This window comes from Micromonospora sp. R311, from assembly GCF_056780015.1.
The window spans coordinates 111,160-157,755 of sequence record NZ_JBSWCE010000016.1; the positions used below are offsets into that span (position 1 = coordinate 111,160).

Consider the following 46,596-nt stretch of genomic DNA (forward strand, 5'->3'; position numbering starts at 1 on the left):
CCGATCATGCCGCCCCGTCCGGGCGTCCGGCCGGGGAACGGCCCCGGTCCGTGACACGACCGCCCGAACGGGCGACGGACCGGCCGGCGGGCACCCCCGGCCACCGGCGTCGGCGCCCGCACGGCCCCGGGCCGGGGAACGGTCCGCGCGGCCGGTTACCGTCGGCGGGTGGCGGTGGTCGTGGTCGAGGCGTACGCCCGGCTGGCCCGCCGCGTGCTGGCCGCGCCGGCACGGTTGGGGCGGACCCGGCTGGTGGCCGTCGACGGGCCCAGCGGCGCGGGCAAGAGCGTCTTCGCGGCGCGCCTCGCGGACGCCCTGGCTGCGCTGCCCGACGGCACGCGACCGCCCGTGGTGCACACCGACGACCTGCTCGACGGCTGGGCCGACCAACTCACCTTCTGGCCCCGGCTGGAGGAGTGCGTGCTGGCCCCGCTGCGCGCCGGTCGGCCGGGCGCCTACCAGCGCTACAGCTGGGTGCGGCGGCGCTTCCTGCCGCGTCCGGTGCCGGTGCCGGTGGCGCCGGTGCTCGTCGTGGAGGGGGTGAGCGCGGCCCGGGTCGCGGCCCGGCCGGATCTCACGCTCGCCGTCTTCGTCACCGCCCCGGCGCCGCTGCGGCTCGCCCGCGCGGTCGACCGGGACGGCCCGCAGATCCTGCCGGAGCTGCGTCGCTGGCACGCCGGCGAGCGGGCGCACTTCGCCGCCGACGACACCCGGTCCCGCGCCGACCTGGTGGTGGACGGGGCGCCGACGCTGCCGCACGACGCCGACCGCTACTACGTGCGGCAGCCCTGACCAGCGCGGCCACGGCCTCGGGCGGTGCGGCCCGGTAAGGCCGGCATACGATGCCGGTCATGACCACACCGATCATGTCCGAGTCCGACCTGCGGGCCGCCGTCGAGCGGGAACTGCCCGGTGTCCGCGCCGACCTGGAACGCCTCGTCCGCATCCCCGGCATCGCGTTCGAGGGCTTCGACCACTCGCACGTGGAGCGCTCCGCCGAGGCGGTGGCCGAGCTGCTGCGCGGCTGCGGCCTGGACGTCAAGATCGTGCGCTCCGGCGGGCAGCCGGCCGTGATCGGCAGGAGGGCGGCCCCGCCCGGGGCGCCGACGGTGCTGCTCTACGCCCACCACGACGTGCAGCCGGTCGGCGACCTGTCGCTGTGGGAGTCCGACCCGTTCGAGCCGGTGGAGCGGGACGGCCGGCTCTACGGCCGCGGCGCCGCCGACGACAAGGCCGGCATCATGGCGCACGTGGCGGCGCTGCGCGCGTTCGGCGACGCCCTCCCGGTCGGCGTGGTGCTCTTCATCGAGGGCGAGGAGGAGTACGGCTCCGACTCGCTGGAGCAGCTGCTCGCCGAGCACCGCGACGAGATCGCCTCGGACGTCATCGTGATCGCCGACTCCGGCAACTGGGACATCGGCGTACCGGCGCTGACCACCTCGCTGCGCGGCATCGTGAACTGCTTCGTCGAGGTGCGCACCCTCGATCACGCCGTGCACAGCGGCATGTTCGGCGGGGCGGTGCCGGACGCGCTCACCGCGCTGGTCCGGCTGCTGGCCACCCTGCACACCGACGCCGGGGACGTGGCGGTGGAGGGCCTCGTCGGCCGCGAGGGCGCGGTCGTCGACTACCCGGAGGACCGGATCCGCGCCGAGGCCGGGCTGGCCGAGGGGGTGTCGTTCATCGGCACCGGCCGGATCACCGACCGGCTCTGGACCAAGCCGGCCCTGGCCGTGCTGGGCATCGACGCGCCGGCCACCGGCGAGGCGCCGAACGCGCTGGTGCCGGCGGCCAAGGCCAAGCTGAGTATCCGGCTCGCCCCGGGCGACGACCCCAAGCGGGCGTACGCGGCGCTCCGGACCCACCTGGAGAAGCACGCGCCGTGGGGGGCGCGGGTGGAGGTCACCTTCGAGCACGACGGCGACCCGTGCGTCATCGACGCCACCGGCCCGATGTTCGACGCCGCCCGGTCGGCCTTCCGCACCGCCTGGGACGGCACCGACCCGGTGGACATCGGCGTCGGCGGCTCGATCCCGTTCATCGCCACCTTCCAGGAGATGTTCCCGCAGGCCGCGATCCTGGTGACCGGCGTGGAGGACCCGCACGCCCGGGCGCACGGCCCGAACGAGAGCCTGCACCTGGGCGAGTTCGCGCGGGTCTGCCTGGCCGAGGCGCTGCTGCTGGCCAAGGTGGCCGAGGCGGGCACGAAGGGCCGGTAGGCGTCGGAACCGTAACTTCCCGCCGGATGTCGGAGTTTGCGGTGTGTCGGGCGCGGGGCTGTTATAGCCTTTCGAACATGAGTACGAACGAGGTGATGGCCCGGCTCGGGGCCGCCGTCAGCGCTCTGGGGGACGTCGACGTCTCCGCGTGGCCCGAGGACACGCTCAAGGAACAGCTCGGTGAGCTCTCCGCCGCCCTGGTCGCCCTGGACGCGGTGCTCTCCCGGGTCGCCGACGAGGTGCGCGCCCGCGGCCTGCGCATCGAGGAGCCCGTGTCGGCCTGACCGGTGGTCGTGGCGTCGGGGCGGCGGGTGCTGGTCCCGGGGAGCCGCGCCGGTCCGGGCCGGGCAATGCCCCGGTGGTGTCGGGGGTGGCTGGCAGGATGAACCCGTGCGGTTCCTCGACCTGGCAGCCACCTCCGCCGCCGTCGGCGCCACCAGCGGCCGGCGCGCCAAGGTGGAGCTGCTCGCCGACGCGCTGCGCCGGCTCGACCCGGCGGAGATCGCGGCCGGCGCCGGCTGGCTCGCCGGTGAACTGCGCCAGCGGCAGACCGGGGTGGGCTGGGCGAGCCTGCGTGACCTGCCACCCCCCGCGGAGCAGCCGACGCTGACCGTGGCCGCGGTCGACGCGGCGATCGACGAGATCGCCGCGGTGCACGGCCCCGGTTCGCAGGGCCGCCGCCGGGCGCTGCTCGGGGCGCTCTTCGGCGCCGCCACGGCCGAGGAGCAGCGGCTGCTGACCGGGCTGTTCAGCGGTGAGCTGCGCCAGGGCGCCCAGGCGGGGCTGCTCGCCGACGCGGTGGCCCGGGCCGCCGACGTGCCGCTCACCGCCGTCCGCCGGGCGCTGCTGCTCGCCGGTGACCTGCGGGCCGTCGCGGTGGCGGCGCTCACCGGCGGCGCCGCGGCGCTGGCCAACTTCGGCCTCCGGGTCGGGCGCCCGCTGGCGCCGATGCTGGCCCAGAGCGCGCCCTCGGTCGACGAGGCGCTCGCCGCCACCGGCACCCCGGCCGTGGTCGACGTCAAGCTCGACGGCATCCGGATCCAGGTGCACCGCTCGGGGACGGACATCGCGGTCTTCACCCGCAGCCTCGACGACATCACCGCCCGGCTGCCCGAGGTGGTCGCCGCCGTGCGCGCGCTGCCCGCCCGGGAGCTGGTGCTCGACGGCGAGGCCATCGGGCTGGACGCCACCGGGCGGCCGTTGCCGTTCCAGCAGACCTCCAGCCGGGCGGCCCGACGCACCACGCCGAGCACCACCGGGCGCGCCCCGGTGGCCCCGGCGGTGCTCGCCGCCGCCGAGACCACCGGCGAGGCGGTGCTCACGCCGTACTTCTTCGACCTGCTGCACCTCGACGGCGAGGATCTCATCGACCTGCCCGGCCGCGAGCGGTGGGCGGCGTTGGCCGGCGCGGTCGACGAGGCGCTGCTGGTCGGGCGGATGGAGGTGGACGGGCCGGAGCGGGCGGGCGAGGCGTTCGCCGCCGCGGTCGACGCCGGCCAGGAGGGCGTCGTGGTCAAGTCGCCCGAGGCGCCGTACGACGCCGGCCGGCGCGGCTCGGCCTGGGTGAAGGTGAAGCCCCGGCACACCCTCGACCTGGTGGTGCTCGCGGTGGAGTGGGGCAGTGGCCGGCGCACCGGCTGGCTCTCCAACCTGCACCTCGGCGCCCGCGATCCGCGCACCGGCGACTTCGTGATGCTCGGCAAGACGTTCAAGGGGCTCACCGACGAGCTGCTGCGCTGGCAGACCGAGCGCTTCCTCGACCTGGCCGTGGAGAAGGGCGACTGGGTGGTGCGGGTCCGCCCCGAACAGGTGGTGGAGATCGCCTTCGACGGCGTGCAGACCAGCTCCCGCTATCCCGGCGGGATGGCCCTGCGCTTCGCCCGGGTGGTGCGCTACCGCGACGACAAGACCGCCGCCGAGGCGGACACCGTCGACGCGGTGCGGGCCATCCACGCCGGCCGCGCGCCCGGCTGACGACCGCCCGTCCGGCCCGACCGCCGGGGCCCCGGCCGCGGGCGGCTCAGGCCGGGGTGCGCGGGGCGGGCTCGGCGGCCCGGTCGACCGGCCGCTGCGGCGTCGCCCCGGTCAGCCGGCGGGCCTCCCGGCGGGCCACCCAGACATAGCCGAACAGCGTCATCCCGGCGAAGAGCCACCACTGCACGACGTAGCCGAAGTTCTGCCAGTTGTTGGCGTGCCCGACCGGCACCGCGGTGAAGGCCGGGTCGGCCGCCGGGGTCTGCTCGTCCAGCAGCAGGTACGCCCCGTGCACCGGGTAGGGCAGCTCCCGGGCGAGCTGGGGGACGCCGATCCGGCGGGTCTCCAGCCGGCCCTCGCGCCGGGACACCGCCACCGAGCCGCTCTCGCTCTCGTGCACCCGGCCCACCACGGTCACCTCGCCGGACGGGACCGGCGGCACCTGCGGCTGGGCGGTGGCGCCACCCGGGGCCGGCGGGACCCAGCCCCGGTCCACCAGCACCGCGGTGCCGTCGGCCAGGACCAGCGGGGTGAGCACCTCGAAGCCGACCCTGCTCTCCACCGTCCGGCCACGCACCAGCACCACGTTCGCGGTGTCGTACCGGCCGGTCACGGTGACCCGGGTCCAGATCTTCTCCTCGGCGGGCGCCGGGCCGGCCGTGCCGCTGCCGCCGGTCGGGGCGGGCAGCGCCTCCCGCAGCGGCACCGGGGCCATCCGCAGGCCGGCGTCGATCCGCTCGTTGACCTCGGTGCGGCCCCGGTACCGGTCCAGCTGCCAGTTGCCGAGCAGCACCATCACCGTCGCGGCGACCAGGGTCAGCGCGAGAATGCCCAGCCAGCGCGGCGTCAGCAGGAACCGGTACACGACCACGAGGCTACCCGTATGACCGGGGCCACTGCGCCGGGCCGGTGCGAGCGCGCGGCGGCGCCGCGACCCGCCCGCTCGGCGGCGTTCGCCCGGCGGCCGGTTCGGCTATCGTCACGCGGGCGGACCGCGCCTGCGGTCCGCGGCCGCGTACCCGTCGCCGCGAGGGAGTCGATGATGACCGTCGTGCCGCGCCTGGTGCTCAGCGCGCCGTCCTCCGGGCACGGCAAGAACGCGCTGGCGATCGGGTTGCTCGCCGCGCTCGCCGACCGGGGCGACGACGTCGCCGGGTTCAAGATCGGCCCGGACCAGGTCGACGCGGCGTACCTCGGGCTGGCCGCCGGGCGGCCCGGCCGCAACCTGGACCCGCGGCTGGTCGGCGCGGACCGGATCGGCCCGCTGCTCGGGCACGGCGCGGCCGGGGCCGCGCTCGCCCTGGTGCAGGGCAGCATGGGCCTCTACGACAGCCTCGCCGGCCACCCGGAGACCGAGTCGACGGCGGCCGTGGCGATCGCGCTGCGCAGCCCGGTGGTGCTGGTGGTCGACGTCGCCGCCACCGGGCAGTCGGTGGCCGCCCTGGTGCACGGCTTCCGGTCGTACGACGAGCAGATCTGGCTGGGCGGCGTGATCCTCAACCGGGTCGCCTCGGCGCGGCACGAGACGCTGCTGCGCGAGGCGCTCGACGACATCGGCGTGCCGGTCTACGGCGCCCTGCGCCGCCAGGACCTGCCGCCGGTGCTGCCGCCGCGCCGGCTGGGCGCCGTTCCCGCGCTCACCGGCTCCGGCGAGGCCACCCGGGCGGTGCGCCGCCTCGGTGAGGCGGTCGCCGCCACCGTCGACCTGGACCGGCTGCTCGGGCTGGCCCGCTCCGCCCCGCCGCTGCCCGCCGAGCCCTGGTCGCCGGCCCCGGGCGGGGAGCCGCCGGCGGGGCAGCGCCCGATCGTCGCGCTCGCCGGCGGGCCGGGCGGCAGCTACAGCCACGCCGAATCCGTCGAGCTGCTCCGGGCGGCCGGGGCCGAGGTGGTCACGGTCGACCCGCTGCGCGACGAGGAGCTGCCGGCCGGCACCCGGGCGCTGGTCGTCGGCGGCGGCCTGCCCGAGTCGTACGCCGAGCAGCTCTCCGCCAACCGCCGGCTCTGCATCGCGGTCGCCGAGCTGGCCCGCACCGGCCGTCCGGTCGTCGCCGAGGGCACCGGCCTGCTCTGGCTGGCCCGGGAACTGGACGGGCTGCCGATGTGCGGGGTGCTCGACGCGGTCGGCGCCAGCCGGGAGGGCATGGTGGTCGGCTACCGCGAGGCGACCGCGCTCACCGGCAGCGTCGTCGCGCCGCCGGGCGCGGTGGTGGCCGGGCACAAGGAGCACCGGGCGGTGCTCACCCCGCGGGCCGGGCAGCGCCCGGCGTGGAACTGGGCGGGCGGGGCGCCGGAGGGCTTCGTCTGGCGGGGCGTGCACGCCTCCCAGCTGGTGGTGCACTGGGCCGCGTACCCGCAGATCGCCGCCCGGCTGGTGGCCGCGGCGGCGGCGGAGCCGGCGGCCGAGGACGTCGCGGCGGGCCCCGGCGGAGTGCCGGCGTGATCGGTCAGGTGGCGATCCGCCGGTTCCCGGCGTTGACCGTCTCCACGCCGCGCACCGAGGTGCGCCGGCTGACCGCGGCGGACGCGCCGGCGGCCGAGGAGGTCTTCGCCGACAAGCAGACCCAGCGCTGGCTGCCGCTGGCCGACTCCGCCGGTCAGATCGACGGCCGGGCCTGGTGCACGGACCTGGCCCGGCAGCGCCGGGACAGCGGCGACGGCGACCACTACGGGGTGCTCCGCCGGGAGGACGACCGGGTGGTCGGCTGCCTCTGGACCCGGCGCACCGACTGGGGCGCCCGCTGCACCGAGGTCTCCTACGCGATCGCGCCGCACGCCCGCGGCTTCGGGCTGGCCGCCGAGGCGGTCGACGCGCTCGCCATCGCGCTGATCCTGGAGCACGGCTTCCAGCGCGTCGAGCTGCGGGTGGCGCCGGGCAACCTGGCGTCGCGCCGGGTGGCCGAGAAGGCCGGCTTCAGCTACGAGGGCCTGCTGCGCAACGCCGGTTACGCCCGCGGCGGCCGGGTCGACCTGGAGGTCTGGTCCTTCGTCGCCGCCGATCTCCGCTGAGCCGGTGGTCAGCCGACAATCTGGTCGGAGGGTGGGGTGAACTGGCGGACCGGCTTGCCCTTGAGGGCGTCGCGGAGGGTCTCCGCGACCGCGGCGATCGGGATCTGGGACTGGCCGTCGCCGACCGCGTTGAACGGGTTGTCCGGGTCCGAGATGAAGCTCGCCCCGGCCAGCTCCGGGGTGTAGCCGACGAACCAGGCCGACCGGGTGCTGTCCGTGGTACCGGTCTTGCCGGCCACCGGCCGCCCGACCGTGCCCCGCACGCTGTCCGCCGTCGACCAGCCGCCGCAGCTCCCGCGGGCCGGGGTGTCGCCGGTGGGGCAGCGGGCCGCGTCGGTGGCGGCCCGGGCCGCGTCCGCGCTCACCACCTGCCGGCAGCGCGGCTTGGCGACCTCGCGCTCGATCCCGCCGGCGGTCTTGTACGTGGTCGGCGTGCCGTCCCGGTTGTGGATGGAGAGCACCGGGATCGCCTCGCAGTACCGGCCGTCCGCCGCGATGGCCGCGTACGCGGTGGCCATCTCCAGCGGGGTGGCGTCCGAGACACCCAGGGTGAACGCGCCCCACTTCGACGCCTTGCTCGGGGCCGCGTGCTCCCGGTCGACGTCGGTGCGCCAGCGCAGGCCGAGCTGCTCGGCCAGGCGGACGCCCTTCTCCGCGCCGATCTGCTCCTCCAGCCAGACGAAGTACGTGTTCACCGACTTGCCGAACCCGGACCACATGGTCTGCTCGCCGCTCATCGCCCCGCTGGCGTTCGACGGCGACCAGCCGTCGTAGACCTCGGAGCGGTACCGGTACGGGGCGTTGAACGAGGTGGACAGCGGCATGCCCTCGTTGAGCGCGGCCAGCATCGGGAACATCTTGAACGTCGATCCGGCCTGGTAGCCGGGCAGGTCGCCGCCGCCGAGCAGGGGCGCCACCGTGTTCGGGTAGTTCGCCTTGATCTTCGGGCTGGCCTCCGGGTTGGAGCTGGGCGGGTTGTCGTCCAGGTTCAGCGAGTAGGTCCGGTTCACCGCCATCGCCTTGACCCGCCCGGTGCCCGGCTCGGAGATCACGAGGCCGTTGGCGAACGGGCTGCCGGTGTTCTCCTTCGTGCCGACGTTCTTCTCAGCCGCCGCCTGGATCTTCGGGTCCAGGCTCAGCACGATCCGGTAGCCGCCCCGGCGCAGCTTGTCCATCCGTTCCAGCCGGTTGTCCCCGAACGCGGACTGCGCGCTCCACCAGTTCTTCAGGTAGTCGCAGGCGAAGCCCCAGCTGTTCCACTTCTCGGGGATCGAGGCGCAGTCGTTGGGCGGGTAGCTCAGCTTGAGCCGGATCGGCTCGCTCTTGGCCGTCGCGGCGTCGGCCGGGGAGAGATAGCCGAGCTGGGCCATCCGGTCCAGCACGTAGTTGCGCCGGGCGGTGGCGTCCTTCTGGTCCGAGCTGGCCGGGTCGTACTCGGACGGGGACTTGACCAGGCCGGCGAGGGTGGCCGCCTCGACCGGGGTGAGGTCCTTCGGGGTCTTGGAGAAGAAGATCTCGCTGGCCGCGTAGATGCCGTACGCCCGGTGGCCGAAGTACGCCGAGTTGAGGTAGCGCTCCAGGATCTGCTCCTTGCTCAGCTCCTTCTCCAGGTCCAGCGCCATCCGCATCTCCCGGACCTTGCGCAGGCTGGTCTGCTGGGTGGCCTCCTGGACCTCCTTCGGGGTCTTCGCGCTGTCCCGCAGCGCCATCCGGACGTACTGCATGGTGAGCGTGGAGGCGCCCTGGGAGACGCCGCTGGAGCGCGCGTTGGCCACGAAGGCGCGGGCGACGCCCTTCGGGTCGACGCCGTGGTGCTGGTAGAAGCGGGAGTCCTCGGCGGCGACGATCGCCTGCTGGATGTTCGGCGACATGTCCGACAGCTTCGTGTACTGCCGGTACTCCTCGTAGAACATCGTCAGCACGGTCTTGCCGTCCGGCGCGTACAGGTACGACGTCTCGGCGGGCAGCGCGGCGGTCAGGATCTTGGTCTTGTGCTCCAGCGCGTGCGCGGTGACCTTCGCGCCGATGCCGGTGGCGGCGGCCAGCGGATAGGCCACGGCGGCGACCACGATGCCGGCGATCAGCCCGGCGCGGAGGAGGGGTAGGAGACGACCAGCGGCAGCAAGGGGTCGGTTGCTCACACGGCCAAGTTATGACATTTCCGATTCGTCCATGAGAAGTATTCATGAACGCCGTGGGTGGTGACGCGCCCCACGTCGGGATGCGCTGTCCCGTGGGCCGCCTTCCCGGCAGGATCGCGGTCATGCGCGGTCAGCCGATCGGGGCGCCCACGGGCGTCGGGCCGGACCCCGCCCACGAGCCCGACCTCGCCCACCACGGCGACGCGGAGGTGGGCGAGGGTCTGGTCGACCTCGCGGTCAACGTCCGCCGCGCCCCGATGCCGGGCTGGCTGGCCGGGCCGATCGCCGCGTCGCTGGCCGACCTCGCCCGCTACCCGGACCCGGCGCCCGCCCGGGCCGCCGTCGCCACCCGGCACGGCCGGCCCCCGGCGGAGGTGCTGCTGACCGCCGGCGCGGCCGAGGGCTTCGTGCTGCTCGCCCAGGCGCTGCGCGGCGTGCGCCGGCCGGTGGTGGTGCACCCCCAGTTCACCGAGCCCGAGGCCGCGCTGCGGGCGGCGGGCCACCTGGTCGAACGGGTGCTGCTCGACCCGGCCGACGGCTTCCGGCTCGACCCGGCCCGGGTGCCCGCGGACGCCGACCTCGTCGTGGTCGGCAACCCCACCAATCCCACCTCGGTGCTGCACCCCGCCGCCGACCTGGCCCGCCTGGCGCGACCGGGCCGGGTGCTGGTGGTCGACGAGGCGTTCGCCGACACCACCGCCGCGCCCGGCGTGCCCGGCGAGCCGGAGTCCCTGGCCGCCCGGCGGGACCTGCCCGGCCTGCTGGTGGTCCGCAGCCTCACCAAGACCTGGGGACTGGCCGGGCTGCGCATCGGCTACCTGCTCGGCGACGCCGCGCTGCTCGACCGGCTGGCCGCCGTGCAGCCGCTCTGGGCCGTCTCCACCCCCGCGCTGGCCGCCGCCACCGCCTGCGCCGGCCCCGTCGCGGTCGAGGCCGAGCGCGCGATCGCCGCCCAGCTCGCGGCCGACCGCGACCACCTGGTCGCCCGCCTGTCGGCCCTGCCGGGCGTACGCGTCGCCGGTCGCCCGGCCAGCGCGTTCGTGCTGGTCCACCGGCCCGGCGCCGCCGCCGTGCGGGCCGCCCTGCGCGAGCGAGGCTGGGCGGTACGCCGCGGCGACACCTTCCCCGGCCTCGGCCCGGACTGGCTGCGGATCGCCGTGCGCGACGCGGCCACCACCGACGCGTTCACCGAGGTACTGGCGCAGATCCTGGAGGCATGATGCTGGAGACCACGATCGCGGCGATCCGGCCGCTGGACGAGCCGGCGATGGCCGCCGCCCGGGAACTGCAGGGCCGGCTGACCAAGCCGGCCGGTTCGCTCGGCGCCCTGGAGGAGCTCTCGGTACGCCTCGCCGGCCTGGCCGGGGCCTGCCCGCCGCCGCTGCCCGAGCCGGCCGCGGTGGCGATCTTCGCCGGCGACCACGGCGTGCACGCCCAGCGGGTGACCCCCTGGCCGCAGGAGGTCACTGCCCAGATGATCGGGAACTTCCTGGCCGGCGGCGCGGTGGTCAACGCGTTCGCCCGGCAGGCCGGCGCCACGGTGACCGTGGTCGACGTCGGCGTGGCCACCCCGCTGCCCGCCGTCCCGGCGGGCGAGCCCGAGCGGCCGGACGCGCCCCGGCTGGTGGCGGCGAACGTCCGGGCCGGCACCCGGGACCTGGCGGTGACCGCCGCGCTCACCCGGGACGAGGCCCGGGCCGCGGTGGAGACCGGCATCCGGATCGCCGACGATCTCGTCGACGCCGGCGCGGGCATCCTGCTCACCGGGGACATGGGCATCGGCAACACCACCCCGGCGTCCGCCCTGATCGCCGCGTTCACCGGCGCCGACCCGGCCGAGACGACCGGCCGGGGGACCGGGGTGGACGACCCGACGTACCAGCGCAAGATCGACGTTGTGCGCGACGCGCTGCGCCGGCACGCCCCCGACCCCGTCGACCCGCTGGGCGTGCTGGCCGCCGTCGGCGGCCTGGAGCACGCCGCGCTCGCCGGGCTGATCCTCGGCGCCGCCGCCCGCCGCACGCCGGTGCTGCTGGACGGGGTGATCGCGGTCTCCGCCGCGCTCGCCGCAGCGGCCTTCGCGCCCGCCGCCACCGGCGCGATGGTCGCCGGGCACCGGTCCGCCGAGCCGGGCGCCACCGTCGCGCTGCGCCGGCTCGGCCTCGACCCGCTGATCGACCTCGGGCTGCGCCTCGGCGAGGGCACCGGCGCGCTGCTCGCGCTGCCGGTGGTCACCGGCGCGGTCCGGGTGCTGCACGAGGTCGCCACCTTCGACTCGGCCGGGGTGGCCGAGAAGTGACCAGTCCCTACCCCCTCGGGCTGCGGCTCGCCGGGCGGCGGGTGGTCGTGGTGGGCGGGGGAGCGGTGGCCACCCGGCGGGTGCCGGCCCTGCTCGACGCCGGGGCGGACGTCCTCCTGGTCGCGCCGGAGCTGACCCCGGCGCTGCGGGCGCACGCCGACGCCGGCCGGCTGCACTGGACGCCGCGCCGGTTCACCCCCGCCGACCTGGACGGGGCCTGGCTGGTCCAGGCCGCGATCGACGACCCGATCGCGGCCGCGTCGGTCAGCGCGGCCGCCGCCGAGCGGCGCATCTTCTGCGTACGCGCCGACGACCGGGCCGCCGCCACCGCCTGGACCCCGGCGGTGACCCGGCACGGCCCGGTCACCGTGGCCGTGCTCGGCGGCGGCGACCCGCGCCGGGCGATGAGCGTGCGGGACGCGGTGCGGGACCTGCTCGCCGCCCGGATCGAGCCGGCCCCGCCCGGGGCGCCGGCCGCCGGTGCCCCCGGCCGGGTGGCGCTGGTCGGCGCCGGGCCGGGTGACCCCGAGCTGATCACCGTGAAGGGCTGGCGGCTGCTCACCGCGGCCGACGTGGTGGTCGCCGACCGGCTGGTCCCCGGGCTGCTCCTGGACGAGCTGCGCGCCGACGTGGAGCTGGTCGACGCCTCCAAGATCCCGTACGGCCCGGCCCGGGCCCAGGAGGAGATCAACCGGATCCTGGTGGATCGGGCGCTGGCCGGGAAGGTCGTGGTCCGGCTTAAGGGCGGCGACCCGTACGTCTTCGGCCGGGGCGGGGAGGAGGTGCTCGCCTGCGCGGCGGCCGGCGTGCCGGTGACCGTGGTGCCGGGGGTGACCAGCTCGATCGCCGCGCCGGCGGTGGCCGGCATCCCGGTCACCCACCGGGCGGTGGCGCACGAGTTCACCGTGGTCTCCGGGCACGTGGCGCCGGACTCGCCGGACTCGCTGGTGCGCTGGGAGCACCTGGCCGGGCTGCGTGGCACCCTGGTGATCCTGATGGGCCTGCGGAACCTGGCCGCGATCACGGCGACCCTGGTCGCACACGGCCGGCCCGCGGAGACGCCCGCCGCCGTCGTCCAGGAGGCCACCACCGGGGCCCAGCGGGTGCTCCGGTCCAGCCTCGCCTCGGTGGCGGCGGACGTGGTGGAGGCGGGGCTGCGCCCGCCGGCGGTGGTGGTGGTCGGCGACGTCGTCCCGGTGCTCGCGTCGGTGGACGTCGTGGGGCCCACCGGCTGAGCGACAGCGGTCCCACGACGGCTTCCAGGGCGGCTTCCAGGACGGCTTCCGGGGCGGCTTTCAGGGGTGGCCGGCCGGCCGTGCCGGCCGGGCACGCACCGGCCGCGGCCCGGCCCGCGCGGGTGCTGGCCGACTGGCCGACCGGCGAGGGGCCCGCGGATGTCCTTTGCTCTGCTTCAACCCACGCACAGGTTCCGGGCCGTCACCGTTGCGTGGGTTGAAGCAGAGCAAAGGGGCCGAGCGGGGTGAGTGTCCGCCGCCCCGGGCGGGGACGGGGCATGCGGCGTGGCGGCCGACCGTCGGCTGGCCGGCGGCGGACGGGCGCGGATCGGCGGCGGAGCGCCCAGGACCCCCTCGGCGAGCGGAGGCCCCCGGGCGGCCGCAGACGGGCCGGCGGCCGGAGACACAGGTCTCCGGCCGCCGGTGAGGTCGGTCGGTTACTGCTTGAGCATGTTGTCCAGCAGCAGGGCGCAGCGGACCAGGCCGAGGTGGCTGTAGGCCTGCGGGTGGTTGCCCAGCCCGCGTTCGGCCAGCGGGTCGTACTGCTCGGGGAGCAGCCCGGTCGGCCCGGCGGTGTCGATCATCTGGCCGAACAGGTCCTCGGCGTCGTCCCGCCGGCCGGTGCGCAGGTACGCCTCGACCAGCCAGGCGGTGCAGATGTGGAAGCCGCCCTCGCGGCCGGGCAGGCCGTCGTCCCAGTGGTACCGGTAGACCACCGGGCCGCTGCGCAGGTCGGCCTCGATCTTGAGCACGGTGGAGAGGAAGCGCGGGTCGTCGCCGGGGAGCAGGCCGGACAGGCCGATCCAGAGCGACGAGGCGTCCATGTCCTCGTCCCCGTACGCGACGCTGTACGCCTCGGCGTGCTCGTGCCAGCCGTACTCCAGCACGTTGGCGCCGATCCGGTCGCGCAGCTCCACCCACTCCGGCCGGTCGTCGCCGCCGTGCTGGCGGACCACGTGCAGCGCCCGGTCGACGGTCATCCAGCACATCGTCTTCGAGAAGATGTGGTGCCGCGGTGGGAGGCGGGCCTCCCAGATGCCGTGATCGGGCTCGTGCCAGCGGCGGCGGACCGCCTCGACCATGTTCTCCAGCACCCGCCACTCGTCGTCGCGGACCGACCCGCGGGCGTCGGCGACGGCGGCGATCAGGTCGGCGACCGGGCCGAAGACGTCCAGTTGGAGTTGGTGGTTGGCCAGGTTGCCGACCCGCACCGGCCGGGAGCCGGCATAGCCGGGCAGGGTGTCGATGACGGCCTCGGCGCCCAGCTCGTAGCCGTCCACGGTGTAGAGCGGGTGCAGCCGCTCGGGATGCCCGCCGGTGCGCTCGACGACGCCGTCGATCCACCGCAGCAGCCCCTCGGCCTCCTCCACCGAACCGAGGTCGACCAGCGCCCGGGCGGTCAGCGCCGCGTCGCGCAGCCAGCAGTACCGGTAGTCCCAGTTGCGGACGCCGCCCAGCTCCTCGGGCAGCGAGGTGGTCGCCGCGGCGAGGATCGAGCCGGTCGGCTGGTGGCAGAGCGCGCGCAGGGTCAGCGCGCTGCGGGCGACCAGGTCCCGCGCCGTGTTCGGCAGCCGCAGCGAGGCCACCCAGTCCTTCCACGGCTGCTCGGCCGCGGCCTGCCGCTCGTGGATCGGCAGCCGGTGGTGTTCCAGGCTCTGCGTGCCGAAGCGCATCTCCAGCACCACCTGCCCGCCGACGGAGCGCAGGTCGACGACCGCCTTGGCGGTCTCGTTCACGCCGTCGCTGACGACCTCCCACTCGACGCCGGGGGAGTAGAGCGCGACCGGCTCGTTGGAGCCGAGCACCAGCAGGCCGTCGCCGAGCGGTTGCAGCTGGACGGCCACCTGGCCGAACTCCGGCCGGGGCGCGAACTCGATGCGGGCCCGACCGGTGCCGGTGAGCACCCGGATCAGGGTCGAGTCGCCGCTGAGGATGGCCGGGCCGTCCGGCGTGGTCTCGGTGTCGGGGGTGTCGAGCCAGTCGGTGACGGTCAGGCCCGACCAGCGGGTCTCCACGGTCATGGTGCCGGAGCGGTAGCGCTGGCCGAGCGGGATGCCGCCCCGCTCGGGCGCGACGCTGAAGTGCCCGGCCGGGCTGCCGCCGACCAGGTCGGCGAAGATCGCCGCCGAGTCCGGCTTGGGGTGGCAGAGCCAGGTGACCTTGGCTTCGGGGGTGAGCAGCGCGACGGTGCGGCCGTTGGCCAGCATCGAGTGCCGCTCGATCGGCACCGCCCGCTCGCCGAAGAGCCAGTGCCGCCGGGTCTCCAGCAGCAGCCCGAGGGCGCGCGCCGCCTCCAGCGGCTCGTCGACCCGGTATTGGGCCTGGGTGTCCCCGGGCCCGATCTTGATGCCCACGTCCGGCCCGTGCAGGTTGCCGAAGGCGTTCTCGTCGGTGACGTCGTCGCCGATGAAGAGCACGGCGCTGGCGGAGAGCTGGGTGCGCAGCTGGTCGACCGCGGTGCCCTTGTGGGTGGCCACCACCGACAGCTCGATGACCTCCTTGCCCTGGGTGACCGTGACGCCGTCCCAGGTCGCCGGGCCGCTGCGGACCGCCTCGATGGCCGCCGCGGCGACCTGCGGGTCCACCCCGCGGGTGTGCATCGCGACGCTCGCCGGCTTGCGCTCCAGCCGGATGCCCGGGTGGGCGGCGGCGATCTCGCGCAGCGCGTCGCGCAGCCGGGTGCGCACCGCGATCAGCTCGGGGGAGAGCCGCTCGACGAAGCCGATGTCGAACTCCGAGCCGTGGCTGCCGATGAGGTGCACCTCGCTGGGCAGCCGGGAGAGCGCGGCCAGGTCGCGCAGCGCCCGGCCGGATACCACCGCCACGGTGGTCTGCGGCAGCGCGGCCAGCGCGCGCACCGCCGCCACCGACTCGGGCAGCGGTACGGCCTTGCTCGGGTCCTCGACGATCGGCGCCAGGGTGCCGTCGTAGTCGCAGGCGATCAGGAGCTGCGGCACCCGGGCGATCCGGCCGATGGCGGCGCGCAGTTCGGCGTCCATCACCCCGGTGGGAATGGTCGCTCCGTCGGTGACGGACATGTTCACGCGGCCTCCGCCTGCGGCACACCGAGCTCGGTGAGGAACGACTTGGCCCAGTGACCCACGTCGTGGGTGCGTAGATGGCGTTGCATTGTCCGCATGCGGCGGCGGGCCTCCGGCTTCTCGACGTGCACGGCCCGCAGCAGGGCGTCCTTGACCGCGTCGGGGTCGTGCGGGTTGCACAGAAACGCCTGGCGCAGCTCGGTGGCGGCGCCGGCGAACTCACTGAGCACGAGCGCGCCACCCTGGTCGGCGCGCGATGCGACGTACTCCTTGGCCACCAGATTCATTCCGTCTCGCAGCGGGGTCACCATCATGACGTCGGCAGCGGCGTACATCGCGGCCAGCTCAGTGCGACTGTACGACTGATGCAGATAATGCACCGCCGGCACGCCGACCCTGCCGAATTCACCATTAATCCGACCGACTTCGCGCTCGACCTTGACCCGAAGTGCCTGGTAGTGCTCGACCCGCTCGCGGCTCGGGGTGGCCACCTGCACCATGACGGCGTCCGGGACTGTCAACTTTCCGTCAGCCAGCAGCTCGCGGAAGGCCTTGAGCCGCAACTCGATGCCCTTGGTGTAGTCGAGCCGGTCGACGCCCAGGATGATCGTCTTCGGGTTGCCCAGCTCCTCGCGGATCTCCTTGGCCCGGGCCTGGATCGCCGGGTCGGCGGCCAGCCGCTCCATCTCTTGGGTGTCGATGGAGATCGGGAAGGCGCCGGCCTTCACCTGCCGCCCGTCCACCTGGATCATCTGCCCCTCGTACCGGAGCCCGAGCAGGTGCCGGGCCAGCCGGACGAAGTTCTGCGCGGCCAGCCGCTGCTGGAAGCCGACCAGGTCGGCGCCGAGCAGGCCGCGCAGGATCTCGGTGCGGAACGGCATCTGCATGAACAGCTCGATCGGCGGGAACGGGATGTGCAGGAAGAAGCCGATCCGCAGGTCCGGGCGGAGTTCGCGGAGCATGGCCGGGACCAGCTGGAGCTGGTAGTCCTGCACCCAGACCGTGGCGCCCTCGGCCGCCACGTCCGCCGCGGCCTCCGCGAACCGGGCGTTGACCAGCCGGTACGCCTCCCGCCAGCGGCGCTTGTAGGCCGGCGTCTCCACCGCGTCGTGGTAGAGCGGCCAGATCGTCGCGTTGGACTGCCCCTCGTAGTAGCGCTCGAGCTCCTCGGCGCTCAGCGGCACCGGGTGCAGCCGGATCCCCTCCAGGTCGAACGGCTCGGGCGCGGCCCCGGTGCCGCCGGCCCAGCCGACCCAGGTGCCCTGGTGCTCGGCGAGCACGGGGTGCAGGGCGGTGACCAGCCCACCAGGGCTGCGTCGCCACTGCCGTCCCTCGGGTGTGCTCACCTCGTCGACCGGCAAGCGGTTCGCCACTACGACAAAGGAGCTGCGGACGGTCACGTTCGGCCACCTCCGGGTGCTGACGGGTCAACCGCGATGAGCGTACTGAGCGTAGCTGCGGCGTCTGGTGCCCCGTGCCGGAGTTCCCTACCCGTCCCACGCCCGCCGAACCCTGCTGGTGATCTTGCCAACAGGCAGGCTGCCGGCGCGACGCGGGTACCCAGCGGGCGGGGTGATGTGGGCGTTGCGACGCGTACCTGTCAGGATTGACGACGGCGTGCGTGCGGCCGGCCCCGGCCGGCGGCCGCGGGTGGACGACCAGCCCGCGCCCTCGCCCGCCGGCTCCCAGTCGCAACCTACGGAGGTAGCCCGCACCGTGGCCCAGTTCATCTACGTCCTGGAAAAGGCGCGCAAGGCGCACGGCGACAAGGTCGTGCTCGACAACGTGACGCTGAACTTCCTGCCGGGGGCCAAGATCGGTGTGGTCGGTCCGAACGGCGCCGGCAAGTCCAGCCTCCTCAAGATCATGGCAGGCTGGGACCAGCCGAGCAACGGCGAGGCCCGGCTCATGCCCGGCTACACCGTGGGCATGCTGGCCCAGGAGCCGCCGCTGAACGACGCCAAGACCGTCCTCGGCAACGTCGAGGAGGCGGTCGCCGAGATCAAGGCCAAGCTGGAGCGGTTCAACAAGATCGCCGAGCAGATGGCGACCGACTACTCCGACGAGCTGATGGAGGAGATGGGCAAGCTCCAGGAGGAGCTGGACAACGCCGACGCCTGGGACATCGACTCCAAGCTCGAGCTGGCCATGGACGCGCTGCGCTGCCCGCCGCCGGACGCCGACGTCACCAAGCTCTCCGGTGGTGAGCGCCGCCGGGTGGCCCTGTGCAAGCTGCTGCTGGAGGCGCCCGACCTGCTGCTGCTCGACGAGCCCACCAACCACCTGGACGCGGAGAGCGTGCAGTGGCTGGAGCAGCACCTGGCCAAGTACGCCGGCACCGTCATCGCCATCACCCACGACCGGTACTTCCTCGACAACGTGGCCGGCTGGATCCTCGAGCTGGACCGCGGCCGGGCCATCGGCTACGAGGGCAACTACTCCACCTACCTGGAGAAGAAGGCCGCCCGGATGGCGGTCGAGGGTCGCCGCGACGCCAAGATGAAGAAGCGCCTCGACGATGAGCTGGAGTGGGTCCGCTCCAACGCCAAGGCCCGGCAGACCAAGTCCAAGGCCCGGCTCGAACGGTACGAGGAGATGGCCACCGCGGCGGAGAACACCCGCAAGCTGGACTTCGAGGAGATCCAGATCCCGCCGGGCCCGCGCCTGGGCAACACGGTCATCGAGGCGCAGCACCTCACCAAGGCCTTCGGCGACCGGGTGCTGATCGACGATCTCAGCTTCTCGCTGCCGCGCAACGGCATCGTCGGCGTGATCGGGCCGAACGGTGTCGGCAAGACCACCCTCTTCAAGACCATCGTGGGCCTGGAGGAGCCGACCACCGGCTCGGTCCGGGTCGGCGAGACCGTCTCGCTGTCGTACGTCGACCAGAGCCGGGCGGGCCTGGCCGGTGACAAGACGGTCTGGGAGACCGTCTCCGACGGGCTGGACCACCTCCTGGTGGGCAAGGTCGAGATGCCGTCCCGGGCGTACATCGCGGCGTTCGGGTTCAAGGGCCCGGACCAGCAGAAGCCGACCAAGGTGCTCTCCGGTGGCGAGCGCAACCGGCTCAACCTCGCGCTGACGCTGAAGATCGGCGGCAACGTGATCCTGCTGGACGAGCCGACCAACGATCTCGACGTGGAGACCCTCGGCAGCCTGGAGAACGCGCTGCTGGAGTTCCCCGGCTGCGCCGTGGTCATCTCGCACGACCGGATGTTCCTCGACCGGGTCGCCACCCACATCCTGGCCTGGGAAGGCGACGACCAGAACCCGGCGAAGTGGTTCTGGTTCGAGGGCAACTTCGAGGCGTACGAGAAGAACAAGATCGACCGGCTCGGCGCCGAGGCCGCCCGGCCGCACCGGGTGACCTACCGCAAGCTGACCCGCGACTGACCGTGGCGGACCGGTTCGTCTACCACTGCACCCTGCGCTGGTCCGACCTGGACGCGTACGGCCACGTCAACAACTCGCGCTTCCTCACCCTGTACGAGGAGGCCCGGGTGGCGTTGATGTTCGCCGGCGGCCGGGCGTGGGGCGTGGGCTCGTTCGCCGACGGCGTGGTGATCCGCCGGCACGAGGTCGACTACCTGCGCCCGGTCGACTACGCGCTCGGCCGGGCCAGCGCGGAGGCGGCCCCCACCGTCCGGATCGAGCTCTGGGTGGAGGAGATCCGGGCCGCCTCCTTCACCGTCGCCTACGAGCTGTACGACGGCGACGTGCTGGCCAGCCGGGCCCGCTCGGTGCTGGTCCCGTTCGACCTCGACCGGCAGATGCCGCGGCGGGTCACCGTCGAGGAGCGCGAGTTCCTGCTGGCGTACACCCCGCGGGGCGGGGCGGCGTGAGCGCGGCGGGCGGCCCGTCGGTCGACGCCGGCCGGCACGGCATCGCCGACGTCACCGACGCGGGCGCCTTCCTCGCCCGGCTGGTCCGGCTGGACCGGGCCGCCCTGGTCCGGCTCCGGCCGGCCGGTCCGCCGGGGCGTACCGCCCTCTGGGCCCGCCTGCCGTGGGGCGTGCTGGTGGTGCGCACGGTGGCCGGCGCGGCGCCGGGGGACGTCACGGTCGGCGCGGACGACCTGCTGGCGGCGCTCACCGCGGGGCGGGCGGAGCTGCCGGCGCGGCGCGACGCGCAGTGGCGGTGGCCGCTGCCGCCGGCGGCGAGCCGCCGGGTGGAGACGCTGCCGGGCGGTGAGCTGCGCCGGATCGCCGAGGCGGCGGCGGGCACGCTGCGCAGCGCCACGGCGCACGGGGTGGCCGGCCGCGCGGTGGGGCAGCGGGCGCTGCGCGACGCGCTGCTCGACCACGTGCCGGTGGTGGTGACCCCGGACGACCCGCCGGGGGAACCGGTGGAGGTGACCCAGCGCCTCGTCCAGGGGTTGGTCCGGATGGGCTTCCTGGGGGCTCCAGGGGGCGGTTCCGGGGCCCCGGAGGGCGACGACGTCCAGGTGCGGACGACCGGACGTTGGGTCGGTCTGGTGGGGCCTTACGGAGCGACCTGGTCGCAGACGGCCACCGATCTTGCCGTACGGCCCTCCGGTGGTCATCCAAACGGATGACCCATGGTCATTCTTCTGGCTTGGGGCTGCCGTTGGGGGGATGCTTCAACCCGGCTGTCCGGGTACCGTCCATCCTCGGATCCAACGCACCGTAGGCGGCTGGATCCGCTGGGGAGTGAGGTGCGCGAGCGATGCCGTGGTGGTCATGGCGCCCCGGTCCCGCCAACGGCGGCGATCCGGAAACTCGAAGCGGGATCACAGTGGAAGGCAGCGTCCGGGTCGGACCACCGACCCCCCGGCAGCCGGAGGACGACTCCCCGGCCGTCGACCGACCCCCGATCCCGGAGATGCGGGCCACCGTCGAGCCGGTCACCCTGGGCCGGGTCTGCGAGGCGCTCGACCTGCTCGACGTCCGCTACCTGGCCGACGGTGACGGCAACCTGCTGGCCATGTGGGAGCGGCACGCGGTGCTGGTCACCCTCGAGGGGCCGGAGGACGAGATCCTGGTGATGCGGGCGCGTCCACACGCGACCGTCCCGCCGGACTGGGCCGACCGGGCCTACCGGGTGGTCAACGAGTGGAACCACACGCGCCGGTTCTGCAAGGCCTACGTCGGTGACCCCACCGAACGCGGCCAGTTGCCGATCTACGCCGAACTGCAGGTGCCGTTCGGCGCCGGGACGCACGACGCGCTCCTGGTCGAGATGCTCGACTGCGGCGCCGCGGTGGCCACCAGCTTCGTCGACTGGCTGCACGACGAGGGCGCCCTGCTCTGAGCCGTCCCGTCGACGGCCCGGCCCGCCGCGGCGTCCACCGGTCGCGGCCGGGTACCTGCTACGGCGTCCCGGCGGCCGGGTCGTCCATCACGTTGACCATGAAGTAGGCCGCCCGCTCCAGGTAGTCCCAGAGCGCGGTGGCGATCTCCGGCGGCAGGTCGAGGCGGTCGACCGCGCGGCGCATGTGGCGCAGCCACGCGTCCCGCTCGGCCGCCCCGATCCGGAACGGCGCGTGCCGCATCCGCAGCCGCGGGTGCCCCCGCTGGGCGGAGTAGGTGTTCGGGCCGCCCCAGTACTGCATCAGGAACAGCGTCAGCCGGTCCGCCGCCGGGCCCAGGTCCTCCTCGGGGTACATCGGGCGCAGCAGCGGGTCGGCGGCCACCCCGGCGTAGAACTCGTCGACCAGTTTGCGGAAGGTGGGCTCACCGCCGACCGCCTCGAAGAGGGTCACCGACGGCCGGGGGCGGCCGGACTCAGCAGCGGGGTTCACCATTCCATCCTGCCAGGTGCGCACGGGCGCGACCGCGGGGAGGGACCGGGGTGCGGGTGTAAGTCAGGTCACCGCGTGCCGTGACCGGCCCGGCTCGCCCGGCCGGCCACCGACCGGGCCGTCCTGCGCCGGCGGCCGATTTCCGGCCTCCTCCTCGGCCCGGCCGGCTCGTTCCGCCGCGGTGACCGCCGCGTCGACCGTCGCCCGGCTCGGCCAGCGCAGCGCCGCGAGGGCCATCAGCAGGACGCCCGCCGCGCTCCACCAGCCGACCACCGCCGGAATCGGGAACCGTTCGGCGAGCAGCCCGGTGACCAGCACCGCGAGCCCCTGGATCACCTGCACCCCGCTGGCCATCACGCCGAAGGCCCGGGCCCGGAAACCGCTGGGCAGGGCGCGCACGAACAACCCGTTGGCCATCGGCAGCATGCCGGCCACCGCGAACCCGCAGGCCCCGGCGAGCAGGGCCACCACCGCCGGCGGCGGGTCGAACAGGGCGGGCACCAGCACCGCCGGAGCGAGCACCGCGAGCGGCCGCATCAGGGCCAGCCGACGGGCCGGCCCGAACGCCCGCCCGACCACCAGCCCGCCGAGGATGAAGCCGACCGGGTTGGCGGCCATGATGACGGCCTGCGCGACGCCGGTGTCCATCCCGTCGCCGCTGTGCTCGGTCGCCCAGGCCGCGGCCAGCCCCTCGGGCACGATGGAGAAGAGCATCGCGCTGAACACCAGCACGGCGATGGCCCGCAGCACCGGGGTGCCGAACACGATCTGGAAGCCCTGAGCGGTCTCCCGGAGCAGGTGGCTGCGGTGGGCGGCGGTCATCGCGGGCGGCCGGTCGGAGAGGCCGAAGCGTACCAGCGCGGCCGAGACGGCGAACGTCGCCGCGTTGATCAGCAGGGCGACGGCCGGGTTGAAGGCCGCCACCGCCGCGCCGACGAGATAGCCGACGACCTGCGCGGCCTGGCCGACGCTGGCGTTCAGCGACAGCCCGAGGACCAGCTTGTCGCCGGTCAGCACCAGCGGCATCAGCGCGGACTTCGCGGCCTGACTCGGCGGGTTGGCCAGGGTGGCGGCGAAGAGCAGGACCAGGATCACGTTGACGTGCACGCCCGGGATGGCGATGACCGCCATCAGCGCCATCCGGATGAGGTCGCAGGCGACCATCACCTGCCGGTAGCGGTGCCGTTCGGCGAGCGTGGACAGCAGCGGGCCGCCGACCAGCCAGGGCAGGTAGCTGATTGCGAACGCGACGGCGGAGAGGGCCACCGACCTGGTCTCCTGGTAGACCAGGAGGGTGACGGCCGCCTTGGCGATGTAGTCACCGACCCAGGAGAGCGCGCTGGCCGCGAAGACCGCCCGATATTCCCGTTGGGCGAACACCTCGTGGAAGGTGGCCGGCCCTTCCGGGGAGGGTCGCTCGTCGGACACCGTCGCCTCCATCGTTTCCCGGCGGAACCGCTCGTGGCGTACGCGCCTGGAAACCGTCGTCAGATGTACGGATCAGCGAGGACGTGATCGCGTTCCGGCGGGGAACGCGTGTCCCGGATTCTGCCCGATCGTCTGACAACTGGCTAGGGCGAACGGCTTGATCGTCGCATCCCCGACTGAACGAACGGACGATACCCGAGGGGCCGGCCGGCCCGCGACCCCTGCCGCCCGGCCATCGTTGCGCTCAGGTGGCACCGCCCTGGCCGGTCTCGCCCGGGGCCCGGGTGGGCATCCCCGGGTAGAGCCGCGCCGCCGCGATCTGGGCGGTGATCCCCGAGTTCTCCAGCGCCTCGGCCAACCGGCGACGCAGCTCCCGACCGACCGCGAACTGCCCGTCCGCGGTGGTCTTGACCACGGTGCGGATCACCGCGCCCTCCACCGTCATCTGTTCGACGCCGAGCACCTCGGGCGCCTCCACGATCTCCGGCGACAGTTCCGGGTCCATCGCGACCGACGCGGCCGCCGTCCGCAGCACCGCGGTGGCCTCCTCCGTGCCGGCGAAGCCGATCGGCAGGTCGACCACGACCAGGGCCCAGCCCTGGCTCTTGTTGCCGACCCGGACGATCTCGCCGTTGCGGATGTACCAGAGCACCCCGCGACCGTCCCGCACGGTGGTGACCCGCAGCCCGACCGCCTCCACCATCCCGGTGGCCTCGCCCAGGTCCACCGTGTCGCCGACGCCGTACTGGTCCTCGATGAGCATGAACAGGCCGGCGATCAGGTCCTTGACCAGGCTCTGCGCGCCGAAGCCGAGCGCCACCCCGGCGATGCCGGCGCTGGCCAGCAGGGGGGCCAGGTCGAAGCTGAACTCCTTGAGCACCATCAGCAGCGCGATGCCGAAGATGAACGCCGTGGCGAGGCTGCGCAGCACCGACCCGATCGCCTCGGCGCGCTGGCGCCGCCGTTCCGGGACGAACTCGCCCGGCTCGGCCGCGGCGGTGGGGATCCGCTCCCGCAGCGGCCGGAGCATGGTGGGCACCCCGGCGGCCGTGGTGGTCCGCACCAGCCGGCGGATCGTCCGGTGCACCAGCCACCGGGCGGCGACCGCCAGCAGCAGGATCAGCAGGATCCGCAGCGGCTTGAGCAGGATCCAGTAACTGCCCTCGGCGAACCACACCGAGTTGGTGATCTCCCAGGCCGCCTTGCAGAGCGCCTCCTCCAGGCACTCCGGGCTCGGCGACGGGTCCGGGGTCGGTGGGGCGGGCGCGGCCAGGATCAGGCTGACGGAACTCACGCTGTCTTCGTACCGCACCCCGGGCGTCCGGCTCCCGCCGACCCACCGCCGGGTGACCGCTCCCGCCGGGACGGCCGCCTGGGCAGGTACGGAACCGGTCATCTCGGCAGGTGCGGAAAAAGCTTCACCAGGTACCCCGGATTAGTACGTGCAATCCCGGGTCCGATCAGGGACTATTGGCGCAACGGACGTCGGTGATCCGGCCGGCGTCGGCCGTGGTGAGCGCTGTGCCCGATCCCGGTCGACGGTCATGAGGCGGGGGCCGCTGAACCGGGAGGGTGAGCGCGATGCCTGACATACGACCCACGGTGGGCTCCGGCGCGCTGGTCCTCAACGCCACCTACGAGCCGCTGTGTGTCGTGTCCGTACGTCGTGCCGCCATCCTCGTGCTCTCCGCAAAGGCAGTCTGCGTCGCCGACGGCGACGGCATCCTGCACAGCGCCCGCAACGCGCTGCCGGTGCCCTCGGTCGTCCGGCTCACCCGGTTCGTCCGGGTCCCCTACCGCACCCACGTCGGGCTGTCCCGGCGGGCGATCTTCGCCCGGGACGGCTGGCGCTGCGCGTACTGCCGGGGGCCGGCGGAGACCATCGACCACGTCTTCCCGCGCAGCCGGGGCGGCCGGCACGCCTGGGAGAACGTGGTGGCGGCGTGCGCCAAGTGCAACCACACCAAGGGCGACAAGACCCCGGCCGAGCTGGGCTGGCGGCTGCACGCGCTGCCGGCGGCCCCGAAGGGCGTGGCCTGGCGGGTGCTGGGGCACCGGGCGCCCGATCCGCGCTGGGCCGACTGGCTCGACCTGCGCGAGCCCGAGGCCGCCTGAGCCCCGCTCACGGGGTGCGGGCCCGCACCAGGGTGGCGAAGACCACCACGTTGTCGGCGTAGCCGGTCGCCCCGCCGACCCAGCGCCCGCCACAGGTGATCAGGCGCAGGTTGGGGCGGCTGAAGTCGCCGTAGACCTCGTCCACCGGCAACCGCTCCTTGTCGAACCGCTCCACCGAGTTCACCTCGAAGACCGCGACCGAGCCGTCCTCGCGGCTGACCTCCACCGGGTCCCCGGCGCGCAACTCCCGCAACTGGTGGAACACCGCCGGCCCGGTGCTGGTGTCGACGTGCCCGACGATGACCGCCGGCCCGTACTGGCCGGGGGTCGGGCCCTGGTCGTACCATCCGGCCTCCTGCGCCCGGGCCGCGTCCGGCACGGCGATGCTGCCGTCCGGGGCGATCCCCACGTTGTGCACGGGCGCCGCCAGGTCGATCGGTTGGCTGCTGATGCCGACCGGCCGGCTGGCGGCCAGCACCGGGAACTTCTTCGGCGGTGGCCGCAGCCCCGCGGTGAACCGGTCGGGCAGGACGTGGATCCCGGTGACCCGCTCCACCCCGAGCATCGCGATGATCAGCACCATCAGGGCGCCGATCACCAGCACCGGCAGCCCGGGTCCGGAGTCGGCCAGCCGGCGACCGGGGGCCCAGCGGTGCCGCGGCCGGGGCGGCAGCGGACGGGCGGCCGGGTCGGGCGTGGCCACGCTGGCCGTGAAGGCCTGCCCGGCCACCCGGCGCAGCCGGCCGGTGGCGGCCACCACCACCCGGCGGGACGCCCGCAGCGCCCGCCGGGCGGCCGCCCGGCGCGGATCCGGTCGCGGGGTACGCGCGCGAGAACCGGCCATGGCGGCGGGGGGTCAGGATCCGGCCCCGGTCCGACGACGGTTCCCGAACAGCCCGAAGGCGACCACGACGGCGACCGCGGCGACGCCGCCGACCAGCAGCAGCGAACCGGTGCCCCGGCCGCCGGCGGTGCCGCCGCCCCCGGTCGCCGGCCCCTTGGTGGGCTGTTCCATGTCGAGCACGGTCAGCGTGGTGGTCGCGGTGTTGTTGTTCTGGCAGCGCAGGTTGACCGGATACTCACCGGGCTCCTTGCCGTTCGGAACGGTCGCCTTGCCGGTCAGGAAGCCGTTGTCCGGCCGGAGCACCACCCGGCCGAACGCGTCCGACTGCACCTCGGCCTGCCGGTTGTTGCCGTCGTCGCAGCTGGCCCGGATGTTCACCCGGCTGCCCGCCTGCACGCTGTTCGGCGTCACCTCGACGAAGGCGTTCTCGCCCGCCCGGGCCGGCGCCGCGCCGACCAGGACGAAAGCCCCGATCAGGAGGCACACCCCGAACAGCCGGATGATGGTCGACGGGGCGCAGAGCACGCCTCCGTACGGTCGCAGACCCCGCATGATCCTCCCTCCCGGCACCGGTGTACCGGTCCTGCTGGGGCGACCCGGCGTGCTTTCCCCCTGCGTCCGGCGCTAACCCGCAACGGTCAGCGGCGGCGGGCGGTGGGGCCGTCGAAGGGTGGCAGCGGGGTGACCGGATGCCAGTCCAGCGGGGTGGAGAGCACCATGGTGCTGGACGGCTGGCCGTACGGGGCGAGCCGGTCGATCACCGCCTCGAACTCGTCGATCGAGCCGGCCGCGACCTTGAGCATGCTGCACGCGTCGCCGGTGATCCGGTGGATCTCCAGGATCTCCGGCCAGCCGGCGACCTCGGGGTCGCGCAGGATGCAGCGGGCGCCGTAGCAGGACATCCGGATCAGCGCGACCGCGGTGCGCCCGGCCCTGGTCAGGTCGACGTGCGCGTGGTAGCCGGTGATGACGCCGGACTCCTCCAGCCGGCGGACCCGCTCGGCGACCGCGGGCGGGGAGAGGTGCACCCGCCGGGACAGCTCGCTGAAGGAGAGCCGCGCGTCGGCCTGCAGTTCGCGCAGCAGCGCCCAGTCCATGTCGTCCACGAGGAAACCTTACGTTCTCCAACCGGAAGCCCCGAAGCGCCTTCGGCGCGGCAGGTCACCGCCGCACAGCGCCGTTGAACAGGCATTCCGTCCGCCGCCGCGACCGGGAGATCATGTCGCCACCCGGCTGGAGGAGGAGACGACAGGTGAAGCAGACGGAGCTGCGGGCGCCCACGCCGGCCGCGGTGGTGCGTCCCGCCACCCCGCAGCAGCGGGCGGCCCGGGCGGAGCGCAACGGTGGCAAGCCGACGCTGGAGTTCGCCGAGCGGGTGCCGTACGACGCCTACACCCGGGCCAGCACCCTGCACCGGTTGCAGCAGCCGCTCAGCGACGACCCGGGCGAGATGTCCTTCCTGGTGGTCAGCCAGATCATGGAGCTGTACTTCAAGCTCACCTGCCACGAGCTGCGGGAGACCCAGCGGCTGCTGCGGGCCGACCGGGTGTGGGACGCGCTGGCCCCGCTGCGCCGGGCCGCCCTGCACCTGGAGGGGCTGAACGCCGCCTGGAAGGGGCTGCGCTGGATGACCCCGGCCGACTTCAACCGGTTCCGCAACCTGCTCGGCGAGGGCTCCGGCTTCCAGTCGGCGATGTACCGGCACCTGGAGTTCCTGCTCGGGCTCCGCGACCCGGCGCTGATCCGGCCGTTCCGCCGGCAGACCGAGGTCCACGCCGAGCTCACCGCCACCCTGGCCGCGCCGAGCGTCTGGGACGACGTGCTCGCCCTGCTCGCCCGGCACGGCCACGACCTGCCGGCCGAGCTGCTGGCGCGGGACGTGGCCGTCGAGCACGAGCCGCACCCGGCCGTGGAGGCCGCCTGGGTGCGGATCTACGCCGACGCCGGGCCGGAGAACCACCTGCGGCTGCTGGGCGAGGCGCTGACCGAGGTGGCCGAGCAGTTCGGCGACTGGCGGCAGCACCACGTCAAGGCGGTGCAGCGGACAATGGGCGCCAAGGTCGGCAGCGGCGGCTCCGCCGGTCTGGCGTGGTTGCAGCGCAGCATGGCCCGGGTGGTCTTCCCCGAGCTGTGGTCGGCCCGGACCGCGATGTAAACCGGAGGACCAGAGATGACCACCCCCACGTCCGACGCCGAGGCGCCGCGCTCCGTCTCCGGCGAAGCCGAGGCGCGCCGGCTCGACGCCGCCGACCCCGGGCACCGCCACCTGTTCCACGTGCCACCGGCCGACGGCGGCCGCTACCCGGAGGCCGCGTACCTGGCCGGCAACTCGCTGGGCCTGCAACCCCGGGCCACCGGTGACGAGCTCCTCGCCGACCTGGCCGCCTGGCGTCGGCTCGGCGTGGAGGGCCACCTGGAGGCGGAGCGGCCCTGGCTGCCGTACCACGAGCTGCTCACCGGCCCCGCCGCGCGACTCGTCGGCGCCCGTCCGGCGGAGACCGTGGTGATGAACTCGCTGACGGTGAACCTGCACCTGCTGATGGTCAGCTTCTACCGGCCGGCCGGCGCGCGGAACCGGATCGTCATCGAGGACAGCGCCTTCCCCTCGGACAGCTACGCCGTGCGCAGCCAGGCCCGCTTCCACGGGCTCGACCCGGACGAGGCGGTGGTCCGGCTCACGCCGCGCCCCGGCGAGGACACCCTGCGCACCGAGGACGTGACGGCCTACCTGGCCGCCGAGGGGGACCGGGTGGCGCTGGTGCTGCTCGGCGGGGTCAACTACCTCACCGGCGAGCTGATGGACATCCCGGCGATCACCGCCGCCGGCCGGGCCGCCGGGGCGGTGGTCGGCTGGGACCTGGCGCACGCCGCCGGCAACGTGCCGCTGGCCCTGCACGACTGGGACGTCGACTTCGCCGCGTGGTGCTCGTACAAGTACCTCAACGCGGGGCCCGGCGCGCTGGCCGGCGTCTTCGTCCACGAGCGGCACCTCGGCGACCCCGACCTGCCGCGCTTCGAGGGCTGGTGGAGCACCGACGCGGCGACCCGGTTCGAGATGACCCCGGTCTCCCGGCCACCGGCCACCGTGGAGGCCTGGCAGATCTCCAACCCGCCGATCTTCGCGATGGGCCCGGTGCGGACCTCGCTGGAGATCTTCGACGCCGTCGGCATGCCGGCCCTGCGCGAGCGCAGCGTCCGGCTCACCGGCCACCTGGAGCGGCTGCTCGACGAGGTGACCGCGAACCGGCCGCTGACCGTGGTCACCCCGCGCGACCCGGAACGTCGCGGCTGCCAACTGTCGGTGCGGATCGGCGCGGGCAGCGCGGCCGAGCTGACCAAGCGGCTGCGGCACGAGCACGGTGTGATCGCCGATGCCCGGGAGCCGGACGTCGTCCGGTTCGCACCGGTGCCGCTCTACTCCACGTACCACGACTGCTGGCGGGTCGCCGAGGCGCTGGCCGCGACCGTCGGGGAGGTCCGGTGAGCGCGAGGAGTGAGCCGGGGTTGCGAGCCCCGCAGTCGCGAACGAAAGATAGGCGCTGCTCATGAACCCGGAGCGGGACGAGATCGCGGTGGTCGGCGCCGGCCTCGCCGGCTGCCTGCTGGCCTGTTTCCTGGCCCGGCGCGGCTACCGGGTGGCGCTCTACGAGCGGCGGCCCGACCCGCGCACCGGGCAGGTCGAGCGGGGGCGCTCGATCAACCTGGCGCTCTCCGAGCGCGGCCTGGACGCGTTGCGCCGGATCGGGCTGGCCGGGCAGGTGATGGCGGACGCGCTGCCGATGCGCGGCCGCATGATCCACCCGGTCGGCGGCGAGCCGCAGTTCCAGTCGTACAGCGCGGCCGGCGATCTGGCGATCAACTCGATCAGCCGGGGCGCGCTGAACAACGCCCTGCTGGACGCCGCCACGGCGCTGCCCGGGGTGCGGATCGCCTTCGACCACCGGCTGGTCGGGCTCGACCCGGCCAGCGGCGAGATGGCCTTCGAGACGCCGCGGGGCAGGGCGACGGCGGGCGCGGCGGTCGTGCTCGGCACCGACGGCGCCGGCTCGGCGGTACGCGGGCAGCTGCTCCGCCACGGCCTGCTCACCGAGAGCCTCGACTTCCTCGACTACGGCTACAAGGAGCTGACCATCCCGCCGCTGGGCGGGGACTTCGCGCTCGACCCGGCGGCGCTGCACATCTGGCCGCGCGGCACCTCGATGATGATCGCGCTGCCCAACCCGGACCGGTCGTTCACCTGCACGCTCTTCTGGCCCACCCACGGCACCGCGAGCTTCGCCTCGCTGGGCAGCCCGGCGGCGATCGAGCGGCACTTCGCCCTGCACTACCCGGACCTGCCGCCGCTGGCGCCGAACCTGGTCGACGACTACCAGCACAACCCGGTCGGCGTGCTCGGCACGGTGCGCTGCACCCCGTGGCAGGTGGGCGGCAAGGTCGGCCTGCTCGGCGACGCGGCGCACGCCATCGTGCCGTTCTACGGCCAGGGCGCGAACTGCGCGTTCGAGGACGTGGTGGAGCTGGACCGCTGCCTCGACGAGTGCGCCGACGACTGGGCGGCGGCGCTGCCGCTGTTCCAGGAACGCCGGCAGGGCAACGCCGAGGCGATCGCCCGGATGGCGCTGGCCAACTTCGTGGAGATGCGGGACAAGGTCGCCTCGCCGGTGTTCCAGCTGCGGCGCCGGGTGGAGCACGCACTGGAACGGGCGCTGCCCGGCCGGTACGTTTCGCAGTACGAGCTGGTCTCGTTCTCCACCACTCCGTACGCGGAGGTGCGGCGGCGGGTGCGCCGGCAGCACCGGGTGCTGGGTGCGGTGGCCGCGGGTGCGGTGGCGGCGCTGGTGGGTGCGGTCGGTGCCGCGGTCAGCCGAGGGAGGCGCTGATGTCGACGGTCTGGGATCCCCGGCTGATGACCGGCCACGCGCCGGACGGGCCGGGCCTGCTGCGCAACTTCGTCGGCGGCGAGTTCGTCGCGGCCGGGAAGACCTTCACCAAGGCCAGCCCGGTGACCGGCGAACCGGTCTTCGAGGTGGCCGAGGCGGACGCGTCCACCGTGGACGACGCGGTGGCCGCGGCCCGGGCGGCGCTGCGCGGGCCGTGGGGCCGGACGGGCGAGCGGGAGCGGGCCGAGGTGCTGCGCCGGGTCGCCGACGAGCTGGAACGCCGCTTCGACGACCTGGTCACCGCCGAGGTGGCCGACACCGGCAAGGCCATCTCGCAGGCCCGCACCCTGGACATCCCCCGCGGGGCGGCGAACTTCCGCGCCTTCGCCGAGATCGTGGCGACCGCGCCGACCGAGTCGTTCACCACGGTCACCCCGACCGGTGGCCGGGCGCTGAACTACGCCGTCCGCAAGCCGGTCGGCGTGGTCGCCGTGATCGTGCCGTGGAACCTGCCGCTGCTGCTGCTCACCTGGAAGGTCGCCCCGGCGCTCGCCTGCGGCAACGCGGTGGTGGTGAAGCCGAGCGAGGAGACCCCGGCCTCGGCGACGCTGCTCGCCGAGGTGATGGCCGCGGCCGGGGTGCCGGCCGGGGTGTTCAACCTGGTGCACGGCTTCGGCCCCGACTCGGCCGGCGAGTTCCTCACCCGGCACCCGGACGTCGACGCGATCACCTTCACCGGCGAGTCGGCGACCGGCGGCGCCATCATGCGGGCCGCCGCCGACGGGGTGAAGGCGGTCTCCTTCGAGCTGGGCGGCAAGAACGCCGGGCTGGTCTTCGCCGACGCCGACCTGGACGCGGCGGTGGCCGGCTCGGTCCGGTCCAGCTTCACCAACGGCGGCCAGGTCTGTCTCTGCACCGAGCGCATCTACGTGCAGCGGCCGGTCTTCGCCGAGTTCACCGAGCGGCTGGCGAAGCGGGCCGGCGAGCTGGCGTACGGGTGGCCGGCCGACGAGGCCACGGTGAACATGCCGCTCATCTCCCGGCAGCACCGGGCGAAGGTGCTCGGCCACTACGACCTGGCCCGGGCCGAGGGCGCGCAGGTGCTCGCCGGGGGCGGGACGCCGCGCTTCGGCGACGCCCGCGACGGTGGGGCGTACGTGCAGCCGACGGTGCTCACCGGGCTGGGCCCGGACGCCCGGACCAACCGCGAGGAGATCTTCGGCCCGGTGGTGCACGTGGCCCCGTTCGACGCCGAGGACGAGGCGTACGCGCTGGCCAACGGCACCGAGTACGGCCTGGCCGCGACGGTGTGGACCCGGGACGTCGGCCGGGCGCACCGGGCCGGCGCCCGGCTGGACGCCGGCATCGTCTGGGTCAACACCTGGTTCCTGCGCGATCTGCGCACCCCGTTCGGCGGGGTGAAGGCGTCCGGCATCGGGCGCGAGGGCGGCATGCACTCGCTGGACTTCTACTCCGAACTCACCAACGTCTGCGTGGATCTGACATGAGCGAGCGCAGCGAGCGAATCATCAGGCGCAGTGCGGTGGAGCCTCATGTCGGCTCCGAGCGGAGCGAGGAGCCGACATGAGGGATTACGAAGCCGCGGCCCGGGAACTGGTCGAGGCGCGGGAGAGCGGCAAGCCCTGCCCGCCGCTGCGCGGGCGGCTGCTGCCCGAGGGGGACGTCACCTCCGCGTACGTCGTGCAGCAGCTCCAGGTGCGGCAGTGGCTGCAGCGCGGCCACCGGCGGGTGGGCGCGAAGATCGGGCTGACCTCCCGGGCGGTGCAGGAGAGCTTCGGCGTCTACCAGCCCGACTTCGGGGTGCTGCTGGACAGCATGGCGGTGCCCGACGGGGCCGAGGTCGGCCTGGACCGGCTGCTGCAACCCCGGGTGGAGGCGGAGGTCGCGTTCGTGCTCGGCGCCGACCTGCCGGACGAACGGGTCACCACCGCCGACCTGACCCGCGCGGTCGACCACCTGCTGCCGGCGATCGAGATCGTCGACTCCCGGGTCGCCGGCTGGGACATCTCCATCGTGGACACCGTCGCCGACAACGCCTCCAGCGGGCTGTTCGTGCTCGGCACCACGCCGCGCCGGCTCGCCGACGTCGACCTGCGGCTCTGCGGGATGGTGCTGGAGCACGCGGGGGAGCCGGTCTCGGTCGGCGCCGGGGCGGCCTGCCTGGGCAACCCGCTGCACGCGCTGGAGTGGCTGGCGCGGACGATGGCCCGCTCCGGCGACCCGCTGCGCGCCGGTGACGTGGTGCTCTCCGGGGCGCTCGGCCCGATGGTGCCGGTCACCCCGGGCGCCGCGTACGAGGCCCGGATCTCCGGCCTCGGTTCGGTCCGGACCTGTTTCTCATCGGTGGAGGGGGCGGCATGACCGTCGGGGTGGCGGTGATCGGGTCCGGCAACATCGGCACCGATCTGATGATCAAGGTGCTCCGGCTCTCGGAGTCGCTGCGGATGGTGGCGATGGCCGGCATCGACCCCGGGTCGGACGGCCTGGCCCGGGCCCGGCGGCTCGGCGTGGCCACCACCGCCGACGGCGTGGACGGCCTGGTGGCGATGCCCGAGTTCGCCGACGTCGAACTGGTCTTCGACGCCACCTCGGCCGGCGCGCACCGGCACAACCACACGGTGCTGCGGGCGCACGGCCGGACCGTGGTCGACCTGACCCCGGCCGCCATCGGCCCGTACGTGGTGCCGCCGGTCAACCTGGACGAGCACCTGCACGAGGGATGCGTCAACATGGTCACCTGCGGCGGGCAGGCCACCGTGCCGATCGTCGCCGCGGTCGGCCGGGTCACCCCGGTGGTGTACGGGGAGATCGTCGCCTCGATCGCCTCGAAGTCGGCCGGCCCGGGCACCCGGGCCAACATCGACGAGTTCACCGAGACCACCGCCCGGGCGATCGAGGTGGTCGGCGGCGCCGAGCGGGGCAAGGCGATCATCGTGCTGAACCCGGCCGATCCGCCGCTGCTGATGCGGGACACCGTCTACTGCCTCTGCGCGGACGCCGACGCCGACCGCGCCGCGATCGCGGCCTCGGTGGCGCGGATGGTGGCGACCGTGCAGGAGTACGTCCCGGGCTACCGGCTCAAGCAGGACGTGCAGTTCGACCGGGTGGACAGCTACGTGCCCGCGCTGGGCCGGCGGCTGACCGGGTTGCAGGTATCGGTCTTCCTGGAGGTCTCCGGGGCCGGGCACTACCTCCCGGCGTACGCCGGGAACCTGGACATCATGACCTCGGCCGCGCTGCGCACCGCCGAGCGGCTGGTGGCCCTGCGGGCCGCGCGCCCGACGGAGGTGACCGCGTGAGCGCGAGAAGTGCAGCGGAGCGGAGCCCCGCGATCGCGAACAACGAGGATCCCGTGACCGACCTGTACATCCAGGACGTGACGCTGCGCGACGGCATGCACGCCATCGCCCACCGCTACACCGTCGAGCAGGTCCGCACCATCGCCGCGGCGCTGGACGCGGCCGGGGTGGCCGCCATCGAGGTGGCGCACGGCGACGGGCTCGCCGGTTCCAGCGTCAACTACGGCCACGGCGCGGCCAGCGACGCCGAGTGGATCGCCGCCGCCGCCGAGGTGCTGACCACCGCGAAGCTCACCACCCTGCTGCTGCCCGGCATCGGCACCATCGCCGACCTGAAGGCGGCGCAGGCGCTCGGGGTGACCAGCGTGCGGATCGCCACCCACTGCACCGAGGCGGACATCTCGGCCCAGCACATCTCCTGGGCCCGGGAGAACGGCATGGACGTCTCCGGCTTCCTGATGATGTCGCACATGAACGACCCGGCCGGGCTGGCCGCGCAGGCCAGGCTGATGGAGTCGTACGGCGCGCACTGCGTCTACGTCACCGACTCCGGCGGGCGGCTGCTGATGTCCGACGTGGCCGAGCGGGTCGACGCGTACCGGCAGGTGCTGGCGCCGGAGACGCAGATCGGCATCCACGCGCACCACAACCTCTCGCTGGGGGTGGCCAACAGCGTGGTGGCGGTCGAGCACGGCCGGATCCTGGGTGACGGGCCGCCGGGCTCGCCGTCCGGGCGGACCGTCCGGGTGGACGCCTCGCTGGCCGGGCAGGGCGCCGGGGCCGGCAACGCCCCGCTGGAGGTCTTCGTCGCGGTCGCCGAGCTGCACGGCTGGAAGCACGGCTGCGACGTGTTCGCGCTGATGGACGCGGCCGACGACCTGGTCCGCCCGTTGCAGGACCGGCCGGTGCAGGTCGACCGGGAGACGCTCTCGCTGGGGTACGCCGGGGTCTACTCCAGCTTCCTGCGGCACGCCGAGCGCGCCTCGGCGAAGTACGGCGTGGACGTCCGGTCGATCCTCGTCGAGCTGGGCCGGCGCCGGATGGTGGGCGGCCAGGAGGACATGATCGTGGACGTGGCGCTGGACCTGGCCGGCCGCCGCGAGGAGGGGACGGCATGATCGGGCCGGACACCGCGGGGATCGCCGAGCGGCTGGGCGTGGCGGCCGACACCGCCACCGCCATCCCCCAGCTCGCCGCCGAGACCGGGTTGGACGTCGACGCCGCGTACGCGGTGCAGACCGTGCTGCTGCAACGCCGGATCGACCGGGGCGAGCGGCTGGTCGGGCTGAAGATGGGCCTGACCAGCAAGGCGAAGATGGCCCAGGTCGGTGTGGACGAGGTGATCTGGGGCCGGCTGACCGACGTGATGCGGGTGCCCGACGGCGGCACCGTCGACCCGACCGACCACATCCACCCGCGGGTCGAGCCGGAGGTGGCGTTCCTGCTGGACCGGCTGCCCCGGCCGGGCGAGCCGGTCGGCGAGTTCCGCGACGCGGTCCGCGCGGTCGCACCGGCCATCGAGCTGATCGACTCCCGGTACGCCAACTTCACCTTCTCGCTGCCGGACGTGATCGCCGACAACACCTCGGCCGCCGCGTTCGTGCTCGGCCCGTGGTCCCCGGTGCCGGACGGGCTGGACAATCTCGGCGTGCTGCTGGAGGTCGACGGCCGGGTGGCGCAGGTCGGCTCCACCGCGGCCATCCTCGGCGACCCGCGCCGGGCGTTGGACGAGGGGATCCGGCTGGCCGGCCGGCACGGGGTGCGGATGCGCTCCGGGTGGGTCTTCCTGGCCGGCGCCGCCACCGCCGCCGTGCCGCTCCGCCCGGGCGCCCATGTCCGGGCGGTCGTCGAGAAGCTCGGCACGGCCTCGCTGCGGGCGGCGTCGTGAGCGCGCCCCGGGCCCGGGTGGTTGCCGGCAAGGCCGTCCCCCGGGGTGCCTTCCCGCACGTCAAGGTGGCGGGTGGGTTCGTCTTCGTCTCCGGTACGTCGTCCCGGCGGCCGGACAACAGCCTCGCCGGTGTCGAGGTGGACGAGTTCGGCACCACCGACCTCGACATCCGGGTGCAGACCCGAGCGGTGATCGAGAACATCCGGGACCTGCTGCGGTCGGTGGGCGCCGACCTGTCCGACCTCGTGCAGGTGACCAGCTACCTGGTCAACATGAACGACTTCGGCGGCTACAACGAGGTGTGGGCGGAGTTCTTCGACGTCACCGGGCCGACCCGCACCACCGTCGCCGTGCACCAGTTGCCGCACCCGCACCTGCTCATCGAGATGCAAGCCGTGGCCCTGCTCCCCTCAGGAGGTCAGTCGTGAGCGAGATCGCCGAACCGTTCAGCTTTCCCGGATGGATCGCGGAGAACCAGCACCTGCTCAAGCCGCCGGTGGGCAACAAGGAGATGTTCCCCGGCGGTGACGACTTCATCGTGATGGTGGTCGGCGGGCCCAACCAGCGCACCGACTTCCACGTCGACCCGTACGAGGAGTTCTTCTACCAGGTCAAGGGCAACATGCACATCAACCTGATGACCCCGGAGGGGCCGCGTACGGTGCACGTGCGCGAGGGCCAGATGTGGATGCTGCCACGCAACACCCCGCACTCGCCGCAGCGGCCGGAGGCCGGCTCGATCGGCGTGGTGGTGGAGCGCGTCCGCGAGGAGGGCACCCTGGAGAAGTTCCAGTGGTACTGCCCCGAGTGCGGGTACAAGGTGCACGAGGTGGAGTTGCAGGTGCGCGACATCGCCGCCGACCTGCCCCCGGTGTTCCAGGCCTTCTACGCCGACGAGAACGCGCGGACCTGCGACAACTGCGGCGCGCTGCATCCGGGCAAGGGCTGATGGCCGATCCTGCCGAGGATCGGCCGTCGCGGGTGCCGGTGGTGGACGTGCACACGCACGTCGTACCGAAGGGGTGGCCGGACCTCGGCGCCGCGTGCGGCGGGTCCGGCTGGCCCTGGCTGCGGGTCGACTCGGAGCGCGCCGCCATGATCATGGTGGGCGAGACGGAGTTCCGGCCGATCGGCGCGTCCTGCTGGGACGCGCCGACCCGGCTGGCGGACATGGCCGCCGACGGCGTCGACCTCCAGGTGGTCTCGCCCACCCCGGTCTTCTTCAGCTACGACCGCCCGGCCGACCAGGCGGCCAAGGTGGCCCGGATCTTCAACGACCTCACCCTGGAGGTGACCGCGGCCGGTGGCGGGCGCTTGGTGCCGTTCTGCCAGGTCCCGTTGCAGGACCCGGAGGCCGCCTGCGCCGAACTGGACCGCTGCCTCGCCGCCGGGCACGCCGGCGTCGAGATCGGCAACCACGTCGGCGACCGGGACCTCGACGACGGCGGCATCGTCGAGTTCCTCACCCACTGCGCCCGGGTGGGCGCGCCGGTCTTCGTCCACCCGTGGGACATGCCCGGCGGCCCACGGTTGGACCGGTGGATGGCCCGCTGGCTCACCGGCATGCCGGCCGAGACCCACCTGTCGGTGCTGGCGCTGATCCTCGGCGGCGTCTTCGACAGGGTGCCGGAGACGCTGCGGATCTGCTTCGCGCATGGCGGCGGCAGCTTCCCGTTCTGGCTGGGCCGGGCCGACAACGCCTGGCACCGCCGGGGCGACCTGGTCCGGGGCGCGTCGACCGCCCCGCCCAGCGGCTACCTCGACCGGTTCAGCGTGGACTCGGTGGTCTTCGAGCCGGCCGCGCTCCGGCTGCTGGTCGACACCATGGGGGAGGACCGGGTGCTGCTCGGCAGCGACTACCCCTACCCGCTGGGCGAGCGCCCGGTCGGCCAGGTGGTCCACCGGGCCGATTTCCTCACTCCCGAGCAACGGCGGAAGCTGCTCTCCGGGAACGCGCTGCGCTTCCTGCGCGGCTGACCGGGCCGGAGTGGTCCCGCCGATCCGGCCGGCCGGGCCGGCGCGTGACGAGTGCACGCGGCCGGCCGTCCGGGCAGGATGAGGGGATGGCCGAGCCGCACGACCTGACCGCGCTGGAGCAGGCCGCCGCGATCGCCCGCGGCGAGCTGTCCAGCGTGGAACTCGTCGAGCACCACCTGCACCGGGTCGCCGCGCTCGGCGACACCGTCGGGGCGTTCGTCACCGTCACGCCGGAGCTGGCCCGGGAAGCCGCCCGGGCCGCCGACGCGGTGCCGGTCGAGCGGCGCGGGCCGCTGCACGGCGTGCCCACCGCGATCAAGGACCTCACCCTCACCGCCGGGGTGCGCACCACCTTCGGTTCGGCCGCCTTCGCCGACTTCGTCCCCCCGGTCGACGCCGACGTGGTCCGGTTCATGCGCGCCGCCGGGCTGGTCAGCCTCGGCAAGACCACCACCTCGGAGTTGGGCTGCTCGCTCTACTCGGAGGGGCTGGTCGCGCCGCCGGCCCGCAACCCGTGGAACCTGGCGTACACGGCGGGCGGCTCCAGCGGCGGCGCGGCCGCCGCGGTGGCGGCCGGGCTGGTGCCGGTGGCGCAGGGCTCCGACGGCGGCGGTTCGCTGCGCATCCCGGCGTCGCTCTGCGGTCTGATCGGCTACAAGCCGAGCCGGGGGGTGGTCTCCGGCGGTCCGCTCGGCTTCGGCGCGTTCGGCCTGCCCACCAGCGGACCGATCGGGCGCACCGTCGCCGACGTGGCGGCGCTGCTCGACGTGCTGGCGCAGCCGGTGCCGGGGGAGCCGTACCTGCCGCCGCTGCCGCCGGCCGGGGGCTACCTGACCGCGGCCCGGCAGCCCCGGCCCGGCCGGCTGCGGGTCGGCCGGTTCACCGCGCCGATGCTCGCCGACGAGCCGGTCCACCCGGACTGCCTCGCCGCCGTGGACCGGGCCGCCGCGCTGCTCACCGCCGCCGGGCACGAGGTGGTCGAGGTACCGCCGCCGCTCGGGCCGTCGGCGTGGCCGCTGTTCGAGATCGTCTGGTACGTGCTGGCGCTCGCCCCGGTGCCGCCCGAGCTGGAGAGCCAGCTGCTGCCGCTGACCCGCCACCTGCGGGCCCGGGGCGCGGAGGTCTCCGCCGCCACCCTCAGCGCCACGCTCGGCGAACTCCAGGCGCAGGTACGCCGGGGCGTGCACCGCACCGCCGGCTGTGACCTGCTGCTCTGCCCCACCCTCGCCGCCCCGCAGGCGCCGGTGGGCTGGTTCACCGACAGCGGCGACCCGGCGGACGATTTCGACCGGCAACGCCGGTTCTCGCCGTACTGCGCCATCTTCAACGTCACCGGCGATCCGTCCGTCTCGTTGCCGGTGGGCGTCACCGCCGAGGGGCTGCCGGTCGGGGTGCTGCTCACCGGCCGGTACGGTGACGACGCGCGGCTGATCGCCACGGCTGCGCAACTGGAGGACTCCAGTGGCGGGTGGGATCGCCACCCCGCAATCTGGCGGGCCGTCGGCTCCGCTAACGTGAATGACAGCGGAGTCGGGCGGTCGGCGCCATGATCGTCCACCCGACCCGGTTGCTCTGGTCTCTCTTTCCGCCTGGGGGCGTTGGGATTGTCTGTTACCGAGACGTTGCTGGTCTTCGTCGGCATCCCGGCGGCCGCGGTGCTGGTGATCGCCGGTCTGGCGTACGCCGGTAGCCGTGGCGGCGGCGGTGGCGGCGCCAAGCGTTACCGGCCGGGCCGGCCCTTCGACTTCACTCCGGTCTGGTTCGTGGGCCGCCCGGAGCAGCTGGCCGACTCGGCCGGCACCGCCCTGGCAGCGGGCGCGCAGGCGCCGGCGCTGTCCAGCCGCAAGCAGGAGCAGGCCGGCGAGATCGCGCCGGCCGGTGGAACCGGAGGCGCAAGTGACCGTTGGTGAGAAGCAGGCCGGGCCGGGTAACCCGCCCGAGGTGCTGGACGGGCCGTTCTCGACCCGGCAGCTGCTGCGCATCGACGAGGCCCTCCGGCTGGCCGACCAGAACACCGGCCTGGTCTTCTCGGTATTCGTCGGCGGCCTCGACGAGCCGATCCGGGAGCACGCCGAGCGGCTGCACCGCCAGCTCGCCGAGCCCGACAAGTCGGTGCTGATCGCGGTCTCGCCCAACCAGCGGCAGCTGGAGATCGTCACCGGTCGCTACGCCCGCAAGCGCATCCCCGACACGTACGCCAAGCTCGCCGCGCTGTCGATGGTCGCGGCGTTCGGCGGCGGCGACCTGGCCGGCGGCATCATCAGCGGCCTGGACCAGCTCGCCAGCCACGCCGGCAAGGGCTGACCCTCCTCGTACGACGAAGCCCGGTCCGCGCGGAAGCGGACCGGGCTTCGTCGTGTCGGCAGGGCGCAGGCGCTCCCGGCCGGCGAGGCATGTCGGTTGAGCCTGATACCTCAGGGTCATATTGATGACGCTGAGGTATCACGGCCGTCGCCACATCCTTCCCCAGGGTGGCCGCTGCCCGTTGTCGGCGTTTCCGCTTCTGCCGCCGTAACGGCGCCCCGGGGGCCGTGCTCCGCCGCTCAGGCGGTCTGGGCGTCCCGGGCGCGGGCCCTGAGGGCGCGGACCACACCGTCGCGGCCCTCGGCGACCAGCCGGCGCAGCGGGCCCGGGTGGCCGTCGCCGGCCAGCCAGGCGTCGGTGGCGGCGACCGTGTCCTCCTCCACCAGGTACGCCGGGTACGCCAGCTGCGCGAACTCCTGGGCCGGCTCGCTGTCCCGGCTGGCCCACACCTGACCCACCGCGGCGAAGTACTTCTCCCGGTAGGGTGCGACCAGCTCGACCTGCGTCGGGTGGGCGAAGCCCTGCAGCAGCGCCCGGTGCCGCCAGTTCGGCAGCGCCTCCGGGCCGGTCAGCTGCGCCCAGACGGCGGCCTTGTTCTCCGCCGTCGGCACCAGCGCGTGCGCGTACGCCGCCTCCCGCTCGCCGCTGGCCGTCCGGTCGCCGGCCAGCTCGGCCTCGATCTCGGCGGGGCCGGCCGCGCCGTTGGCCGCCAGCGCGCCGAGCACCGCCCAGCGCAGCTCGGTGTCGACGGTCAGCCCGGCCGGCACCCCGCTGCCGGCCAGCCAGCCGCGCAGCGTGGCCAGGTCCTCCGCGGAGCGGGTGGCCGAGGCGTACGCCCGGGCCCAGGCGAGCTGGAAGCCGCTGCCCGGCTCCGCGGCGGCCAGCGCGGTGCGGGCGGTACGGGCCAGCTCCGCCCAGCCGGTCGGCGCCCAGGCCGGGTCGGCGTAGAAGGTGAGCGTGGTGGTGGCCTGCCGCAGCGTCGCGGTGACCAGGTTGATGTCGGTCTCGGCGGGCAGCCCGGCCAGCACCAGCGCCACGTAGTCGCGGGCGGCCAGTTCGGCGTCGCGGGTCATGTCCCAGGCGGCCGTCCAGCAGAGCGCGCGGGCCAGCGACGACTCGAGGCCGGCGATGTGCTGCACCACGGTGGCCATCGACCGCTCGTCGAGCCGGAGCTTGGTGTAGGTGAGGTCGTCGTCGTTGAGCAGCAGCACGTCGGCGGCCCGGACCCCGCGCAGCTCGGTCAGCTCGGTCCGCTCGCCGGTCACGTCCACCTCGAGGCGCTGGCGGCGGACCAGCCGGCCGTCGGCGAGGTCGTACAGGCCCACCCCGATCCGGTGGGTGCGCAGCGTCGGGTGCCCGGCCGGCGCCTCCTGCCGGACCACCACCCGCTGGTACGCGCCGTCCGTGTCGATCGCCACCTCCGGCCGCAGGGTGTTGACCTGCGCGGTCTCCAGCCACTGGGCGGCGAACTTGCGCAGCTCCCGGCCGGAGGCCGCCTCCAGCTCGGAGAGCAGGTCGTCGAAGGTGGCGTTGCCCCAGGCGTGCTTGCCGAAGTACGTCCGCAGGCCGGCCAGGAACGGCTCCTCGCCCACGTACGCGACGAGCTGCTTGAGCACGCTCGCGCCCTTGGCGTAGGTGATGCCGTCGAAGTTGACCTCGACCGCCTCCATGTCCGGCATCTCGGTGTAGACCGGGTGCGTGGAGGAGAGCTGGTCCTGCCGGTAGCCCCAGTTCTTCCGGATCGACAGGAAGGTGGTCCACGCCTCGCGGAACCGGGTGGCGTGGGTGTTGCACCAGTGGCTGGCCCACTCGGCGAACGACTCGTTCAGCCACAGGTCGTTCCACCAGCGCATGGTGACCAGGTCACCGAACCACATGTGCGCCAGCTCGTGCAGGATCGTGTTCGCCCGCTGCTCGTACTCGAAGTCGGTGACCTGCGAGCGGAAGATGTAGTGCGACTCGGCGTGCGTGACGCAGCCGAAGTTCTCCATCGCGCCGGCGTTGAAGTCGGGCACCCAGAGCTGGTCGTACTTGGGCAGCGGGTAGCGCACGCCGAACTGCTCGTGGAAGAAGTCGAAGCCCTGCTTGGTGATCAGGAAGAGATCGTCGGAGTCGAGGTACCGCGCCATCGACGCCCGGCAGAACACCCCCAGGTCGATCCCGTCGTGGCTCTCCCGCACCTCGTGGTACGGCCCGGCGCAGAGCGCGGTGATGTAGGTGCTCATCCGGGCCGACTCGGCGAAGTGGACGGTCTTCAGGCCCTCGCCGGCCGGCTCCTCGCGCGCCACCGGCATGTTCGACACCACCCGCCAGTGGTCCGGCACGGTGGCGCGCCAGGTGTAGACGCTCTTGAGGTCGGGCTGGTCGAAGCAGGCGAAGACGCGCTGCGCGTCGGCCGTCTCGAACTGGCTGTAGAGGTAGGTCTCGCCGTCGACCGGGTCGACCGTGCGGTGCAGGCCCTGCCCGCTGTTGGAGTACGCGAAGTCCGCGTCGACCACCAGGACGTTCTCGCTGTCCAACCCGGACAGCGTCAGGCCCTTCTCCGCCGACCAGTCGCCCAGGTCGACCGGGTTGCCGTTCAGCGTCGCCGAGCGCACCGAGTCGGCCGCCACCTCGATGAAGGTGCTCGCGCCCGGCTCGGCGCAGCGGAACCGGACCTCGGTGGTCGAGCGGAAGGTGCGGCCCTCGGCCGCCTGGACGGCGCTGGACAGGTCCAGGTTGATGTCATATCCGGTCACGTCGAGCAGGCGGGCCCGCTCGGTCGCCTCGACCTGCGTCAGGTTGCGCACTCCCGGCACGTTCGTCTCCATCCCACTCTCGCCGTACGCCGCGGCGGCGCCCGTCCGCCGGCCGCTCGTGGCGGCCGGCCGGATCCGAGTCTTCCATGCACCGGCGGTCCGCGGTGGTCGAGGTCACGCTCTCATTCCCCTGCCGGGCCACGGCGCCGGGGGCGAAGATCGGGGTGAGGCGCCGGAGCCCCGGCGTCACCCGTCGTGAAGGGACCTCACCGTGAGCGAGCGTGTCGCCGTCGACATGTGGTTCGACCCCCTCTGCCCGTGGGCGTGGATCACGTCCCGCTGGCTGCTGGAGGTGGAGCAGGTTCGGGAACTGGACATCCGCTTCCACGTGATGAGTTTGTCGGTGCTCAACGAGGGCCGGGACCTGCCCGAGCACTACCAGGAGCTGATGCGGGTCGGCTGGGGCCCGGTGCGGATCTGCATCGCGGCGGAGCAGCGCCACGGCTCGGACGTGCTGCGCCGGCTCTACACCGCCCTCGGCACCCGGATCCACCTCGGTAAGGAGCAGCTCGGGCCGGAGCTGTACGCCGCCGCGCTGACCGACGCCGGGCTGGACCCGGCGCTCGCCGAGGCCGCCGAGAGCAGCGACCACGACGAGGCGCTGCGGGCCAGCCACGAGGCGGGCATGCGGCCGGTCGGCACCGACGTCGGCACGCCGGTCATCCACGCCCCGGGCCCGGACGGCCGCCAGGTCGCCTTCTTCGGCCCGGTGATCACCCCGGCTCCGAAGGGCGAGGCCGCGGGCCGCCTCTGGGACGGCGTCCTGCTGGTCGCCGGCACCCCCGGATTCTTCGAGCTGAAGCGCTCCCGCGACGTCGAACCCATCTTCGACTGATCCCTCCCGTATCCCCGCCGGCCGGTCGAGAGGTTCGGGTCGGATCCCGTCGGATTCCGGACCCGAACCTCTCGGTCGGCGAGGCGCCGGCCTGCGGGGGAGAGGTGGGCGGGCGTCACCGGGGCGGCGGCGGAATCGTTGGCTTCCATGTCCGCCGCAGCGACCCGCAGGGCCGCACCCCGCAGCTCGTGGAGGCATCCCCGATGGCCAAGCACCGTGCGTCCGTTGACGATTCTCCCGGCGGTGAGGAGGTGGCCGACAGCCCTGACGCGGCGTACTGGTCGGTCGACGACTCCCGCTGGCCGACGCTCCGGCCCGACCTTCCCCCGGACATGGTGGACCTGCTCGCCCCGCCGATCGTGGTCGGCGTCGCCCGGGTGCCGGCGACCTCCCGGCTGACCCCGCCCGCCGCCGAGCGGCCCGCGCCGGTGGCCGTCCGACCCACGTCGGCCGTGCCCGCACCGCCCCGGCCGGCGGCGCCCGCGCCGGTCGGAGCGCGTCCCGCCCCGGCCGATCCGGTCGGTCCGGTGGGTGCCCGCCGCAGCCCGCACGCCGCGTCCACCACGAACCGCCGGCCGGCTCCCGCCGGGCGGCACCGGCGGCAGGCGGGCTCCGCGGAGCGCACCGGCTGAGCCGGCCGTACCGCTCTTTCATCTGGTGGACGCCGTGCGGGTCCGCGGTCGTCGGCCGGTCCGCCCCAGGTAGCGTCAGCGGTCATGACGGTCGTGCATCCGATCGCCCGGGCCTGGATCACCACTGGCGGCACCGGCGCGCAGAACTACGACGAGTTCGCCGACGACGCGGAGATCACCGCGATCATCGAGGCGAACCCGCACAGTGCCCTCGGCATCGAGATGCCGCACCGGGCGCCGGAGAGCCTCGGGAAGTCCTTCCTCGACGCGCTGCCGGACGCGGTGGCCCGGCTCGCCGAGGCCAAGGCCGACGGCAGCTACACCCCGGCCGAGCGGGTGGTCGTGCTCTACCGGATCAGCGCGCCGGGGGAGGAGCCGGCGTACGGGCTCTTCGCGATGGTGGACACCGACCAGATCTCCACCCGGGCCGACGAGCCCGGCCTGGTGATCCGCAACGAGGACGTCTTCATCGCCAAGGTGCGGGAGCGGGTGGCGCTCGCCGAGGCGCTCGGGCACCTGCTCTCGCCCGTACTGCTGCTGCAGACCGGGCGGGGCGACGAGCTGCACGCCGCGCTCGCGGCGGCGACCGAGACGGCCGGCGCGCCCGCCGCCACCGACACCGACCAGGCCGGGCGCACGCACGCCATCTGGCTGGTCGGCCCCGGCCCGCGGCAGGACGAGCTGACCGCCCTGGCCGGCGGCGGCGAGCTGGTCGTCGCCGACGGCAACCACCGCAGCCTGGCCGCCCAGACCGGCGGGCTGACGCGCTTCCTGGCAGTGGTCACCACGCCGGCCTCGGTGGCCATCCAGCCCTACAACCGGCTGGTCAGCGAGCTGACCACCACGCCGGACGACCTGCTCGACCGGCTGCGCGCCGCCGGCGCGCGGGTCACCCCGATCGACGGCCCGGTCGAGGTGCCGGCGGCCGGCGGCACCGTCGCGCTCCGGCTGGCCGGCCAGGGGTACGCGGTGACCCTGCCGCACACCGGCGGCGCCCGGTTGGAGAACCTCGACCACGCCCTGGTCGAGCGGCTGCTGCTGCGCGACGCGCTCGGGCTGGACCCGGGCGACAAGCGGATCACCTACGTCGGCGGCGACTACCCGGCGAGCTGGCTCACCGGTGAGGTCGACGCCGGCCGGGCCGAGCTGGCCGTGCTGATCGCCCCGGTGACCGTGGAGGACTTCGTGGCGGTGAACCTGGCCCGGGAGAAGATGCCGCGCAAGAGCACCTGGTTCACCCCGAAGGCGCGCGGTGGCCTGGTGGTCGCCGAGCTGCCCCGCTGAGCTGTGACGAATCCGCCCCGGGACGCCGCCCGCGCGGTGTTCCGGGGCGGCGGCCTGTCAGACTGCGCGGTATGCGCGTCTACCTGGGATCCGACCACGCCGGCTTCGAGTTGAAGGTGCACCTGGCCAACCACCTGGCCACGCAGGGGTACGACGTGGTCGACGTCGGCCCGCACGCGTTCGACCCGGACGACGACTACCCGGCGTTCTGCCTGCACACCGGTGACCGGGTGGTGGCGGACGCGGGCAGCCTGGGTGTGGTGATCGGCGGCTCCGGCAACGGCGAGCAGATCGCCGCGAACAAGGTCGCCGGGGTCCGCGCCGCGCTGGCCTGGAACATCGAGACCGCCCAGCTGGCCCGGGAGCACAACGACGCCAACATCGTCGCCGTCGGCGCCCGTCAGCACACGCTGGCCGACGCCACCGCCATCGTCGAGGCGTTCCTGGGCACCCCGTTCTCCGGCAACGAGCGGCACTTCCGGCGGATCGCCCAGGTGGCCGAGTACGAGCGCACCCGGGCCCTGCCCGCCCTGCCGGCCTAGACGAGTAGTTCCGATGTCAGGGGTCGATGTCTGGGTATGAAGAGAGGGCATCCAGGATCATGTTGTGACGCAA

Annotated in this window: 42 protein-coding genes and 1 pseudogene (1 of these 43 only partly in view); 32 read left to right on the top strand and 11 right to left on the bottom strand. The window is 74.2% G+C overall.

Annotation, left to right across the window (positions count from 1 at the left end; genetic code table 11):
* The 4 genes and pseudogenes from AC1WTP_RS15815 to AC1WTP_RS15830 all read left to right on the top strand — a co-directional run.
* Positions 1–874 (top strand): annotated as a pseudogene (locus tag AC1WTP_RS15815) (uridine kinase family protein); its annotated part reaches 84 nt to the left of the window's first position; the annotation flags it as partial.
* Complete coding sequence (locus AC1WTP_RS15820; protein WP_481650050.1) at positions 867–2,219, top strand: M20/M25/M40 family metallo-hydrolase; 1,353 nt, start codon at positions 867–869, stop codon at positions 2,217–2,219. The pseudogene AC1WTP_RS15815 and the gene AC1WTP_RS15820, both read left to right, overlap by 8 nt.
* A 77-nt stretch (positions 2,220–2,296) precedes the next feature.
* Positions 2,297–2,503 carry a hypothetical protein gene (locus AC1WTP_RS15825; protein WP_109902554.1) on the top strand — a complete coding sequence of 69 codons (207 nt, stop codon included), beginning with the start codon at positions 2,297–2,299 and terminating at the stop codon, positions 2,501–2,503.
* A 106-nt stretch (positions 2,504–2,609) separates the two neighbouring features.
* Positions 2,610–4,193 carry an ATP-dependent DNA ligase gene (locus tag AC1WTP_RS15830; RefSeq protein ID WP_481650008.1) on the top strand — a complete coding sequence of 528 codons (1,584 nt, stop codon included), beginning with the start codon at positions 2,610–2,612 and terminating at the stop codon, positions 4,191–4,193.
* Between the two features lie 46 nt (positions 4,194–4,239).
* Here AC1WTP_RS15830 and AC1WTP_RS15835 read toward each other — a convergent pair whose 3' ends face one another.
* The gene (locus AC1WTP_RS15835; RefSeq protein ID WP_481650009.1) at positions 4,240–5,064 is read right to left on the bottom strand and encodes an SURF1 family cytochrome oxidase biogenesis protein; all 825 of its coding nucleotides are present in this window, start codon (positions 5,062–5,064) and stop codon (positions 4,240–4,242) included.
* A 171-nt stretch (positions 5,065–5,235) separates the two neighbouring features.
* Between AC1WTP_RS15835 and AC1WTP_RS15840 the strand changes: the two genes are divergently transcribed.
* On the top strand, positions 5,236–6,633 hold the full coding sequence (locus AC1WTP_RS15840; protein WP_481650010.1) for a cobyrinic acid a,c-diamide synthase CobB: 1,398 nt from the start codon (positions 5,236–5,238) through the stop codon (positions 6,631–6,633).
* Positions 6,630–7,199: a GNAT family N-acetyltransferase gene (locus AC1WTP_RS15845; RefSeq protein WP_481650011.1), complete on the top strand. Its 570-nt coding sequence runs from the start codon at positions 6,630–6,632 to the stop codon at positions 7,197–7,199. The genes AC1WTP_RS15840 and AC1WTP_RS15845 overlap by 4 nt, the downstream gene beginning before the upstream one ends.
* A gap of 8 nt (positions 7,200–7,207) precedes the next feature.
* Here AC1WTP_RS15845 and AC1WTP_RS15850 read toward each other — a convergent pair whose 3' ends face one another.
* Positions 7,208–9,340, bottom strand: coding sequence for a transglycosylase domain-containing protein (locus tag AC1WTP_RS15850; RefSeq protein WP_481650012.1), 2,133 nt, complete (start codon positions 9,338–9,340; stop codon positions 7,208–7,210).
* 122 nt (positions 9,341–9,462) lie between these two features.
* Between AC1WTP_RS15850 and cobC the strand changes: the two genes are divergently transcribed.
* The 3 genes from cobC to cobA are packed head-to-tail and all read left to right on the top strand — an operon-like array spanning position 9,463 to position 12,874.
* Complete coding sequence (gene cobC, locus AC1WTP_RS15855) at positions 9,463–10,560, top strand: Rv2231c family histidinol phosphate aminotransferase CobC (RefSeq protein ID WP_481650013.1); 1,098 nt, start codon at positions 9,463–9,465, stop codon at positions 10,558–10,560.
* Positions 10,560–11,639: a nicotinate-nucleotide--dimethylbenzimidazole phosphoribosyltransferase gene (gene cobT, locus AC1WTP_RS15860; protein ID WP_481650051.1), complete on the top strand. Its 1,080-nt coding sequence runs from the start codon at positions 10,560–10,562 to the stop codon at positions 11,637–11,639. The genes cobC and cobT overlap by 1 nt, the downstream gene beginning before the upstream one ends.
* The gene (cobA, locus tag AC1WTP_RS15865; RefSeq protein ID WP_481650014.1) at positions 11,636–12,874 is read left to right on the top strand and encodes a uroporphyrinogen-III C-methyltransferase; all 1,239 of its coding nucleotides are present in this window, start codon (positions 11,636–11,638) and stop codon (positions 12,872–12,874) included. Before cobT ends, cobA begins: the two co-directional genes overlap by 4 nt.
* 437 nt (positions 12,875–13,311) lie before the next feature.
* Here the strand turns inward: cobA and otsB are convergent, their stop codons facing one another.
* Entirely contained in the window at positions 13,312–15,912 is a 2,601-nt protein-coding gene (otsB, locus tag AC1WTP_RS15870; RefSeq protein WP_481650052.1) for a trehalose-phosphatase, read from the bottom strand.
* A gap of 2 nt (positions 15,913–15,914) precedes the next feature.
* Positions 15,915–17,315 carry an alpha,alpha-trehalose-phosphate synthase (UDP-forming) gene (locus AC1WTP_RS15875; RefSeq protein ID WP_447137799.1) on the bottom strand — a complete coding sequence of 467 codons (1,401 nt, stop codon included), beginning with the start codon at positions 17,313–17,315 and terminating at the stop codon, positions 15,915–15,917.
* Between the two features lie 316 nt (positions 17,316–17,631).
* On the opposite strand from AC1WTP_RS15875, the gene ettA reads away from it, so the two are divergent.
* From ettA to AC1WTP_RS15895, 4 genes are all read left to right on the top strand, one after another.
* Positions 17,632–19,308, top strand: a complete 1,677-nt coding sequence (gene ettA, locus AC1WTP_RS15880) for an energy-dependent translational throttle protein EttA (protein ID WP_481650015.1) — start codon at positions 17,632–17,634, stop codon at positions 19,306–19,308.
* Between the two features lie 2 nt (positions 19,309–19,310).
* Positions 19,311–19,757, top strand: a complete 447-nt coding sequence (locus AC1WTP_RS15885) for an acyl-CoA thioesterase (RefSeq protein WP_481650016.1) — start codon at positions 19,311–19,313, stop codon at positions 19,755–19,757.
* Positions 19,754–20,470, top strand: a complete 717-nt coding sequence (locus AC1WTP_RS15890) for a DUF8185 domain-containing protein (RefSeq protein WP_481650017.1) — start codon at positions 19,754–19,756, stop codon at positions 20,468–20,470. Before AC1WTP_RS15885 ends, AC1WTP_RS15890 begins: the two co-directional genes overlap by 4 nt.
* A 131-nt stretch (positions 20,471–20,601) precedes the next feature.
* Positions 20,602–21,186: a type III secretion system chaperone family protein gene (locus AC1WTP_RS15895; protein WP_481650018.1), complete on the top strand. Its 585-nt coding sequence runs from the start codon at positions 20,602–20,604 to the stop codon at positions 21,184–21,186.
* 58 nt (positions 21,187–21,244) lie between these two features.
* Here AC1WTP_RS15895 and AC1WTP_RS15900 read toward each other — a convergent pair whose 3' ends face one another.
* The 3 genes from AC1WTP_RS15900 to AC1WTP_RS15910 all read right to left on the bottom strand — a co-directional run bounded on the left by AC1WTP_RS15900 (position 21,245) and on the right by AC1WTP_RS15910 (position 24,398).
* On the bottom strand, positions 21,245–21,679 hold the full coding sequence (locus AC1WTP_RS15900) for a globin (RefSeq protein WP_481650053.1): 435 nt from the start codon (positions 21,677–21,679) through the stop codon (positions 21,245–21,247).
* Positions 21,680–21,739: 60 nt separating this feature from the next.
* Positions 21,740–23,116, bottom strand: coding sequence for an MFS transporter (locus AC1WTP_RS15905; RefSeq protein WP_481650019.1), 1,377 nt, complete (start codon positions 23,114–23,116; stop codon positions 21,740–21,742).
* A 232-nt stretch (positions 23,117–23,348) separates the two neighbouring features.
* Positions 23,349–24,398, bottom strand: a complete 1,050-nt coding sequence (locus tag AC1WTP_RS15910; RefSeq protein WP_481650020.1) for a mechanosensitive ion channel family protein — start codon at positions 24,396–24,398, stop codon at positions 23,349–23,351.
* A gap of 287 nt (positions 24,399–24,685) precedes the next feature.
* On the opposite strand from AC1WTP_RS15910, the gene AC1WTP_RS15915 reads away from it, so the two are divergent.
* A complete protein-coding gene (locus AC1WTP_RS15915) occupies positions 24,686–25,219 on the top strand; it encodes an HNH endonuclease (RefSeq protein ID WP_088997445.1) in 534 nt (177 codons plus the stop codon).
* Positions 25,220–25,226: 7 nt separating this feature from the next.
* Here the strand turns inward: AC1WTP_RS15915 and AC1WTP_RS15920 are convergent, their stop codons facing one another.
* From AC1WTP_RS15920 to AC1WTP_RS15930, 3 genes are all read right to left on the bottom strand, one after another.
* Positions 25,227–26,063, bottom strand: coding sequence for a class F sortase (locus AC1WTP_RS15920; protein ID WP_481650021.1), 837 nt, complete (start codon positions 26,061–26,063; stop codon positions 25,227–25,229).
* A 12-nt stretch (positions 26,064–26,075) separates the two neighbouring features.
* Positions 26,076–26,615 carry a hypothetical protein gene (locus AC1WTP_RS15925; RefSeq protein ID WP_481650022.1) on the bottom strand — a complete coding sequence of 180 codons (540 nt, stop codon included), beginning with the start codon at positions 26,613–26,615 and terminating at the stop codon, positions 26,076–26,078.
* 86 nt (positions 26,616–26,701) lie between these two features.
* On the bottom strand, positions 26,702–27,169 hold the full coding sequence (locus AC1WTP_RS15930; RefSeq protein WP_481650023.1) for an Lrp/AsnC family transcriptional regulator: 468 nt from the start codon (positions 27,167–27,169) through the stop codon (positions 26,702–26,704).
* Between the two features lie 146 nt (positions 27,170–27,315).
* Here AC1WTP_RS15930 and AC1WTP_RS15935 point away from each other — a divergent pair, with 146 nt between their 5' ends.
* The 14 genes from AC1WTP_RS15935 (at position 27,316) to AC1WTP_RS16000 (ending at position 40,432) form a co-directional block, all read left to right on the top strand.
* Positions 27,316–28,218, top strand: coding sequence for a tryptophan 2,3-dioxygenase (locus tag AC1WTP_RS15935; protein ID WP_481650024.1), 903 nt, complete (start codon positions 27,316–27,318; stop codon positions 28,216–28,218).
* A gap of 15 nt (positions 28,219–28,233) precedes the next feature.
* The gene (kynU, locus tag AC1WTP_RS15940) at positions 28,234–29,547 is read left to right on the top strand and encodes a kynureninase (protein WP_481650025.1); all 1,314 of its coding nucleotides are present in this window, start codon (positions 28,234–28,236) and stop codon (positions 29,545–29,547) included.
* A 61-nt stretch (positions 29,548–29,608) separates the two neighbouring features.
* Positions 29,609–30,943, top strand: coding sequence for an FAD-dependent oxidoreductase (locus AC1WTP_RS15945; RefSeq protein WP_481650026.1), 1,335 nt, complete (start codon positions 29,609–29,611; stop codon positions 30,941–30,943).
* 26 nt (positions 30,944–30,969) lie between these two features.
* A complete protein-coding gene (locus AC1WTP_RS15950; RefSeq protein ID WP_481650054.1) occupies positions 30,970–32,451 on the top strand; it encodes a 2-hydroxymuconic semialdehyde dehydrogenase in 1,482 nt (493 codons plus the stop codon).
* A 76-nt stretch (positions 32,452–32,527) separates the two neighbouring features.
* Positions 32,528–33,325 carry a 2-keto-4-pentenoate hydratase gene (locus AC1WTP_RS15955; RefSeq protein ID WP_481650027.1) on the top strand — a complete coding sequence of 266 codons (798 nt, stop codon included), beginning with the start codon at positions 32,528–32,530 and terminating at the stop codon, positions 33,323–33,325.
* Positions 33,322–34,263 carry an acetaldehyde dehydrogenase (acetylating) gene (locus tag AC1WTP_RS15960; protein WP_481650028.1) on the top strand — a complete coding sequence of 314 codons (942 nt, stop codon included), beginning with the start codon at positions 33,322–33,324 and terminating at the stop codon, positions 34,261–34,263. The genes AC1WTP_RS15955 and AC1WTP_RS15960 overlap by 4 nt, the downstream gene beginning before the upstream one ends.
* 53 nt (positions 34,264–34,316) lie before the next feature.
* A complete protein-coding gene (gene dmpG, locus AC1WTP_RS15965) occupies positions 34,317–35,381 on the top strand; it encodes a 4-hydroxy-2-oxovalerate aldolase (RefSeq protein WP_481650029.1) in 1,065 nt (354 codons plus the stop codon).
* Positions 35,378–36,151, top strand: a complete 774-nt coding sequence (locus AC1WTP_RS15970; RefSeq protein WP_481650030.1) for a 2-keto-4-pentenoate hydratase — start codon at positions 35,378–35,380, stop codon at positions 36,149–36,151. Before dmpG ends, AC1WTP_RS15970 begins: the two co-directional genes overlap by 4 nt.
* Positions 36,148–36,579, top strand: coding sequence for a RidA family protein (locus tag AC1WTP_RS15975; RefSeq protein ID WP_481650031.1), 432 nt, complete (start codon positions 36,148–36,150; stop codon positions 36,577–36,579). The genes AC1WTP_RS15970 and AC1WTP_RS15975 overlap by 4 nt, the downstream gene beginning before the upstream one ends.
* On the top strand, positions 36,576–37,100 hold the full coding sequence (locus AC1WTP_RS15980) for a 3-hydroxyanthranilate 3,4-dioxygenase (protein ID WP_481650032.1): 525 nt from the start codon (positions 36,576–36,578) through the stop codon (positions 37,098–37,100). The genes AC1WTP_RS15975 and AC1WTP_RS15980 overlap by 4 nt, the downstream gene beginning before the upstream one ends.
* Positions 37,100–38,128 carry an amidohydrolase family protein gene (locus AC1WTP_RS15985; protein ID WP_481650033.1) on the top strand — a complete coding sequence of 343 codons (1,029 nt, stop codon included), beginning with the start codon at positions 37,100–37,102 and terminating at the stop codon, positions 38,126–38,128. Before AC1WTP_RS15980 ends, AC1WTP_RS15985 begins: the two co-directional genes overlap by 1 nt.
* Before the next feature lie 86 nt (positions 38,129–38,214).
* Positions 38,215–39,678, top strand: coding sequence for an amidase (locus AC1WTP_RS15990; protein ID WP_481650034.1), 1,464 nt, complete (start codon positions 38,215–38,217; stop codon positions 39,676–39,678).
* Positions 39,679–39,732: 54 nt separating this feature from the next.
* Positions 39,733–40,038: an aa3-type cytochrome oxidase subunit CtaJ gene (gene ctaJ, locus AC1WTP_RS15995; protein WP_481650035.1), complete on the top strand. Its 306-nt coding sequence runs from the start codon at positions 39,733–39,735 to the stop codon at positions 40,036–40,038.
* Complete coding sequence (locus AC1WTP_RS16000) at positions 40,025–40,432, top strand: DUF5130 family protein (RefSeq protein ID WP_481650036.1); 408 nt, start codon at positions 40,025–40,027, stop codon at positions 40,430–40,432. Before ctaJ ends, AC1WTP_RS16000 begins: the two co-directional genes overlap by 14 nt.
* Positions 40,433–40,671: 239 nt before the next feature.
* Here AC1WTP_RS16000 and pepN read toward each other — a convergent pair whose 3' ends face one another.
* Positions 40,672–43,221 (bottom strand): aminopeptidase N, encoded by a 2,550-nt coding sequence (gene pepN / locus AC1WTP_RS16005; protein ID WP_481650055.1) that lies wholly within the window; start codon positions 43,219–43,221, stop codon positions 40,672–40,674.
* 220 nt (positions 43,222–43,441) lie between these two features.
* Here pepN and AC1WTP_RS16010 point away from each other — a divergent pair, with 220 nt between their 5' ends.
* The 4 genes from AC1WTP_RS16010 (at position 43,442) to AC1WTP_RS16025 (ending at position 46,523) form a co-directional block, all read left to right on the top strand.
* A complete protein-coding gene (locus tag AC1WTP_RS16010; protein ID WP_481650037.1) occupies positions 43,442–44,065 on the top strand; it encodes a mycothiol-dependent nitroreductase Rv2466c family protein in 624 nt (207 codons plus the stop codon).
* A gap of 203 nt (positions 44,066–44,268) precedes the next feature.
* Positions 44,269–44,697 carry a hypothetical protein gene (locus AC1WTP_RS16015; RefSeq protein ID WP_481650038.1) on the top strand — a complete coding sequence of 143 codons (429 nt, stop codon included), beginning with the start codon at positions 44,269–44,271 and terminating at the stop codon, positions 44,695–44,697.
* 84 nt (positions 44,698–44,781) lie between these two features.
* Positions 44,782–45,981, top strand: coding sequence for a DUF1015 family protein (locus AC1WTP_RS16020; RefSeq protein WP_481650039.1), 1,200 nt, complete (start codon positions 44,782–44,784; stop codon positions 45,979–45,981).
* A 71-nt stretch (positions 45,982–46,052) separates the two neighbouring features.
* Entirely contained in the window at positions 46,053–46,523 is a 471-nt protein-coding gene (locus tag AC1WTP_RS16025; RefSeq protein WP_481650040.1) for a ribose-5-phosphate isomerase, read from the top strand.
* Positions 46,524–46,596 lie beyond the last annotated feature (73 nt).

Excerpts from the sequence above, each read along its gene's own strand:
- AC1WTP_RS15900 (WP_481650053.1), bottom strand. The coding sequence starts at position 21,679 with ATGGTGAACCCCGCTGCTGAGTCCGGCCGCCCCCGGCCGTCGGTGACC.
- AC1WTP_RS15945 (WP_481650026.1), top strand. The coding sequence starts at position 29,609 with ATGAACCCGGAGCGGGACGAGATCGCGGTGGTCGGCGCCGGCCTCGCC.
- AC1WTP_RS16015 (WP_481650038.1), top strand. The coding sequence starts at position 44,269 with ATGGCCAAGCACCGTGCGTCCGTTGACGATTCTCCCGGCGGTGAGGAG.
- AC1WTP_RS15955 (WP_481650027.1), top strand. The coding sequence starts at position 32,528 with ATGAGGGATTACGAAGCCGCGGCCCGGGAACTGGTCGAGGCGCGGGAG.
- AC1WTP_RS15920 (WP_481650021.1), bottom strand. The coding sequence starts at position 26,063 with ATGGCCGGTTCTCGCGCGCGTACCCCGCGACCGGATCCGCGCCGGGCG.
- AC1WTP_RS15960 (WP_481650028.1), top strand. The coding sequence starts at position 33,322 with ATGACCGTCGGGGTGGCGGTGATCGGGTCCGGCAACATCGGCACCGAT.
- cobC (WP_481650013.1), top strand. The coding sequence starts at position 9,463 with ATGCGCGGTCAGCCGATCGGGGCGCCCACGGGCGTCGGGCCGGACCCC.
- kynU (WP_481650025.1), top strand. The coding sequence starts at position 28,234 with ATGACCACCCCCACGTCCGACGCCGAGGCGCCGCGCTCCGTCTCCGGC.
- AC1WTP_RS15915 (WP_088997445.1), top strand. The coding sequence starts at position 24,686 with ATGCCTGACATACGACCCACGGTGGGCTCCGGCGCGCTGGTCCTCAAC.
- AC1WTP_RS15990 (WP_481650034.1), top strand. The coding sequence starts at position 38,215 with ATGGCCGAGCCGCACGACCTGACCGCGCTGGAGCAGGCCGCCGCGATC.
- otsB (WP_481650052.1), bottom strand. The coding sequence starts at position 15,912 with ATGTCCGTCACCGACGGAGCGACCATTCCCACCGGGGTGATGGACGCC.
- AC1WTP_RS15950 (WP_481650054.1), top strand. The coding sequence starts at position 30,970 with ATGACCGGCCACGCGCCGGACGGGCCGGGCCTGCTGCGCAACTTCGTC.
- cobT (WP_481650051.1), top strand. The coding sequence starts at position 10,560 with ATGCTGGAGACCACGATCGCGGCGATCCGGCCGCTGGACGAGCCGGCG.
- AC1WTP_RS15985 (WP_481650033.1), top strand. The coding sequence starts at position 37,100 with ATGGCCGATCCTGCCGAGGATCGGCCGTCGCGGGTGCCGGTGGTGGAC.
- AC1WTP_RS15840 (WP_481650010.1), top strand. The coding sequence starts at position 5,236 with ATGACCGTCGTGCCGCGCCTGGTGCTCAGCGCGCCGTCCTCCGGGCAC.
- AC1WTP_RS15895 (WP_481650018.1), top strand. The coding sequence starts at position 20,602 with ATGCCGTGGTGGTCATGGCGCCCCGGTCCCGCCAACGGCGGCGATCCG.
- AC1WTP_RS15820 (WP_481650050.1), top strand. The coding sequence starts at position 867 with ATGTCCGAGTCCGACCTGCGGGCCGCCGTCGAGCGGGAACTGCCCGGT.
- AC1WTP_RS15905 (WP_481650019.1), bottom strand. The coding sequence starts at position 23,116 with ATGGAGGCGACGGTGTCCGACGAGCGACCCTCCCCGGAAGGGCCGGCC.
- AC1WTP_RS15970 (WP_481650030.1), top strand. The coding sequence starts at position 35,378 with ATGATCGGGCCGGACACCGCGGGGATCGCCGAGCGGCTGGGCGTGGCG.
- AC1WTP_RS15825 (WP_109902554.1), top strand. The coding sequence starts at position 2,297 with ATGAGTACGAACGAGGTGATGGCCCGGCTCGGGGCCGCCGTCAGCGCT.
- AC1WTP_RS16025 (WP_481650040.1), top strand. The coding sequence starts at position 46,053 with ATGCGCGTCTACCTGGGATCCGACCACGCCGGCTTCGAGTTGAAGGTG.
- AC1WTP_RS15925 (WP_481650022.1), bottom strand. The coding sequence starts at position 26,615 with ATGCGGGGTCTGCGACCGTACGGAGGCGTGCTCTGCGCCCCGTCGACC.
- AC1WTP_RS16020 (WP_481650039.1), top strand. The coding sequence starts at position 44,782 with ATGACGGTCGTGCATCCGATCGCCCGGGCCTGGATCACCACTGGCGGC.